55 protein-coding genes, 3 tRNA genes and 1 riboswitch (1 of these 59 only partly in view) are annotated in these 55,998 nt (G+C 71.2%); of the genes, 21 read left to right on the top strand and 37 right to left on the bottom strand.

The window, feature by feature from the left end; genetic code table 11:
- Window positions 1–1,284: the 5' portion of a DAK2 domain-containing protein gene (locus tag ABZ857_RS14195; RefSeq protein WP_357042717.1), read on the bottom strand. It extends 291 nt beyond the left edge of the window; the window shows 1,284 of its 1,575 coding nt (coding positions 1–1,284); it begins with the start codon at window positions 1,282–1,284; the stop codon falls past the left edge of the window.
- A gap of 206 nt (window positions 1,285–1,490) precedes the next feature.
- Between ABZ857_RS14195 and rpmB the strand changes: the two genes are divergently transcribed.
- Window positions 1,491–1,676, top strand: coding sequence for a 50S ribosomal protein L28 (gene rpmB, locus ABZ857_RS14190; RefSeq protein WP_079312702.1), 186 nt, complete (start codon window positions 1,491–1,493; stop codon window positions 1,674–1,676).
- Between the two features lie 56 nt (window positions 1,677–1,732).
- A complete protein-coding gene (locus ABZ857_RS14185; protein WP_357042714.1) occupies window positions 1,733–2,638 on the top strand; it encodes an NAD(P)H-binding protein in 906 nt (301 codons plus the stop codon).
- Between the two features lie 4 nt (window positions 2,639–2,642).
- Here the strand turns inward: ABZ857_RS14185 and thiD are convergent, their stop codons facing one another.
- From thiD to ABZ857_RS14170, 3 genes are all read right to left on the bottom strand, one after another.
- A complete protein-coding gene (gene thiD / locus ABZ857_RS14180; protein WP_357042712.1) occupies window positions 2,643–3,440 on the bottom strand; it encodes a bifunctional hydroxymethylpyrimidine kinase/phosphomethylpyrimidine kinase in 798 nt (265 codons plus the stop codon).
- 209 nt (window positions 3,441–3,649) lie between these two features.
- Window positions 3,650–4,678 (bottom strand): hypothetical protein, encoded by a 1,029-nt coding sequence (locus ABZ857_RS14175; RefSeq protein WP_357042709.1) that lies wholly within the window; start codon window positions 4,676–4,678, stop codon window positions 3,650–3,652.
- Window positions 4,679–5,195: 517 nt separating this feature from the next.
- A complete protein-coding gene (locus ABZ857_RS14170; protein ID WP_357043146.1) occupies window positions 5,196–6,146 on the bottom strand; it encodes a thiamine-phosphate kinase in 951 nt (316 codons plus the stop codon).
- Window positions 6,147–6,211: 65 nt separating this feature from the next.
- Here ABZ857_RS14170 and ABZ857_RS14165 point away from each other — a divergent pair, with 65 nt between their 5' ends.
- Together ABZ857_RS14165 and ABZ857_RS14160 are read left to right on the top strand one after the other, a co-directional pair.
- A complete protein-coding gene (locus ABZ857_RS14165; RefSeq protein ID WP_030506047.1) occupies window positions 6,212–6,445 on the top strand; it encodes an Lrp/AsnC ligand binding domain-containing protein in 234 nt (77 codons plus the stop codon).
- 23 nt (window positions 6,446–6,468) lie between these two features.
- Window positions 6,469–6,924 carry a DUF3515 domain-containing protein gene (locus ABZ857_RS14160; RefSeq protein WP_357042706.1) on the top strand — a complete coding sequence of 152 codons (456 nt, stop codon included), beginning with the start codon at window positions 6,469–6,471 and terminating at the stop codon, window positions 6,922–6,924.
- Here the strand turns inward: ABZ857_RS14160 and ABZ857_RS14155 are convergent, their stop codons facing one another.
- The 3 genes from ABZ857_RS14155 to ABZ857_RS14145 all read right to left on the bottom strand — a co-directional run bounded on the left by ABZ857_RS14155 (window position 6,925) and on the right by ABZ857_RS14145 (window position 9,960).
- Entirely contained in the window at window positions 6,925–8,040 is a 1,116-nt protein-coding gene (locus ABZ857_RS14155) for a D-alanine--D-alanine ligase family protein (RefSeq protein WP_357042703.1), read from the bottom strand.
- Between the two features lie 74 nt (window positions 8,041–8,114).
- Window positions 8,115–9,122 carry an NAD(P)H-dependent glycerol-3-phosphate dehydrogenase gene (locus ABZ857_RS14150; protein WP_357042700.1) on the bottom strand — a complete coding sequence of 336 codons (1,008 nt, stop codon included), beginning with the start codon at window positions 9,120–9,122 and terminating at the stop codon, window positions 8,115–8,117.
- A 52-nt stretch (window positions 9,123–9,174) separates the two neighbouring features.
- Window positions 9,175–9,960: a lysophospholipid acyltransferase family protein gene (locus ABZ857_RS14145; protein ID WP_357042697.1), complete on the bottom strand. Its 786-nt coding sequence runs from the start codon at window positions 9,958–9,960 to the stop codon at window positions 9,175–9,177.
- Window positions 9,961–10,038: 78 nt separating this feature from the next.
- Here ABZ857_RS14145 and cofC point away from each other — a divergent pair, with 78 nt between their 5' ends.
- Window positions 10,039–10,689: a 2-phospho-L-lactate guanylyltransferase gene (cofC, locus tag ABZ857_RS14140; RefSeq protein WP_357042694.1), complete on the top strand. Its 651-nt coding sequence runs from the start codon at window positions 10,039–10,041 to the stop codon at window positions 10,687–10,689.
- A 143-nt stretch (window positions 10,690–10,832) separates the two neighbouring features.
- Here the strand turns inward: cofC and ABZ857_RS14135 are convergent, their stop codons facing one another.
- On the bottom strand, window positions 10,833–12,296 hold the full coding sequence (locus ABZ857_RS14135; RefSeq protein WP_357042691.1) for an MFS transporter: 1,464 nt from the start codon (window positions 12,294–12,296) through the stop codon (window positions 10,833–10,835).
- Window positions 12,297–12,495: 199 nt separating this feature from the next.
- Here ABZ857_RS14135 and ABZ857_RS14130 point away from each other — a divergent pair, with 199 nt between their 5' ends.
- Window positions 12,496–13,239 carry a TetR/AcrR family transcriptional regulator gene (locus ABZ857_RS14130; protein ID WP_357042689.1) on the top strand — a complete coding sequence of 248 codons (744 nt, stop codon included), beginning with the start codon at window positions 12,496–12,498 and terminating at the stop codon, window positions 13,237–13,239.
- Here ABZ857_RS14130 and ABZ857_RS14125 read toward each other — a convergent pair.
- Complete coding sequence (locus ABZ857_RS14125) at window positions 13,236–14,495, bottom strand: MFS transporter (RefSeq protein WP_357042685.1); 1,260 nt, start codon at window positions 14,493–14,495, stop codon at window positions 13,236–13,238. The genes ABZ857_RS14130 and ABZ857_RS14125 overlap by 4 nt on opposite strands.
- A gap of 71 nt (window positions 14,496–14,566) precedes the next feature.
- Here ABZ857_RS14125 and ABZ857_RS14120 point away from each other — a divergent pair, with 71 nt between their 5' ends.
- Window positions 14,567–14,767: a hypothetical protein gene (locus ABZ857_RS14120; RefSeq protein WP_357042682.1), complete on the top strand. Its 201-nt coding sequence runs from the start codon at window positions 14,567–14,569 to the stop codon at window positions 14,765–14,767.
- A gap of 52 nt (window positions 14,768–14,819) precedes the next feature.
- On the opposite strand, the gene ABZ857_RS14115 is transcribed toward ABZ857_RS14120, so the two are convergent.
- Window positions 14,820–15,611 carry an SDR family oxidoreductase gene (locus tag ABZ857_RS14115; RefSeq protein WP_357042679.1) on the bottom strand — a complete coding sequence of 264 codons (792 nt, stop codon included), beginning with the start codon at window positions 15,609–15,611 and terminating at the stop codon, window positions 14,820–14,822.
- Window positions 15,612–15,787: 176 nt separating this feature from the next.
- Between ABZ857_RS14115 and ABZ857_RS14110 the strand changes: the two genes are divergently transcribed.
- Together ABZ857_RS14110 and ABZ857_RS14105 are read left to right on the top strand one after the other, a co-directional pair.
- The gene (locus ABZ857_RS14110; RefSeq protein ID WP_357042676.1) at window positions 15,788–16,336 is read left to right on the top strand and encodes a helix-turn-helix domain-containing protein; all 549 of its coding nucleotides are present in this window, start codon (window positions 15,788–15,790) and stop codon (window positions 16,334–16,336) included.
- A gap of 60 nt (window positions 16,337–16,396) precedes the next feature.
- Window positions 16,397–16,566, top strand: a riboswitch (M-box (ykoK) riboswitch).
- A gap of 227 nt (window positions 16,567–16,793) precedes the next feature.
- The gene (locus ABZ857_RS14105; protein ID WP_357042673.1) at window positions 16,794–16,976 is read left to right on the top strand and encodes a hypothetical protein; all 183 of its coding nucleotides are present in this window, start codon (window positions 16,794–16,796) and stop codon (window positions 16,974–16,976) included.
- A gap of 78 nt (window positions 16,977–17,054) precedes the next feature.
- Here ABZ857_RS14105 and ABZ857_RS14100 read toward each other — a convergent pair whose 3' ends face one another.
- The 7 genes from ABZ857_RS14100 to leuC form a co-directional block, all read right to left on the bottom strand.
- The gene (locus ABZ857_RS14100) at window positions 17,055–18,269 is read right to left on the bottom strand and encodes a DUF6596 domain-containing protein (protein ID WP_357042670.1); all 1,215 of its coding nucleotides are present in this window, start codon (window positions 18,267–18,269) and stop codon (window positions 17,055–17,057) included.
- A complete protein-coding gene (locus tag ABZ857_RS14095; RefSeq protein WP_357042667.1) occupies window positions 18,266–18,637 on the bottom strand; it encodes a YciI family protein in 372 nt (123 codons plus the stop codon). Before ABZ857_RS14095 ends, ABZ857_RS14100 begins: the two co-directional genes overlap by 4 nt.
- Before the next feature lie 87 nt (window positions 18,638–18,724).
- Window positions 18,725–20,731 carry a SpoIIE family protein phosphatase gene (locus tag ABZ857_RS14090; protein WP_357042664.1) on the bottom strand — a complete coding sequence of 669 codons (2,007 nt, stop codon included), beginning with the start codon at window positions 20,729–20,731 and terminating at the stop codon, window positions 18,725–18,727.
- 263 nt (window positions 20,732–20,994) lie between these two features.
- Window positions 20,995–21,291 carry an HU family DNA-binding protein gene (locus ABZ857_RS14085; RefSeq protein WP_357042661.1) on the bottom strand — a complete coding sequence of 99 codons (297 nt, stop codon included), beginning with the start codon at window positions 21,289–21,291 and terminating at the stop codon, window positions 20,995–20,997.
- 53 nt (window positions 21,292–21,344) lie between these two features.
- Entirely contained in the window at window positions 21,345–21,605 is a 261-nt protein-coding gene (locus ABZ857_RS14080; protein WP_079312744.1) for a hypothetical protein, read from the bottom strand.
- Window positions 21,584–22,171, bottom strand: a complete 588-nt coding sequence (gene leuD / locus ABZ857_RS14075) for a 3-isopropylmalate dehydratase small subunit (protein ID WP_357042657.1) — start codon at window positions 22,169–22,171, stop codon at window positions 21,584–21,586. Before leuD ends, ABZ857_RS14080 begins: the two co-directional genes overlap by 22 nt.
- Window positions 22,172–22,203: 32 nt before the next feature.
- On the bottom strand, window positions 22,204–23,589 hold the full coding sequence (gene leuC / locus ABZ857_RS14070) for a 3-isopropylmalate dehydratase large subunit (RefSeq protein WP_357042654.1): 1,386 nt from the start codon (window positions 23,587–23,589) through the stop codon (window positions 22,204–22,206).
- Window positions 23,590–23,727: 138 nt separating this feature from the next.
- Here leuC and ABZ857_RS14065 point away from each other — a divergent pair, with 138 nt between their 5' ends.
- The 3 genes from ABZ857_RS14065 to ABZ857_RS14055 all read left to right on the top strand — a co-directional run bounded on the left by ABZ857_RS14065 (window position 23,728) and on the right by ABZ857_RS14055 (window position 27,009).
- The gene (locus ABZ857_RS14065) at window positions 23,728–24,444 is read left to right on the top strand and encodes an IclR family transcriptional regulator (protein WP_079312748.1); all 717 of its coding nucleotides are present in this window, start codon (window positions 23,728–23,730) and stop codon (window positions 24,442–24,444) included.
- A 37-nt stretch (window positions 24,445–24,481) separates the two neighbouring features.
- A complete protein-coding gene (locus tag ABZ857_RS14060; protein WP_357042651.1) occupies window positions 24,482–26,185 on the top strand; it encodes a hypothetical protein in 1,704 nt (567 codons plus the stop codon).
- A 110-nt stretch (window positions 26,186–26,295) separates the two neighbouring features.
- Entirely contained in the window at window positions 26,296–27,009 is a 714-nt protein-coding gene (locus tag ABZ857_RS14055; protein WP_357043144.1) for an MgtC/SapB family protein, read from the top strand.
- A 403-nt stretch (window positions 27,010–27,412) separates the two neighbouring features.
- Here ABZ857_RS14055 and ABZ857_RS14050 read toward each other — a convergent pair.
- From ABZ857_RS14050 to ABZ857_RS14040, 3 genes are all read right to left on the bottom strand, one after another.
- Window positions 27,413–27,485: transfer RNA gene (locus ABZ857_RS14050), tRNA-Glu, on the bottom strand.
- Window positions 27,486–27,498: 13 nt separating this feature from the next.
- Window positions 27,499–27,571: transfer RNA gene (locus ABZ857_RS14045), tRNA-Glu, on the bottom strand.
- Between the two features lie 43 nt (window positions 27,572–27,614).
- Window positions 27,615–27,686: transfer RNA gene (locus tag ABZ857_RS14040), tRNA-Gln, on the bottom strand.
- 252 nt (window positions 27,687–27,938) lie between these two features.
- On the opposite strand from ABZ857_RS14040, the gene ABZ857_RS14035 reads away from it, so the two are divergent.
- On the top strand, window positions 27,939–29,921 hold the full coding sequence (locus ABZ857_RS14035) for a M3 family metallopeptidase (RefSeq protein WP_357042648.1): 1,983 nt from the start codon (window positions 27,939–27,941) through the stop codon (window positions 29,919–29,921).
- A 111-nt stretch (window positions 29,922–30,032) separates the two neighbouring features.
- Here ABZ857_RS14035 and gltX read toward each other — a convergent pair whose 3' ends face one another.
- Window positions 30,033–31,406 (bottom strand): glutamate--tRNA ligase, encoded by a 1,374-nt coding sequence (gltX, locus tag ABZ857_RS14030; RefSeq protein ID WP_357042645.1) that lies wholly within the window; start codon window positions 31,404–31,406, stop codon window positions 30,033–30,035.
- Entirely contained in the window at window positions 31,399–32,169 is a 771-nt protein-coding gene (locus tag ABZ857_RS14025) for a fumarylacetoacetate hydrolase family protein (RefSeq protein WP_357042642.1), read from the bottom strand. Before ABZ857_RS14025 ends, gltX begins: the two co-directional genes overlap by 8 nt.
- Before the next feature lie 83 nt (window positions 32,170–32,252).
- Between ABZ857_RS14025 and ABZ857_RS14020 the strand changes: the two genes are divergently transcribed.
- A complete protein-coding gene (locus ABZ857_RS14020) occupies window positions 32,253–32,645 on the top strand; it encodes an antibiotic biosynthesis monooxygenase (RefSeq protein ID WP_357042639.1) in 393 nt (130 codons plus the stop codon).
- A gap of 51 nt (window positions 32,646–32,696) precedes the next feature.
- Here ABZ857_RS14020 and ABZ857_RS14015 read toward each other — a convergent pair whose 3' ends face one another.
- A complete protein-coding gene (locus ABZ857_RS14015; RefSeq protein WP_357042635.1) occupies window positions 32,697–33,296 on the bottom strand; it encodes an HD domain-containing protein in 600 nt (199 codons plus the stop codon).
- Between the two features lie 363 nt (window positions 33,297–33,659).
- Here ABZ857_RS14015 and ABZ857_RS14010 point away from each other — a divergent pair, with 363 nt between their 5' ends.
- Window positions 33,660–35,330 (top strand): heparinase II/III family protein, encoded by a 1,671-nt coding sequence (locus ABZ857_RS14010; RefSeq protein ID WP_357042632.1) that lies wholly within the window; start codon window positions 33,660–33,662, stop codon window positions 35,328–35,330.
- 37 nt (window positions 35,331–35,367) lie between these two features.
- Here ABZ857_RS14010 and ABZ857_RS14005 read toward each other — a convergent pair whose 3' ends face one another.
- The 4 genes from ABZ857_RS14005 to cimA form a co-directional block, all read right to left on the bottom strand.
- The gene (locus tag ABZ857_RS14005) at window positions 35,368–36,036 is read right to left on the bottom strand and encodes a DivIVA domain-containing protein (RefSeq protein ID WP_357042629.1); all 669 of its coding nucleotides are present in this window, start codon (window positions 36,034–36,036) and stop codon (window positions 35,368–35,370) included.
- Entirely contained in the window at window positions 36,033–37,154 is a 1,122-nt protein-coding gene (locus tag ABZ857_RS14000; RefSeq protein WP_357042626.1) for a globin domain-containing protein, read from the bottom strand. The genes ABZ857_RS14005 and ABZ857_RS14000 overlap by 4 nt, the downstream gene beginning before the upstream one ends.
- Entirely contained in the window at window positions 37,155–37,538 is a 384-nt protein-coding gene (locus tag ABZ857_RS13995) for a group 1 truncated hemoglobin (RefSeq protein ID WP_357042624.1), read from the bottom strand.
- 392 nt (window positions 37,539–37,930) lie between these two features.
- Window positions 37,931–39,505 (bottom strand): citramalate synthase, encoded by a 1,575-nt coding sequence (gene cimA / locus ABZ857_RS13990; RefSeq protein WP_357042621.1) that lies wholly within the window; start codon window positions 39,503–39,505, stop codon window positions 37,931–37,933.
- Window positions 39,506–39,774: 269 nt separating this feature from the next.
- Here cimA and ABZ857_RS13985 point away from each other — a divergent pair, with 269 nt between their 5' ends.
- Window positions 39,775–40,428 (top strand): class I SAM-dependent methyltransferase, encoded by a 654-nt coding sequence (locus ABZ857_RS13985; protein ID WP_357042618.1) that lies wholly within the window; start codon window positions 39,775–39,777, stop codon window positions 40,426–40,428.
- A 264-nt stretch (window positions 40,429–40,692) separates the two neighbouring features.
- Window positions 40,693–41,361: a hypothetical protein gene (locus ABZ857_RS13980; RefSeq protein WP_357042615.1), complete on the top strand. Its 669-nt coding sequence runs from the start codon at window positions 40,693–40,695 to the stop codon at window positions 41,359–41,361.
- Between the two features lie 132 nt (window positions 41,362–41,493).
- Here ABZ857_RS13980 and ABZ857_RS13975 read toward each other — a convergent pair whose 3' ends face one another.
- The 6 genes from ABZ857_RS13975 to ABZ857_RS13950 form a co-directional block, all read right to left on the bottom strand.
- On the bottom strand, window positions 41,494–42,585 hold the full coding sequence (locus ABZ857_RS13975) for a branched-chain amino acid aminotransferase (protein WP_357042612.1): 1,092 nt from the start codon (window positions 42,583–42,585) through the stop codon (window positions 41,494–41,496).
- A gap of 145 nt (window positions 42,586–42,730) precedes the next feature.
- Window positions 42,731–43,777, bottom strand: a complete 1,047-nt coding sequence (locus tag ABZ857_RS13970; RefSeq protein ID WP_357042608.1) for a 3-isopropylmalate dehydrogenase — start codon at window positions 43,775–43,777, stop codon at window positions 42,731–42,733.
- A gap of 78 nt (window positions 43,778–43,855) precedes the next feature.
- Window positions 43,856–45,064, bottom strand: coding sequence for an ROK family transcriptional regulator (locus tag ABZ857_RS13965; RefSeq protein ID WP_357042605.1), 1,209 nt, complete (start codon window positions 45,062–45,064; stop codon window positions 43,856–43,858).
- 54 nt (window positions 45,065–45,118) lie between these two features.
- On the bottom strand, window positions 45,119–45,241 hold the full coding sequence (locus ABZ857_RS13960) for a hypothetical protein (RefSeq protein ID WP_357042602.1): 123 nt from the start codon (window positions 45,239–45,241) through the stop codon (window positions 45,119–45,121).
- A gap of 340 nt (window positions 45,242–45,581) precedes the next feature.
- Entirely contained in the window at window positions 45,582–47,171 is a 1,590-nt protein-coding gene (gene serA, locus ABZ857_RS13955; protein WP_357042599.1) for a phosphoglycerate dehydrogenase, read from the bottom strand.
- A 319-nt stretch (window positions 47,172–47,490) separates the two neighbouring features.
- Window positions 47,491–48,072 carry a hypothetical protein gene (locus ABZ857_RS13950; protein WP_357042596.1) on the bottom strand — a complete coding sequence of 194 codons (582 nt, stop codon included), beginning with the start codon at window positions 48,070–48,072 and terminating at the stop codon, window positions 47,491–47,493.
- A 538-nt stretch (window positions 48,073–48,610) separates the two neighbouring features.
- On the opposite strand from ABZ857_RS13950, the gene ABZ857_RS13945 reads away from it, so the two are divergent.
- From ABZ857_RS13945 to ABZ857_RS13930, 4 genes are all read left to right on the top strand, one after another.
- On the top strand, window positions 48,611–49,507 hold the full coding sequence (locus tag ABZ857_RS13945) for a hypothetical protein (protein ID WP_357042593.1): 897 nt from the start codon (window positions 48,611–48,613) through the stop codon (window positions 49,505–49,507).
- Window positions 49,508–49,631: 124 nt separating this feature from the next.
- The gene (locus ABZ857_RS13940) at window positions 49,632–51,089 is read left to right on the top strand and encodes an MFS transporter (RefSeq protein ID WP_357042590.1); all 1,458 of its coding nucleotides are present in this window, start codon (window positions 49,632–49,634) and stop codon (window positions 51,087–51,089) included.
- A 390-nt stretch (window positions 51,090–51,479) separates the two neighbouring features.
- On the top strand, window positions 51,480–52,403 hold the full coding sequence (locus ABZ857_RS13935; RefSeq protein ID WP_357042588.1) for a CAP domain-containing protein: 924 nt from the start codon (window positions 51,480–51,482) through the stop codon (window positions 52,401–52,403).
- Between the two features lie 126 nt (window positions 52,404–52,529).
- Window positions 52,530–53,063, top strand: coding sequence for a DUF1707 and FHA domain-containing protein (locus ABZ857_RS13930; RefSeq protein WP_357042585.1), 534 nt, complete (start codon window positions 52,530–52,532; stop codon window positions 53,061–53,063).
- A 149-nt stretch (window positions 53,064–53,212) separates the two neighbouring features.
- Here ABZ857_RS13930 and ABZ857_RS13925 read toward each other — a convergent pair whose 3' ends face one another.
- The 4 genes from ABZ857_RS13925 to ABZ857_RS13910 form a co-directional block, all read right to left on the bottom strand.
- Entirely contained in the window at window positions 53,213–53,377 is a 165-nt protein-coding gene (locus tag ABZ857_RS13925) for a hypothetical protein (protein ID WP_357042582.1), read from the bottom strand.
- Between the two features lie 17 nt (window positions 53,378–53,394).
- Window positions 53,395–54,387 (bottom strand): ketol-acid reductoisomerase, encoded by a 993-nt coding sequence (gene ilvC / locus ABZ857_RS13920; protein WP_357043142.1) that lies wholly within the window; start codon window positions 54,385–54,387, stop codon window positions 53,395–53,397.
- A 56-nt stretch (window positions 54,388–54,443) separates the two neighbouring features.
- Window positions 54,444–54,968 carry an acetolactate synthase small subunit gene (gene ilvN, locus ABZ857_RS13915; RefSeq protein WP_030506098.1) on the bottom strand — a complete coding sequence of 175 codons (525 nt, stop codon included), beginning with the start codon at window positions 54,966–54,968 and terminating at the stop codon, window positions 54,444–54,446.
- A gap of 49 nt (window positions 54,969–55,017) precedes the next feature.
- On the bottom strand, window positions 55,018–55,998 hold a 981-nt coding region (locus tag ABZ857_RS13910), incomplete at its 5' end, for a thiamine pyrophosphate-dependent enzyme (protein ID WP_357042580.1).

The raw sequence follows: 55,998 nt of genomic DNA, 5'->3' as shown, positions 1-55,998 counted from the left end.
GGCCACCCACACGTGCCCGTGGCGGGTGTGCCCGGCGGCGTCGGTCATCGCCACGATGTCGTCGTCGAAGCGGCGCAGCGGGTCGTGCACGGCCAGCGCGGCCAGGCCCTGCACCGACGCCCGGGTGGGCAGGACGCTGACCGTCACGCCCTCCTCCCTGGCGATCTCCGCGGCGGCCACGGCGACGTCGTACACGGCGGCGTCGTTGGGCAGCACCGCGACCTCGGTTCCGGCCTCGCGGACGGCCCGCAGCAGGGCCGCCGCCGTCGGGGCCGAGCCCGGCTCGCGCCACACGACCACCGCTCCCGCCTCCCGGAACAGGGCCGCCAGGCCGTCCCCGGCGGCGACCGCGACGACGCCCCTCGCCGGGCCCGGCTCGTGCGGCCGTCCCCCGAGGTGGGTCACCTTGATCCGGTGCGGGCGTCCGGCCCGCAGCCCGGCCTCGATCGCAGCGCCCGCGTCGTCCACGTGGACGTGGACGTTCCACAGGCCCTCCCCGCCGACGATCACCAGGCTGTTCCCCAGCGCGTCGAGCTCGCCCCTCAGGCGGTCCACCTCGTCCGCGCCCGCGTCCAGGAGGTACATGACCTCGTAACCGGGGCCGCCCGCGTCCTGCCGTCCGAGCTCCTCGGGAGCGATCCGCGCCGCCGGGGCGGGCACCTCGTGCCGCTCGCTGTACGCCTCGGTCACCACCTCGGCCAGGCTCTCCAGCATGATCACCAGCCCGGCCGCGCCCGCGTCCACCACGCCGTTGCGGGACAGCACGCCGAGCTGTCCCGTCGTACGGCGCAGGGCCCGCCGCGCCTCGTCCGCCGCCTGGCGGGCCACCTCGGCCAGGTCGTCGGGCGCGTCGCGTACGGCGTGCGCCGCGGCCGACAGCACGCTCAGCACCGTGCCCTCCACCGGCCGGACCACCGCCGCCCTGGCCATCTCGGCCGCCCTCGTCAGGCCGTCGCGCAGGTCGGCGCCGCCCCCCGGCGTGCACCCGAGCACCTGACCCATGCCCCTGACGGCCTGGCTGACGATCACACCGGAGTTGCCCCGCGCGCCGAGCAGGGCCCCGCGGGTCAGGGCCTCCCACGTGACGCCCGCGTCCGCGTCGCCGGGCAGCGCGTCCACCGCCTCGGCGGCCGACAGGATCGTGAGGTGCAGGTTCGTGCCGGTGTCGCCGTCGGGCACGGGGAACACGTTGAGCGCGTCGATCTCCGCCCTGGCCCGGCCGAGGGCCGCCGCGCAGTGGCGGGACCAGCGGCGCACCGCGGGGGGATCGAGCACCTTGAGCATCCGGCCGACCTTCCTTCCGCGCGCTCCAGCCCCTCGATGCGCTACCGTTGGCGGGTACGAGACTATCCCCGTTCGCCGGAGTCCCGTTTGGCGTGCACCGGCGGACATCGGATATCCTCGTGTGGCCAGCCGGTTGTCCCGGCATTGCTCGGACGAGCCGCTGCACCGGCGCCGGGCCGATCGACTGATTCAAAGGAGCGATTACCGTGGCTTCCGTCTGCGACGTCTGCGCCAAGAAGCCGATCTTCGGCAACAACATCTCCCACTCGCACCGCCGCACCCGCCGCCGCTGGAACCCCAACATCCAGACCGTGCGCGCGGTGGTCAACGGGACGCCGAAGCGGATGAACGTCTGCACCTCCTGCATCAAGGCGGGCAAGGTCTCGCGCTGACCGTCTGACTCCCACGAGAGCCCGCCACCGGATCGGTGGCGGGCTCTCGTGCTCCCGTGACCGGCCAAGGCGAGGACACGTACCGGAATATCTCCGGCACGGCGCGGTTGATCACGGTCATGGCCCAGATTCTCGTGACGGGCGCGACCGGCAACGTCGGCCGCGAAGTCGCCGCCCAGCTCGTATCCGCCGGCGTCCCGGTGCGCGCGTTCGTCCGCGACGCCCGGACGACCAGACTGCCGGAAGGCGTGGAGATCGCGGCAGGAGACCTGTCCGAACCGGAAACCCTGGAGAGGGCGCTGAGCGGGATCACGACGGTGTTCCTGGTCTGGCCCTTCCTCACGTCCGAGGGCGCGCCGGCCGTCCTCGCCACGATCGCGGGCTCCGCCCGCCGCCTCGTCTACCTGTCGTCGTCGGGCGTGAACGAGGACGCCGAGCGGCAGACCGATCCGATCAACCGGCTCCACGCCGAGATGGAGAGGCTCATCGAGGCGTCGGGCCTGGAGTGGACCATCCTGCGTGCCGACACGATCGCCTCCAACGCTCTGGGGTGGGCCGGGCAGATCCGGCAGGACGGTGTCGTACGCGGCCCCGACATCGCCCCCACGGCGGTGGTCCACCAGGCCGACGTCGCGGCCGTGGCGGCACGCGTGCTGACCGCTGAGGGGCACGTGGGCGCCACGCACGTGCTGACCGGACCACAGGTGGTGAGCAGGGCCGACCAGGTCCGCATGATCGGCGAGGCGATCGGCCGTCCGCTGCGCTTCGAGAAGGTCCCCGTGGAGGCGGCTCGGGAGCGGATGCTCGCGGACGGACGGCCGCCCGCCCTGGTCGAGGCGCTGCTGGCGAGCACGCGACGACCGCGCTCCGACCTGGTCACGTCGACGGTGGAAGAGATCACCGGAAGGCCCGCGCGGACGTTCCGGGAATGGGCCGCCGACCACGCCGGCGACTTCCGCTGACGACTCAGGCGTCCGCCCGCATCCGCCAGCCGTGGTCCACCGGGCCGATGCCCGCACCGAGCGGGAAGCCGTGCGCGATCGCCCCCGTGACGTACTCCTTCCCCCGCCGTACGGCGCCGGGCACGTCCTCGCCGAGGGCGAGGTACGACGCGATCGCGGAGGCGAGCGTGCAGCCGGTGCCGTGAGTGTGCCGGTTGTCGAGCCGCTCGGCGGTGAAGCGGTGCTCGCTCGACCCGTCGGTGAGCAGGTCCACCGGCTCCCCGGGGAGGTGGCCGCCCTTGATCAGCGCCCACTTCGGGCCGAGGGCCAGCACGGCCTCGGCGGCGCGGGGCAGGTCGCCGACGTCCTCGACCTTGACGCCCGTGAGCTGCTCGACCTCCCACAGGTTGGGGGTGACCACGGTGGCCGTCGGCAGCAGCACGCTCTTGACGGTCTCCACGGCCTCCGGCGCGAGCAGGCTGTCGCCGTGCTTGGAGACGCCGACCGGGTCCACCACGACGGGCGCGGTCACGCCGGCGAGCACCTCCGCGACGGTCTCCACGAGCGCGGACGACGCCAGCATGCCCGTCTTGATCGCCTGGGCTCCGATGTCGCCGAGGACCGAGTCGAGCTGAGCCCGCACGGCCTCGGGGGGCAGTTCCCAGTAGCCCTGCACGCCCAGTGAGTTCTGCGCCGTCACGGCCGCGATGACGCTCATGCCGTGCACGCCGAGGGCCAGCATGGTCTTCAGGTCGGCCTGGATGCCGGCGCCGCCGCCGGAGTCCGAGCCCGCGATGGTCAGGACACGTGGTGGGGTGGTCATACGACCATCCAACCAAAACGCCCGCTACTCCCCCGAAACCCCATCCCCGCACGGGCTTCGAGGGCCGGTAGCCGAACGTACCCGAAGACCGGGTCAGCCCGACGCCGCGCCTGTCCGGAGAGCGCGGATGACGGCAGGTCAGCCGCCACGACGAGGCGAGCCAGGACCGGTCACGACCGCGCGCGCCGCACAGCCGAATGCCCGGAAGGTCAGCTACGGCGCCGGGACGGGCCGGGGCCGGTCACCTCGCACCGCCCCTCGGAGAGCACGCAGTCGGCGGGTGCGGCGGACGCGCCGTCGGCGTGGATGGCCAGCGTCAGCGTGCCGCCCTCGTCCAACGAGTTCTCCGCGCTCAGGACCAGGGTGCTCCCCTGCTGCCGCCAGTCCGCCCCCTCAACCGCCGTCACCTGCCCGCCGACGGCCAGCCGGATGGTCCAGGAAGGCAGGGCCGGTCCCTCGTTGCGTACGGCGATCCGTGCCGCGTACCCGCTCTCGTCACGGTGTGTCACCGTGAACCGCACCCGGACTTCGGGACCGCCGGCGGCGGGAGCGGACTCCGTCCGCGCCGTGTCCGCGCCGGTCGTCACGCCGGTCGTCACGCCGGTCGTCGCGCCGCCGGCCGCGTCCGTGCGCGCGGTGTCCTCGGTGTTTCCCGCGTCGCCGGACGCAGCATCGCCTCCGGGCATGGTGTCCGCCGTGCCGCCCGGGGCGGCCGTGACGGCGACGGGAGCATCGCCCACCTGCGCAGACGCCTGGGCCGACGCGCGCGGGGCAGGGGTGGACGACGGGCCCCGCGTCCGCGTGCGGGCGGACGCGTGATCGCGATCCGGGCCGCCGGAGGTCGCGGTGGGACCGGAGGTGGGCCTGGGAGCCGCCGACCGGTCCTGCGCGGTGTCACCCTGCGCCGTGTCACCCTGCCCCTTGTTCCGGCCTTCGCTCTGCCCGGCACCGGTCTGGCCGGAGTCCTCCCGGCCTGACTGGTCCTGGCCGTTCCGGGCCGGGTCACCGCTCGGATCGCCGGTCGGATCGCTTGGGGCGGGCGTGCCGCCGAGGGCCTCGCCGGAGCCGGGCGCTCCGTTCGGCGCACCCGCGGCGGCGCAGTTCTCCGAGGTCGGGCAGGCCGTCGTGGGCTTCTCCATGGCCAGGGAGGTCCGCCCGGCGATCAGCCGTGCGCCGCCGGTCGTGACGCCCACGGCCAGCAGCACCGACAGCCCCGACACGAGCGCCAGCCGCCGCATGCGTCTCGGCTGCTCCGCGCGGTCGTCCCGGCGGCCCTGCCCGGGAAGGCCGCGGCCTCCGGAGCCCGGAGATGACCCCGGACCTCCGGACGATGCCAACCTCTCGGACTCCAGGCTCTCGGACTCCAGGCTCTCGGACTCCAGCCTCTCGGGCGAAAGCGCGGCGAACATCCGGGTCGTCGCCTCCGAAGGCGGCACGGGCCACGGCACAGCACCACCGGTCGTCACAGCACCGGTCGTCACACCGCCACCGGCCGTCTCCGCAGGCGGCACCGGCCAGAGCGTGTCCGTACGGCCACTCCCGGGAAGGGTCTGCGGGGTGTCAGCCGGCGTCGCCGGAGGACGGAAGGCCAGGTGGTCCGTACCGGCGGCTCTTGCGGGCGGGTCGTCCTGAACCGGGGAGGGCTGTCCCTCTCGCGCCTTGCGTCCTACCGTGTGACGGCCCATGACGGTCCTTCCTGTTGCCGACCGCCATACTTAATAACAGATTTAATACGCCTATGTCACAAATTTCACATCAACCACGGAAGTGATCCCATCCCCCTGTGGTCCAGGTCTGTCCGTCGACCCGCACCCCGCGGCCCTCCGTGACCACCCCTACACGCGTCCACTCGGGCGGCAGCCGTACCTCGGGAGGGAACGTCGCGGCCAGAGCGTGGTCGTCGCCGCCGGTCAGCACCCACTCCAGGGGGTCCGCGCCGAGCTCGCGCGCCGCCGCGGACAGCGCCTCGGGCACGGGCAGGGCGGCGGCGTCCAGCTCGACGGCCACGCCGCTCGCGTCGGCGACGTGTCCCAGGTCCTGCAGCAGGCCGTCGCTGACGTCGAGCATCGCCGTCGCGCCGAGCAGCGCGGCCCGCGGACCGCAGGCGTACGGCGGCAGGGGACGGCGGTGCGCCTCCAGGAGGGTGACGAGATCCGGGGAGCCGCCGGTCACCCCCGCACCGAGCAGGGCCAGGCCGGCCGCGGCGTATCCGAGGCGGCCCGTCACCGCGACCACGTCACCGGGACGCGCGCCCGACCGGGTCACCGGAGACCGGCCGCCGAGGTCGCCCAGCGCGGTGACGCCGAGCACGACGGTCTCCGAGCGGGCGATGTCGCCCCCCGCCACGGTCGCCCCCACCAGGTCGCACTCGTCGCGGAAGCCGTCGGTCAGGGCGTCCACCCAGTCGGCGCCGACGTCCGCGGGCAGCCCCAATCCGACCACGAGGGCGGTGGGATCGGCTCCCATGGCAACGATGTCGGAAAGGTTCTGCGCCGCCGCCTTACGGCCGATGTCGTAGCCACTCGACCAGTCGCGGCGGAAGTGCCTACCCTCGATCAGTAAATCCGTGCTCACGACGACCCGGCCGTCGGGGGCCCTCAGGACCGCGGCGTCGTCGCCGGGGCCCAGCAGTACGGCCGCGGTCTGCGGAAGACGTCCTGAAATCCGCTGAATTACTCCGAATTCGCCGAGATCTCCGACTGTGATAGCACACCCCTAGTGCATTCGAGGTACGGTTACGCTCCGGCACTGATCTCTACCCGGAGGGCGTCATGGTGCAGGCCTACATCCTTATCCAGACCGAGGTCGGCAGGGCCGCCAACGTGGCCGAGGAGATCTCCTCCATCCCCGGGGTGACGCAGGCCGAGGACGTCACCGGCCCCTACGACGTGATCGTCCGCGCCCAGGCCAACAACGTGGACGAGCTCGGCAAGCTCGTGGTGGCCCAGATCCAGGCCGTGCACGGCATCACCCGTACACTGACGTGTCCGATCGTCCACATCTGAACGGAACACGAGCCGGGGAGACGATGCGAGAGGCGAAGGGGCCCGCACGCGCCGCGTCGGGAGCCGCGGTCCTGGCGGCGCTCGCCCTGCTCGCCGGCTGCTCGTCCACCGTCCGCGTGGAGCCGCCCACGCCGACCGGCGAGGCGGCGGCGGCCTGCCGCACGCTCGACGCGGCGCTGCCGAAGACGCTCGACGGTCTCGACCGGGTCGGCTCCGAGCCCCCGTCGCCGTACGTCGCCGTCTGGGGTGACGGCCAGATCGCCCTGCGCTGCGGCGTGCCCCGGCCGGCGGCGATGGAGCCGACGGCGGAGGTCGCCGACATCAACGGCGTCGGCTGGTTCCAGGACCCGCGCCGGCCGACGCTGTTCACGTCCGTCAACCGGGTGGCGTACGTCGAGGTGACGATCGGAAAGGACCACCAGCCCGGGGCCGTGCTGGTCGACCTCGCCGGGCCGATCAAGTCGAGCATCCCCGAGTAGCTACCGCAGCCCCGCGGGCCGGCGCAGCGCGAGCTGGATCAGCCGGTCGACCAGGGCGGCGTACGGCAGGCCGGTGGCGGCCCACAGCTGCGGCGCGACCGACAGCGACGTGAAGCCCGGCATGGTGTTGATCTCGTTGACGATCAGCTCGCCGGACGGCGTGTAGAAGAAGTCGACCCGCGACAGGCCCTCGCAGCCGAGCGCCTCGAACGCGCGCACGGCCATGGACCGCACCGTCTCCGCCACCTCGGCGGGGATGTCGGCCGGCACCTGGAGCGCCATCTGGTCGGGGTAGTACTTGGCCTCGAAGTCGAAGAACTCGCGCTCGCCCCGGACGAGCACCTCGCCGGGGACGCTCGCCTCGGGGGCGTCGTCGCCGAGCGACTCCAGCACCGCGCACTCGACCTCCCGGCCGACGATGGCGGCCTCGACCAGCACCTTCGGGTCGTGCTCGCGGGCGAGTTCGATCGCCGCCTCCAGCGACTCGGGGTCGTGCGCCTTGGAGATGCCCTGCGACGACCCGGCCCGGGACGGCTTGACGAACACCGGCCAGCCCAGTTCCTCGATCTCCTTGAGCACCCGGCCGCGGTCGAGCCGCCAGTCGCGGTCGCGTACGACCACGAACGGGCCGACCGGCAGCCCGGCGGCGCGCAGCACGAGCTTCATGTACGCCTTGTCCATGCCGACCGCGCTGGCCAGCACACCGGAGCCCGCGTAGCGGACACCGGCCATTTCCAGCAGGCCCTGGATCGTCCCGTCCTCGCCGAACGGGCCGTGCAGCATGGGGAACACGACGTCCACCCGGCCGAGCGCGCGCGGGATCTCACCGGGTTCGAGGGCCACGAGGGCGCCGGAGTCCCCGGGGAGCGCGAGCGCCGTGCCGGAATCGTCCACGACGGGCAGGCGGCCGGACTCGATCGCGTAGGACTGGTTGCTCGACGCCAGCACCCAGCGTCCGTCCTGGGCGATGCCGATGGGGATGACCTCGTACTTCGACCGGTCGATGGCCTCCAGCACACTGCCCGCGCCCATCAGGGATACGGCGTGCTCGGAGTTGCGGCCGCCGAAGACGACTGCCACGCGCACGCGTGACGGGGACTCGCGATCCTCATTCATGATGCCCGAATCTACCGTGTTCGAGGGGCAAAACGGCTTGTCAGCCGCGCGTCGCGAGCCGCCGGGTCTCGTGATCAGACACCGTAGCGCTCCGGCTTGGGCGTGCGCGACATCAGCAGCATGGCGGCCTCACCGGGGGTCATGCCGTCGTGGACGACGCCGACGACCACCTCCGTGATGGGCATCTCCACATCGTGCTTCCTGGCGAGTTCGAGCACCGACTCGCACGACTTGACCCCCTCGGCCGTCTGCTTCGTCGCGGCCACGACCTCGGCCATCGTCATGCCTCGGCCGAGGTTCTCGCCGAAGGTGCGGTTGCGCGACAGCGGCGAGGTGCAGGTCGCGACGAGGTCGCCCATTCCGGCCAGGCCGGCGAAGGTGTGCTGGTCCGCCCCGAGCGCCGCGCCCAGCCGGGCGATCTCGGCCAGCCCGCGCGTCATGAGCGTCGCCCGCACGTTGTCGCCCAGGCCCATCCCGACGGCGACCCCGACGGCCAGCGCGATGACGTTCTTGACCGCGCCGCCGAGTTCGACGCCCACCACGTCCGGATTCGTGTAGGTCCGGAACCACGGCAGGTGGCACGCCTCCTGGAGCCGGGCGGCCACCTCCTCGTCGGAGCAGGCGACGACGGCCGCGGCGGGCTGCCGCTGGGCCAGTTCGGGCACCAGGTTGGGCCCGGAGACCACGGCCACCCGGCGCTCCGGCACCTCGGCCACCTCGCAGACGACCTCGCTCATCCGCTTGCAGGTGCCGAGCTCGACACCCTTCATCAGGCTGACCAGCACGGCCTCGGGCGGGATGTGGGGCTTCCACACCCGGAGGTTGGCGCGCAGCGTCTGGGACGGCACCGCGAGGACCACGAAGTCCGCGCCGTCCATGGCCTCGGCGGGATCAGTCGTGGCGCGGATCGTGTCGGGCAGCCGCGTCCCCGGCAGATACTCGGGGTTCTCGTGGGTCTCGTTGATCGCGTCGACGATCTCCGCCCGCCTGCCCCACAGGGTCGTGGAGGTGCCGGCCTCGGCGAGGATCATCGCGAACGTGGTGCCCCACGAGCCCGTACCGAAAACAGCCGCCCTGGTCACTGGCCGCACCACTCCTCTTGCTCCGCGCGCTCCCCCTCACCGTACGCTCCGCTCAGCCGTTGGCCGCGTTCTTGGGGTCATAAGGGACCTCTGGCGCCTTCTCGTCGCGAATATCGGCGAGCAGGTCCGTGATGGCGGCCGTGATGTCCGCGGTCGCGTCGCGCAGGACCGAGCCGCGCAGGGGCTGCCCGGCGTACTTGGACAGGTCGACCGGCGGCCCGGCCAGCACGTGGAACGTCTTGCGGGGCAGCAGCCGGGGCTTCTTCTCCCCGTACGGCAGCAGCTCCTGGGCACCCCAGTGGGCGATCGGGATGACCGGCACGCCGGTCGCGAGGGCCAGCCGGGCGACTCCGGTCTTGCCGGCCATCGGCCACAGCTCGGGATCGCGGGTGATCGTGCCCTCGGGATAGAACAGGATGCAGGCGCCCTTCCGCAGCCGCTCCTCGGCGGTCTTGAGCGACTTGGTGGCCTCGGTGCTGTTCCGCTCGACCGGGATGGCCTGGAGCTGGGCGACGGCGTGGCCCAGCAGGGGAACCCGGAAGATCCCCGCCTTCGCCAGGATCGTCGGCCACCGCCCGTTGTTGTACAGGTAGTGCGCGAGCAGCACGGGGTCGGACCACGACAGATGGTTGGCCGCGATGATCAGACCGCCGGTGCGGGGGATGTGCTCCCCGCCGCGCCACCTCCGCTTCACGAACAGCCGTGAGAGCGGCTTGACGACGACGACCGCGAGCGTCTCCCAGAAGCGCGGCGGCCGGCCGGCACGCCGGCTCACCGTGCCGACGGTGGGCACTGCGGGGGTGGTCGAGTCGGACGAGGGCTCGCTGGGGTGGCTCACAGGGTCTCCAAAATCACCGGGATCCGGGTCAAGTCTCCCGGTTGGCCATGGGCGATGTCGAGGCGGGATGCTACAGGCATGCACCTCGCGCGATGGTCAATAGTGGTCCCGGTGAAGACCCTGATCCGGGCCAAGACACGGCTCGCGGCGGCGGCCGGGCCGCACCGGACCGATCTGGCGGTCGCGGTGGCCTCCGACACCGTGGCGGCGGCGCTGCGGTGCCGGCTGGTGGCGCGCGTGGTGGTCGTGACGGCCGACCCGCTGCCCGCGCGGCGGCTGGCCGCGCTCGGAGCCCATGTGGTGGCCGATCCCGACCGGGGGCTGAACACCGCCCTGCGGGCCGGCGCGGAGGAGGCCGTACGGCTCGCGCCGGACGACGCCGTCGGCGCCCTGCAGGCCGACCTGCCCGCCCTGCGGACTGAGGAGCTGGAGACGGTGCTCGCGGCGGCGGCGGAGTTCGACCAGGCGTTCGTCCCCGACGCCGCCGAGGTGGGCACGACGTTCTACGCCGTACGGCCGGGCGTGTCCTTCCGGCCGGGGTTCGGCGGCGAGTCGAGGGCCAGGCACCTGTCCCGGGGGGCCAAGGAACTGACCCCGCCCGGGATCGCGTCCGTGCGCAGGGACGTGGACACGGTGGAGGACCTGCGTGACGCCCTGGCCCTGGGCGTCGGCCCCGCGACCGCCGAGGTCGCGGCCCGGATCCTCGGCGGCGCGGCCCCGCGGCAATAGGGGCGGGAGCCGGTCGGCCGGTGAGCCGCCCGCCCTGCTGACCATCCCGCCGATCCGGCGGGCGGACGTGAACGGCGGAGGCGGACACACGAACGGTGACCACGCCGAGCCCCCGCTCCGGCGTGGTCACCCGCGATGTCGTGTCAGTGGGCCGCCTCCGCGTTCTCGCGGGCCTGCCTGGGCAGGAGGAAGGCCACCGCGAACGTCACGACCAGCATTCCGGCGACCACCCAGAGAGTGACCTTGATCGCCTGGTCGAAGCTCACCGCGCTCGGCACGCCGCCGAGCAGGTCGAAGAAGACCGTGCCGAGCAGGGCGTAGCCGAACGCGCTGCCGAGCTGCTGCACGGCCGTCAGCGTGCCGGAGGCGGAGCCCGTCTCGTGCTCCTCCACGCCGGCGAGCACGATGTCGAAGAACGGCGACATCAGCAGGCCCATGCCGATCCCGGCCACCACGAGGGCCGGGGCGAGCTGCCAGGGGTTCGGGTGCGTGCCGGTGATGTTCAGCGTGAGCAGCACGCCGCCCACGCCGAGCGCCATGACGAGGGTGCCGCCCTGGAGGAGCTTTCGGCCGAACTTCTGGAGGGGCTGCGCGAACCCGAATCCGACGATCATGCCCGCCGACCACGGGGCCATCGCCAGACCGGCCTTGAGCGCCGAGTAGCCGAGCCCCATCTGGGTGTAGAGGTTGAAGGCCATCATGAACCCGGCCATGCCGGAGAAGAACACGATGCCGGTGAACAGGCCGCCGGTGAACGCGCGCTTGCGGAACAGGCTCGGCACGATCAGCGGGTCGCCGCCGGAACGGCTGCGGCGCGACTGGAACAGGCCGAAGACGGCGAAGACGACGACCGAGGCGGCGAGCATGACGAACGCCCAGACAGGCCAGTCGTGCTCCCTGCCCTGCACCAGCGGGTAGATCACCAGGAAGCCGCCCAGGGACGCGAGCACCACCCCGCCCACGTCGAGGCGCAGCGGGTGGGGCGACCGCGACTCCGGCAGGAAGCGCATCCCGGCGGCCAGCGCGGCGAGACCCAGCGGCAGGTTCACAAGGAAGATCATCCGCCAGCCGGTGCCCCAGAAGTCGGCCTCGACCAGCCAGCCCGCGAGGATCGGGCCTCCGACCGCGGACAGCCCCATGACCGGCCCGAACATGCCGAACGCCTTGCCCATCTCCGCGGGCGGGAACATCTCCTTGATCATGCCGAGCCCCTGCGGCAGCATGACCGAGCCGAACAGGCCCTGGATCACCCGGGCGCCGATGAGCACCTCGGGCGACTGGGCGACGGCGCACAGCAGGGATCCGGCGGTGAAGCCGGCGGCGCCGATCAGGAACATCCGCTTGCGGCCGAAGATGTCCCCCAGCCTGCCGCCCGTGATCAGGCCGACGGCCATCGCCAGCGTGTAGGCGGCGCCCATCCACTGGATGGTTCCCTCCGAGCCGCCGAGGTCGGCGCGCATGCTCGGCGCCGCGATGTTGGTGACGGTCGCGTCGAGGAGGTCCATGACCTCCCCGGCGAGGATCACGAACAGAGCCGCCCAGCGCCAGCGGTACGGCGCCCCGGTCGCCGGTGCCGCCGGCGCGGTCGCCGTGATGGGTTCCGTCATCGCCCCTCCTTGGGAACTGAACAGTGTTCATAGTAAAGTGAGCGCTGTTCTACCACCGAGCAGTGTTCAGCGCCAAGTTCGATGTTCGCCACGATATATCTCGTTTGCCGGACGCACAAGATATATCTCGTTGTGCGAGCGGTGTTCGTGAAGACGGAGCGGTGTTCACTAGCATGGGCGGAACAGCGGGAGGTCCTTCATGACGCAGCCGGACATGCCCACACCGCCGTGGGAACGTCCGCCGAAGCGACGCGCGCCGGCTCGGGTGCCCCTCACCCGTGAGCGGATCGTCGACGCCGCCTTCACGGTCCTCGACAGGGAGGGCTACGACCGGCTGAGCATGCGGCAGGTGGCCGCCGAGCTCGGCGTCGCCGTCTCGGCGCTGTACGTCCACGTACGCGACAAGGACGAGCTGCTGCAGCTCATGTACACCCGGATGTTCGAGGGCTACGAGGTGCCCGAGCCGGACCCCGAGCGCTGGCGGGAGCAGGTCAAGGATTTCGCCCGCCAGGCGCGTGAGCGGCTGCTGAGCCGTCGCGATCTGGCGAAGCTCGCGATGGGGCACGTGCCGTTCACGCCGGAGCTGCTCCCCTACGTCGAGCGGCTGATGGCCGTCCTCGGCGCCGCCGGGATGCCGCGGCGGGTTCTGGCAGTCTCCGGCGACATGCTGTCCACGTACATCAACGGGTTCGCGCTGGAGGAGAGCCTCTGGCAGCAGCGCTACCGCGAGACCGACACCTCGTGGCACAAGCTGCGCGAGGAGGTCAACGAGTACTTCGCCTCGCTGCCGCCCGACCGGTTCCCGAACCTGGTGGCGCTCTCCGACATCATGATGGACGAGTCGAACGACTACCGGTTCGAGCTCGGCCTGGAGATCATTCTGCGCGGCCTCGCCTCCTACGTCGGCGAGCCGGACCCCGACGAGGAGCACGAGGAGAGCTAGGAGACCTCGCGGATCCTCGGCGCGAGCAGGATCGGCAGGTGGGCGAGCGTGTAGGCCCCGCAGGCGACCCAGAAGGCGACGCGCACCCCGGCGAGCTGGCCGAGCGTGCCCGCCAGCAGGCCGCCGAGCGGCATCGGGCCCCACATCAGGAACCGCATGGTGGCGCTCAGGCGGCCCAGCAGGTGCGGTGGGCAGATCGACTGGCGGTAGGCTCCCTGCGCCACGCTGAAGACCGTGGTCGCCACCCCACTGGCCGCCAGGGCCACGGGCAGGATCAGCAGGCGGGGGCCCGCCGCCGTCAGCGCGACCGGGGCGATGCACACCGTGGCCGCCCACGCCGAGGCGTACATGGCCCGGCCGGTTCCCAGGCGGGCCGCGATCCGCGGGGCGAGCCAGGCGCCGGCCACCCCGCCCACCGCGCCGGCCGACAGCAGCGCGCCGTACGTGCCGGGGCTCGTGCCGACCTCGCGGACGAGGTAGAGCGGCACCGTGGCCGACCACAGGCCGAACGAGAGCATCACCAGCGCCCCGACGGCGGCGACCCGGCGCAGGACGGGCTGCCCAGCGACGAACCGGAGTCCTTCGGCGATCTCCGACCACAGCCGCCTCCCACCTCGGGCGTCCCTCCCGCCGGGCCTCTCGCCGGGCTGCTCGTCCCCACGCCCCTCGCCCGCCCGTACGCCGAGGAGCAGCAGCGCGGACGCCGCGTAGCTCAGGGCGTCGGCGACCACCGCGATCGGGGCGGTGAGCGCCTGCACCAGCCATCCGCCGATCCCCGGGCCCGCGAGCTGCGAGAGCGACTGGTTGGCGGCGAGCGTGCCGTGCCCGCGGGCGAGATCCCCCCGGCCGACAATGGACGGCAGGTAGCTCTGGTGGGCGACGTCGAAGAAGACCGTGCACAGCCCGTTCAGCAGGGCCACGGCGTACATCTGGGGCAGGCCGAGCACGCCGGGCACGGCCGCGGCGGGGATCGACAGCAGCGCCAGCGCGCGGACCACGTCAGCGGCGACCAGGACCGGACGGCGCCGCACCCGGTCCACCCATGCTCCGGCCGGCAGGCCGACCAGCAGGAACGCCGCCATCTCCGCGGCGGTGAGCAGCCCCACCTGGAACGGGCTCGCGTGGAGGGTGAGCGCCGCCGTGAGCGGCAGGGCGACCAGGGAGACCTCGCTGCCGAGTTTGCTGATCGCGTCGGCCCCGGCATATCGCCGGAAGTCGCGGACGCGCCACAGGCTCCTCGGTGCCGCCTCGGTCATGGGCGGACATGCTGGCAGCCGGAAGATCTACCGGTCAAAGGGATTTCCGCAGGCGGCGGTAGGCTGGCGGCGTGCAGGCGACGGTGCAGAGCTTCGACCCCGCGAGCCGCTCGGGCTGGGTCTTCCTCGACGACGGCACCCGGGTCCCGTTCGACGGCGAGGCGTTCGACGCCGGACCGCTGCGGCACCTGCGCCCCGGCCAGCGGGTCGCCCTCGTCATGGCGGACGGCCGCGTCACCTACGTGACGCTCTCCACATTCCCGGCACCCTGAGTTCCCGGCACCCTGAGTTCCCGGCACCCTGGGTTTCCGACAAACCGGCGCGTCAGACCGTCTTGATCGCTCCTCCGTCGATCACCAGGTCAGCGCCGTTGACGCTCGCCGCGTGCGGCGAGGCGAGGTAGGTCACGAGGGCTGCCACCTCCGCCGGCTCGACCAGCCGTCCCGTGGTCATGCCCGTCTGGGCCGGCAGCCCGGCCAGCAACTGCTCGTGCGGCACGCCCAGCGCCGCCGCCAGCTCGGCGCCGTAGCCGCCGGGCGCCTCCAACAGCGCGGTGCGGACCGGGCCGGGGGAGACCGTGTTCACCCGCACCCCCTGCGGCCCGAACTCCTCCGCCAGGGCCTTGCCGAACGCGGTGAGCGCCGCCTTCGCCGTGGTGTACGGCACCGGGCCGGCGTGCGGCATGCGGGCGCCGTTCGAGGAGATGTTCACGATCACGCCGCGGCGGCGCAGGACGCCGGGCAGCGCGGCGCGGGTCGTGCGGACGGCGGCGAAGAAGTTGAGCTCGAACCACGAGAGCCACTCGTCGTCCGCGAAGCCGAGGAATCCCCGGACGGCGTTCGCACCGGGGTCCCCACCGCCCACGTTGTTGACCAGCAGGTCGAGGTCCTCCCCCAGCTCGGCGACCGCGCGCTCGACCAGGTGCGCCGGGCCCTCGGGCGTCGAGAGGTCCACCGGCACGGCGATCGCGCCGGTCTCCTTCAGCTCCAGGGTGACGTTCCGCGCCGCCGCCACCACGCGGACGCCCTCCGCGGCGAGCGCGGCGACGGTCGCCAGCCCGATGCCGCGGCTGGCACCCGTCACCAGCGCCGTACGTCCCTTGAGTCCCATGTCCATGCCGAATCCCTCCGCACTAGTCGCGACTTCGATGACGCGAAAACACTATTACTCGCGACACACTTGTTGCAAGTACTGGGTTAACTGGAGCCCTCCGGTAGCATGTAGCGGTGACGACAGCCCAGCAGTCTTCGCGACAGGGGAAGCGTCCGCTCCGGGCCGATTCCGAGCGGACGGTGCGGACGATCCTCGAGGCGGCCGAGCGCGTGTTCGCCGCCAATCCGGCGGCGACCATGGAGCAGGTCGCCCAGGCGGCCGGAGTCGCCCGCACGACCGTCCACCGTCGTTTCGCCACCCGCGAGGCGCTCCTGGAGGAGCTCACCGGCTGGGCCGCCCGCCAGTTCGCCGAGGCCGTCGAATCGGCCCGCGCGGACACCGCCCCGCCTCTCGTCGCGCTCTACCAGGTCACCGCCAACGTCCTGCGCGTGAAGACGGACTGGTGGTTCGCCATGAACCGCACGGCCGACGACGCCCATCCCGAGGCCGCCCGCGTGCACGCCGAGATCCGCGACGACTGCGAGCGGCTGTTCCGCCGGGCCCGCGAGGCGGGTGTGCTGCGTGCCGACGCCGACCTCGACTGGACCCGCCGCGTCTACTACGCCCTCATCCACGAGGCCGCCGCGGAGGCGGCGTCCGCGGGCGGGGACGCCGAGGCACTCGCGACCCGGGTCGTGGACACCCTGCTGCGCGGATTCGGCTCCCCCACCGCGCCGGTCATCGCCTGACCTGTCCCCTGACCAGGGCGGGTTTGACCCGGTGCCCCGACCGGAGGTGTACTGGAGGGGCAGGCACCTCGTTCGGTGAGGCGTCTGCGCGGACACAGGCCACTGACCCTCCTCGTCGAGAGACGTCCCGGGTCAGGACAGGTCTCCCCGGCTTAAGGGGTGACCCCAGGTGGCTTCCCTCCGAGGGATCACGCCGCGCAGTGCCAAAGCTCTTACGTGAGGGGTGCGAATCGACAGGCGCCACCGGCGGGCATCTGCCGTGCCATGAGTGTCGCCGCACGACCGTGAGGAGGTGGTCGGGATGACTTCCGGCAGTAGTCCACAACCGTCCCATCCCGTCACCTTCCCCGGCACGACGCGAGGCTCCGGCGTCGTCGAGGCGGCCGCCGCCCGCTGTCAGGCCAGGTGACGGGTTCTCATCCGTGCCGGACGTCCGGCACGAGACAGGAGGTCCGTCATGACGATCACGATTTCCGTTCCGTTCGCGCTGCCGCACATCCTGGCCCGGACGGCCCGTGTCCTGTTCCCCGTCCTGATGCCACTCGCCCTCGCGCTGGTGGGTTCCGCCGAGGCGGGGATCGGCCTGCAGGTCGGCCTGGAGATCGGGCTGGTGGTTCTCCGGCACCTGCTGGGAATGTGAGATGAACCGGGCTCCGGGCGCCCGCCGGCGGCGCGATGCCGTGGCGAGCGTCCGGCGGGGCCCGCGGCGGGGCGGAATCTATGTCCTCACCCGGCTGGCCCGGGACTCCAGGTAGCGCCGCTCGGCGATGCTGGCGGTGGACCTCGCGGCGCGCCGGTAGTGCTCGTACGCCCCGGCCAAGTCGCCGGCCTTCTCCAGTAGATGCGCCCGTACGGACAGCAGCCGGTGATGCCCGGCCATCCGCTCGTCACCGTCCAGAGTGGACAGCAGGGCCAGCCCGGCCGGTGGGCCCTCGGTCTCGGCGAGCGCGATCGCCCGGTTGAGTGTGACCACCGGGTTGGGCGCGATCCGCTCCAGGATCAGGTAAAGGGCGTGCACCTGCGGCCAGTCGGTCTCCTCGGCCGTGGCCGCGTCGGCGTGCGTGGCGGCGATGGCGGCCTGCAGCTGGTAGGGCCCCAGCGCCGGGCCCGCCAGCGACGCCTTGACCAGTGCGGTGCCCTCGTCGATCAGCGCGCGGTCCCACTTCGTACGGTCCTGCTCGTCCAGCGGGACCAGGTCGCCGGCCGCCGTCGTACGGGCCTCCCGGCGGGCGTGGGTCAGCAGCATCAGCGCGAGCAGCCCGGTCACCTCGCCGTCCTCGGGCAGCTGGGCGTGCACCATCCTGGTCAGCCGGATCGCCTCGTGCGCAAGATCGGCGCGGTGCAGCTCGCTGCCCGAGGAGGCGGTGTAGCCCTCGTTGAAGATCAGATAGAGCACGTGCAGGACGACCCGGAGCCGCTCCTGGAGCTGCGCGCCGTCCGGGAGGCTGAACGAGCTGCCGGCGGCCTTGACGCGCTGCTTGGCCCGGCTGATCCTGGCCGCCATCGTGGCCTCCGGCACCAGGAACGCGCGGGCGATCTCGGCGGTGGTCAGGCCGCCGACCGCCCGCAGCGTCAGGGCGATCTGGGAGGCCGCGGTCAGCGTGGGATGGCAGCACAGGAACAGCAGGACGAGCGTGTCGTCGGTGTCCGGCACGTCCTCCGGCGTCACCTCGACGGCGGCCGTCGCCGACTCCCGCTCGCGGCGCGCGTGGTCGCTGCGCATCTGGTCGATGAGCCGCCGGGACGCGACGGTCACCAGCCAGCCGCGGGGGTTGTCCGGCACTCCCTCATCCGGCCACTGCACGGCGGCGGCGAGGACGGCCTCCTGCACGGCGTCCTCGCACCCTTCGAACCGGCCGTGCCGGCGTACCAGCGCGCCGAGGACCTGCGGCGTGAGCTCACGCAGCAGGTCCTCGATGACCGGTGCTGTCATGCCTCCAATTGTCCGTCGGCGAACATGACCTGCCGCACCTCGATCCCGAGACCCTCGATCGCGGCGTCCGGGATCCGCGCGGCCAGCTCGATCGCCCGCTCCTTGTTCTCGCAGTCGATCAGGTAGAAGCCGCCCAGATACTCCTTGGACTCCAGGAAGGGGCCGTCGGTGACCACCGGCTGGCCGTTGCGCACGGACACCACCGCGGCCTGCGACGGGTCGGCCAGCGCCTGCGTGGTGATCAGCTCGCCGGACTGCTTCAGCGCCTCGATGAACCTGCCGTGGCCCTCTCCGATCGCCGCCCTCTCCTCGTCGGTCAGCGCGTCCAGCACGGCCGGGTTGATGTGCATGCCGATCAGGAACTTCATCTCGTTCTCCTCGTGGTTCGCGAGCCCCCGCCGGGCCCTTCCACCGGTTGGTCGGAGCCGCCGCCGCCGTCTTGACATGTCCCGGCGTCAGAAAACCGGCACGCGCAGCGCGATCATGGCGACGTCGTCCTCTCCCGTCACCGGCATCCCGGTGAGCAGTTCGTCGCAGAACCGGCCCAGGGGTTCGCGGGCGAGGGGCTCCGCGCACCGCCGCAACCGTTCGAGCCCGTCGCCGAGGTCCTCTCCCCGCCGCTCGATGAGGCCGTCGGTGTAGAGCAGCAGGGTGCTGCGCGGCGGCAACGGCTCCACGGCGCTGATCCACGGCTGGTCGTGGTAGAGGCCGAGGAGGGGGTTGCCCGCGTTCTGGAGGAAGCGGCCCTCCCCCTCGCCGGTCACCAGCAACGGCGGCGGGTGCCCGGCCGCCGAGTACGCCAGCTGCCACACGCCCTCGTCGTCCCTTTCGAGGCGGGTCAGGACGCAGGTCGCCGTGCTCTCGCCGTTCAGGGTCTCCAGGGCGCCGTTCAGACGCCGCAGCACGTCGCCCGGGGACTCGTCGCGGTCGACGGCGAGCGCCCGCAGCATGTTCCGCACCTGGCTCATGCACACGGCGGCGGCGAGGTCGTGCCCGGCCACGTCTCCGATGACCAGCTTGACGGCGCCGCAGGACAGCAGGAAAGCGTCGTACCAGTCCCCGCCGATCTCGGCCGCGGTCGGGCTCGCCTGATAGCGGGCGGCGAGCTCCAGGCCGGGGACCCGGGGCGGCTCGGCCAGCAGACTGTGCTGCAGGGCCAGCGCCACCCTCTGGGTGCGGCGGAACCGCAGGGCCTTGCTGACGGCGTCGTGGGTCTGGTCGAGCATCTCCCGCATCAGCCGGACGTCGTCGGACGCGATCGGCGGGCGGTCCCCGCAGGCGCCGGTCGTGACCACGGCCGCCACCTCGCCCTCGACGACGAGCGGCAGGAGGGCCAGGCTGTGCGATCCGATCTCGGCCATCCACGTCCTGACGGCCTCGGGACACGGGAACGAAGGACGGCCCGCGGGGAAGGACATGTGGACAGGGCGGCGCCGCCGTACCGCGCGCACCAGCGCGCCGTCGACGGGGTGATACTCCTTGCGCCGTGTCGGCAGTCTCGGTAATCCCCCACGTACGGCGGAGGCGACGCGCTCGGTGACGATGGGCGCGTGCGGGAGGCCGCCACTCGACTCGGGGAGCAGGTAGACGTGGCACGAGTCGGCGAGCTCCGGCACGATCACGTCGGCGAGCGCCTGGCACATCTCCTCAAGGTTGGTGATGTCGGTCGCCGCGCCCGCGGCGCGGTCCAGCAGCCGGCGGCGGCGCTCCTCCTGCCACTCCTGCTCGACGTCGGTGGAGGCGCCCACCCACTCCACCAGCGCGCCGTCCTCGTGCACCGGTACCGCCCGGAACCGGATGTGCCGGTAGGCGCCGTCGCGGGTGCGGACGCGGTAGATCTGCTCGTAGAGCGAGACCGCCTCTTCGGTGGCCTTGTCCCACGATTCCTCGGCGGGCACGCGGTCCTCGGGGTGCAAAGCCCGCAGCCAGCCGTGGCCGCGGCTCTCCTCCGCCGTCTGTCCCGTCAGCCGCTGCCAGCCCTGGCTCACCTCCCTGGCCTCGCCGTGCGGGCCGGTCACCCACACCATGTGCGCGTCCACCCACAACATGCTCTGGTAGCGGCTCCCGATGCGGCGCAGCTCCTTCTCCATGACGTGGATCCGCCGCGTGGCGGCGACCTGCGCCGTGACCTCCTGGATCACCGCCAGCAGTCCGCTCTCGCCGCCTTGGAGGGGAATCCTGGAAAGGCTCATCCGGAACAGACGCTCGCGTGGCCCGCCGCTCCGGTCCACGGTCATGGAGACCTCGTCGAGGCGCACCGCCTTCCCCGTCGTGCGGACCTCGTCGAGCACGGCGAGGACGTCCTGCCCGAGGACGTCGCGGAGGTCTTCCCGGACGGGCACCCCGATCGCCCGGTCCCCGAACATCGCCCGGAAGGCCTCGTTCGCGTACGCCAGCCGATGGTCCTGCCCTCGCGTTGCCAGGACCCCGGCCGGCGCCCGGTCGAACACCTCCACAGCCACCCTGCCGAACCGACTTCCCCGGCCGGCCGGCGTCTCAGGTTCCTGGCCGACTTGCACTGCATCTTCCCCCGGTCGAACCGTGCGCATGCGGTCGGCGGGTCCCCCGCATGCGCGCCCCGCGACTCGCCTACCTGGAGATTACACATGTTTGCGCAGGTCAGGGAGTGTGGCAACGGCGCTCGCGCGACGGGCGGCACCGGGCATACAACGACGAACGGCGCCCGGGGGCTCCGAGCGCCGTCCACTGGTGCGGGTGGAGCCGGCTACTTCTTCTTGGCAGCCTTGCCACCCGCGTTGACCTGCTCCTTGAAGTCCGCGCCAGGGCGGAACCTGGGCGCCCAGCTCTCCTCCACCTTGATCGGGTCGCCGGTGGAAGGGTTGCGGGCCGTACGGGCCGGCTTGTGCACCATCTCGAAGGCGCCGAAGCCGGTGATCGAGACCTTGTCCCCGCTCGCGACAGCGCGCTGGATGGCGTCGAGGACGGCGTTGACGGCTTCGGTCGCCGTCTTCTTGTCACCGACACGATCAGTGATCGCGTCGACGAGTTCTTTCTTGTTCATTTCGGTTTCCTCCCCCTTACGCGCTTGAAATTAGGGGACGAGGTCGCGGGACTTCAATCACCGGGGGGCATGTTTCGCCTGCTCGGCGTGTCGAATGTGCCGTCCAGATAGGCGATGAAGGCGTCCAGCCGGGCGGCCGCATGGGCTATGTCCCGCTTTGCCACGTCACAGATAGCAAGCAGCCGTCGCGCCAGGCGGGCCTGCTCCTCCTGTGGTAAGGCTAACGCTCTGACGCGGCGATGCGCATCACGCAGTCGCCGCGCCAGCAGCTCATCTCCGGTCTGAGGATCGTTCAGACGGTCGTCGGCAGCCATGGCTGCCGTCCATTCTCGTACTCCTCGATGGCGTCCGCGTGACGCAGGGTCAGCCCGATGTCGTCGAGGCCCTCCATCAGCCGCCAGCGGGTGTAGTCGTCGATCTCGAACGACGCCGTCAGATCGCCCGAGCGCACCTGGCGTTCCACCAGGTCGACGGTGATCTCCGTCTTCGGGTCGGCCTCGGCCGCGTCCTGCAGGCGCTCGACCACGTCCTCGGGCAGGACGACCGGCAGCAGGCCCATCTTGGTCGAGTTGTTGCGGAAGATGTCGCCGAACCGCGAGGCGATCACGACGCGGAAGCCGTACTGCTGCAGGGCCCAGACGGCGTGCTCACGCGAGGAGCCGGTGCCGAAGTCCGGCCCGGACACCAGGATCGAGGCGCCCGCGTACGCCGGGTCGTTCAGCACGAACGACGAGTCCTCGCGCCAGGCGGCGAACAGGCCCTTCTCGAAGCCCGTACGGCTGACCTGCTTGAGCCAGACCGCCGGGATGATCTGGTCGGTGTCCACGTTGCTGCGGCGCAGCGGCACGGCCCGGCCGGTGTGAGTGGTGAAGGCATCCATGATGATCTCTTCCTGGGACTGTGGCGGGCGGACTAGAGGTCGGCGGGGGCGGTCAGCCGGCCGGTCACCGCGGTCGCGGCCGCCACCTGCGGCGAGACGAGGTGGGTGCGCCCGCCCTTGCCCTGGCGGCCCTCGAAGTTGCGGTTGGAGGTCGAGGCGCTGCGCTCACCCGGCTTGAGGGTGTCGGGGTTCATGCCCAGGCACATCGAGCAGCCGGCCTCGCGCCACTCGGCCCCGGCCGCCTTGAAGACCTCGTGCAGGCCCTCCTCCTCGGCCGCCTTCTTGACTCCCATGGAGCCCGGGACGATCAGTGTGCGGGTGACGACCTTGCGGCCGCGCAGGATCTCGGCGGCGGCGCGCAGGTCCTCGATACGGCCGTTGGTGCAGGAGCCGACGAAGACGGTGTCCACCTGGATGTCGCGCAGCGGCGTGCCCGCGTCCAGGCCCATGTATTCCAGCGCCCGCTCGGCGGCGGCCCGCTCCACCGGGTCGGCGAACTGCTCCGGCGACGGCACGGCGGAGCCGAGCGGCGCGCCCTGGCCCGGGTTGGTGCCCCAGGTGACGAACGGCGTGAGGGCCGAGGCGTCGATCTCCACGACCTTGTCGAACTCGGCGTCGTCGTCGGTGCGCAGCGTCTTCCAGTACTCGACGGCCCGGTCCCAGGCCTCCCCCGTGGGCGCGTGGGGACGGCCGCGCAGGTATTCGAACGTGGTCTCGTCGGGGGCGATCATGCCCGCCCGCGCGCCGGCCTCGATCGACATGTTGCAGACGGTCATGCGGCCCTCCATGGAGAGCTTGCGCACGGCCTCGCCCCGGTACTCGACGATGTAGCCCTGGCCGCCGCCGGTGCCGATCTTCGCGATGATGGCCAGGATCAGGTCCTTGGCGGTCACGCCGACCGGCAGCTCGCCCTTGACCTCGATGGCCATCGTCTTGGGCCGGTAGGCGGGCAGCGTCTGGGTGGCCAGGACGTGCTCGACCTCGGAGGTCCCGATGCCGAACGCGATCGCGCCGAACGCGCCGTGGGTCGAGGTGTGCGAGTCGCCGCAGACGATCGTCATGCCGGGCTGGGTGAGGCCGAACTGCGGGCCGATGATGTGCACCACGCCCTGGCCGGCGTCGCCCATCGGGTGCAGGCGGATGCCGAACTCCGCGGCGTTCTTGCGCAGCGTCTCGACCTGCGTGCGGGACACCGGGTCGGAGATCGGCCCGAGCACGGTCGGGACGTTGTGGTCCTCGGTGGCGATCGTGAGGTCGGGGCGGCGCACGGTGCGGCCGGCCATGCGCAGGCCGTCGAACGCCTGCGGGCTGGTCACCTCGTGGATGAGGTGCAGGTCGATGTAGAGCAGGTCGGGTTCGCCTTCGGCACGGCGTACGACGTGCTGCTCCCAGACTTTCTCAGCCAGTGTGCGACCCATGGTTGTGACGCCTCCTCGCGTTCAGACCCCCGGTCGTGTCTCTCATGATGAGACGGAAATATCGGGATATGGACACTGTATCTGCTGATTCCCAACATTGCGTTTGCATCTCGTATGGCGAGACGGCAGTATCGGGGTATGGACAACTCTAGCGGGGTCGGAGTACTCGACAAGGCGGTTCTCGTACTCAACGCCCTGGAGGCGGGCCCCGCTTCCCTGGCACAGCTCGTCCAGGCGACCGGTCTGGCCAGGCCGACGGCCCACCGGCTGGCCGTCGCGCTGGAGCACCACCGCATCGTCTCCCGCGACACGCAGGGCCGGTTCATCCTCGGGCCCCGCCTGTCGGAACTGTCCACCGCCGCGGGCGAGGACCGGCTGCTCGCCGTCGCCGGGCCGGTGCTCACCCAGCTTCGCGACCTCACCGGGGAGAGCGCTCAACTCTACCGGCGCCAGGGCGACGAGCGGGTCTGCGTGGCCGCCGCCGAGCGCGCCAGCGGCTTGCGCGACACCGTGCCGGTCGGCTCCGCGCTGCCCATGACCGCCGGGTCCGCCGCGCAGATCCTGCTCGCCTGGGAGGAGCCCGACCGGCTGCACCGCGGCCTGCGCGGCGCCAAGTTCACCGCCGCCACGCTCGCGAGCGTACGCAGGAGGGGCTGGGCGCACAGCGTCGGCGAGCGCGAGCAGGGCGTGGCGAGCGTCTCCGCGCCCATCCGCGGCGCCGGCGGCAAGGTGATCGCCGCGGTCTCCGTGTCCGGCCCCATAGAGCGGCTGACCCGTACGCCCGGCCGGATGCACGCCGCGCCCGTCGTCGCCGCCGCCGAGCGGATAACCGAAGCCATGCGCCGTGCGAACTGATTGGAGAGCGGTGTCCCGATAGCCCTAGGCTGGCGGGGTGACAGACCGCATCGAGGCAGCCGCCGCTGAACTGCGTCCCCTGCTCCAAGAATTCATCCTCTGGGCGCCGGACAACGCACCCGGCAGCGACCCCGACCTCGTGGGCCCCGTCGCCCTGTGGCATCGGCTGATCGCCCGCGACGACGTCGGGCTGTGGAAGCGCGGCGACCTGCGCACGGTCCTGCTGGAGCGCATGCCCCAGGTGGTCGAGGACCCCGACGCCGCCGCGGACGGCATGATCCCCGCCGTCCGGGCCTACCTGACCTTCCTGTCCTCCACGGGACGGCTCTCGCCGGGCTCTGCGTCCCTGGAGACCCTGCTCGCGGAGCTGGACGAGGTCGAGGACGACTTCGTGGACGCGATGGAGGACACCATCGCCGAACGCGACTGGGACGAGGAGGAGGACGAGCTCGACGAGGACGAGGCCGACGAGGGCCTCGGCGACTTCGAGCCGTTCGCCGACGAGATCGGCTCCCTGCCCACGATCCGGCTGCGTCCCGACACCGAGCTGGCCGAGGCGGCCCGCCGGGTGACGCTCATCGCGCAGGCCCGCGATCTCGCGCTGTGGGTCGGCACCGGCCGCAAGGTGGGCGAGGAGACGCTGCTCACCGAGTCCGAGGTGGACGAGGCCGTACGCACGCTCGGCCTGCCCGACGCGCGCAACATCTGGAACCTGTGGAACCTCGCGATCGACCTGGAGTTCCTCGCCCCCGACGGCGACGACACGGTCAGCGTGGACTCCGACACCGCCGCCTGGCCCTTCGAGGACGACGACGACGTCCTCGACGCCTGGATGCTCGGCCTCCACTCGCTCGACTACGGCGATCCGGAACTGGACGACGACGACCTCACGCTGGCCCTGTCCGGCCTGACCCGCGCGCTGCTGATCCGGGTGCTGCTGGCCGGCGGCACACGGCAGGTGTCCTCGCTGCGCGAGGAGCTGGCCGAGGCCGCGGCGGAGTACGACGACCTCGGCGCCGACGCCTGGGCCGCGGCCGGCGACCCGCTCGCCTCCGTGCTCGCCTGGCTGACCGGCTACGGCATGGTCACCGTGGAGGGCGACACGGTGACCTTGACGCCGCTCGGCACGGAGGGCCTCGTCCACCTGCTGGACGACGAGGACATCGAGATCGACGCCCGGCCCGCGATCGACGCCATGACCGCGCTCGACCTGCTGTCGTTCAGCGCCGACATGTCCGAGGAGGAGGCCGACGAGGAGTTCGCCGCCTGGCTCGCGCTGCGCGATTCGGCGCGGGCCGCCTCCGAGCTGCTCGAAGCCGCCGCCGAGGAGGAGTCTGACGCCCTCGTGCGGGTCCAGGCCGCCAGCCTGGTGGGCTCGCTGGGCGAGGCCGCCATACCCGCCTGGCAGGAGGCGCTGAAGGAGCCCTCGCTGCGGCCGTACGCCGCGACGCACCTGACCCAGATGGACGTCGAGGACGCTCCGGAGCCGACCCAGGCGGACACCCACTGGCTGATCCTCGACATGTGGACGATCTCCGCCGGGCTCGGCCGGCCGGAGTTCGTGTCCAGCCTGCACGACATCGGCCCGGCGCAGACGCTCATCGGGCTGCTCGACGTGATCTGGAAGGTCCACCACCCCCACATCGAGGAGCTGCTGGAGCTCATCGGCGAGACCCACCCGGACAAGCAGGTGGTCAAGGCCGCCAAGCGGGCGCTGTTCAAGGCGCGGTCGGGACGCTAGCGGCTCGTTCTGGCCGGGACGGCTGCGGCCGACCCGGCCTCTCCGCCCCTGTGACGGCGGCGGCCGTGACCGAACCGGGCGTGCGGGCTTAGTCTGGGCGCGTGACGCCGATCTCACTCATCGTGAGCCCCGTGGCGTGGTGGCAGCAGGCCGTGGACCTCGCCATCGCGCTCGTGCTGTCGGCGGCCATCGGGCTGGAGCGGGAGATCCGGCAGAAGAGCGCCGGGCTGCGCACCCACACCCTCGTGGGGTTCGGCGCCGCGCTGTTCATGCTCGTGTCCAAGCACGGCTTCTCCGACGTCCTCGGAGACGGCGTGGTGCTCGATCCGTCCCGGGTGGCGGCCCAGATCGTCTCCGGCATCGGCTTCATCGGCGGCGGGCTGATCTTCGTACGCCGCGACGCGGTCAAGGGGCTGACCACCGCCGCCGCCGTGTGGCTCACCGCCGGAGTCGGCATGGCCGCGGGTGCCGGCCTGTGGCTGCTGGCGGTCCTGGCCACAGTGGGGAACTTCGTCGTGATGCTGGGGCTCACCCCGCTGGCCGCCCGGCTCCCCCGCTCCAAGCACGCGCAGTCGCGGCTGCGCCTGTCGTACACGGACGGCCGGGGCGTGCTGCGGCAGGCCCTGGCCGAGTGCACGGGCCGCCGTTTCGTGGTCGACGAACTGTCGCTGGAGCAGGCCGGGCCGGGGCAGGACGGCGGCACGGTCACGGTGACCCTGCTGATCCACGGCCCCGGGTCGGTCGGAGACCTCACGAGCAGGCTGGCCGAGATGGAGGGCGTGCTCACCGTCTCCTGCGACGACGCCAACGCCCAGCACTTCTAGAGGCCTCACAAGCAGCCCTGGGCGGCCGGCGGAGCCGCTGGTCGACAGGATCGGCCTGCACCCCCGCCCCACAACCGGATTCGCGCCCGCGCGGCGGGCCATGAGCGGGGCGCGGCGTCCCCAGCAGCACCCTTCGAAACGCGAAAACTCTCGGCACGGGGATGTGCCAAGGGTTCCCGGCGGCCCCAACCGGATTCGCGCCCGCGCGGCGGGCCATGAGCGGGGCGCGGCGTCCCCAGCAGCACCCTTCGAAACGCGAAAACCCTCGGCACGGGGATGTGCCAAGGGTTCCCGGCGGCCCCAACCGGATTCGCGCCCGCGCGGCGGGCCATGAGCGGGGCGCGGCGTCCCCATCACGGCGAAAACCCTCGGCACGGGGATGTGCCGAGGGTTCCCGATGATGTAGCCCCGACCGGATTCGAACCGGCGCTACCGCCTTGAGAGGGCGGCGTCCTAGGCCACTAGACGACGGAGCCGAGTGCAGTGAAGTAGTCCCGAGCGGATTCGAACCGCCGTTACCGCCTTGAGAGGGCGGCGTCCTAGGCCACTAGACGACGGGACCTTGCACTGCGCTGTTTCCAGCAGAATCCCTTGGGGGGATCCAGCTGGGGTACCAGGACTCGAACCTAGACTAACGGAGCCAGAATCCGTCGGGCTGCCAATTACCCCATACCCCATCTGCTCGCGGGGGCCTCGCGGCTCCCGCTTGCGACTCCGAAAGGATAGCCCAGCTTGCGACCCACTACCAAAACGATTGCGGCGTGCCTCGCGATCTCGTGATCCGATCCTCCCGGGGGAAGGGTTCGGTCTCTCCCGCTGGAAGGGTCCGGCCCCTCCCGTACAAGGGGTCCGGTCCTCCCGCGTGAAGGGTCCGGTCCTCCTGTGCGAGGCTGGGACAAACGCCAGCACCACGTGAGGAGCCGCCAGCCATGACCTCGGCCGCGAACCCCTTCCTCAGCCCGAGCACCCTGCCCTACGGGCTGCCCCCCTTCCAGGAGATCAGGGAGGAGCACTACGCGCCGGCCTTCGAGCAGGGCATGGCCGAGCAGCTCGCGGAAGTCGAGGCGATCGCCGAGAACCCGGAGCCTCCGACGTTCGAGAACACGATCGAGGCGCTGGAGAGGTCCGGCGCTCTGCTCGAACGGGTCTCCGCGGTGTTCTTCAACCAGGCGTCCTCCGACACGACGCCCGGTGTCCAGGAGATCCAGAAGGACGTCACGCCGAAGCTCGCCAAGCACGCCGACGCGATCCACCTCAACGCCAAGCTCTTCGCCCGCATCCAGTCGGTCGAGGCGGCCGACGAGGAGCAGCGGTGGCTGCTGAAGCGCTACCTCACCGACTTCACCCGTGCGGGCGCCACGCTGGGCCCGCAGGACCAGGCCCGGCTCAGGGAGATCAACGAGCGGCTGTCGGCCCTGGGGACGGCGTTCCAGCAGAACCTGCTCGCCGACACCAACGAGCGGGCGGTGGTGGTCGAGGACGCGGCCGAACTCGACGGGCTGTCGCAGGACGCGATCCAGGCGCTCGCCGACCAGGCCAGGGAGCGCGGGCTGGACGGCAAGTATCTGATCGCACTGGTCCTGCCCACCGGCCAGCCCGCCCTGGCCGAGCTGACCAACCGGTCCCTGCGCGAGCGGATCCACCGGGCCTCGGTCGGGCGGGGCGCGGCGAACGCCGAGCTGATCAAGGAGATCGCGGCCCTGCGCCGGGAGCGCGCGCGGCTGCTGGGCTACGAGAACCACGCGGAGTACGTCCTGGCCGACCAGACGGCGGGCACGACCCGGGCGGTCACCAAGATGCTCGACCGGCTCGTGCCGCCCGCCGTGGCCAACGCGCGCAAGGAGCAGGCGGACCTGGAGGAGATCGCCGGGCATCCGATCCAGCCGTGGGACTGGGCGTTCTACTCCGAGAAGGTGCGCAAGGCCCGCTACGACATCGACAGCCGGCGCATGCGGCCCTACTTCGAGCTGAACACGGTGCTGGAGAGGGGCGTCTTCAACGCGGCGACGCGCCTGTACGGCGTCACCTTCCACGAGCGCCCCGACCTGTACGGCTACCACCCCGAGGTGCGGGTCTTCGAGGTGCGCGACGAGGACGGCTCCCCGCTGGGCCTGTTCCTCGGCGACTTCCACGCCAGGGCCTCCAAGCGGGGCGGGGCGTGGATGAACAGCCTGGTGAAGCAGTCGGGCCTGGAGGGCACCAGGCCGGTGGTGGTCAACAACCTCAACATCGTCAAGGGCGAGCCGACCCTGATGACGTTCGACGAGGTCAACACCATGTTCCACGAGTTCGGGCACGCGCTGCACGGGTTGTTCTCCGACGTGCGCCACCCCCGGTTCTCCGGTACGGCCGTGCCGCGTGACTTCGTCGAATACCCCTCACAGGTGAACGAGATGTGGGCGACCCATCCGGAGATCCTGGCCGAGTACGCCAGGCACCACGAGACGGGCGAGCCGATGCCGCAGGACCTCGTCGACCGGATGCTGGAGACGCAGAAGTTCAACCAGGGCTTCGCCACGCTGGAATACCTGGCCGCCACCCTGCTCGACTGGGCGTGGCACACGGCGTACGACGGCGACGGGGACGTGGAGGAGTTCGAGAGGCGGGCGCTGCGGGACGCCGGGGTGGACCTCCCGGCCGTGCCGCCCCGGTACCGCAGCATGTACTTCGCCCACATCTGGGCGAGCGGCTACAGCGCCGGCTACTACTCCTACATCTGGAGCGAGGTCCTCGACGCCGACACCGTCGAGTGGTTCAACGAGAACGGCGGGCTGCGCCGGGAGAACGGCGACACCTTCCGCCGGGCCCTGCTGTCCCGGGGCGGCAGCGTCGACTCGATGACGGCGTTCCGCGACTTCCGGGGCCGTGACCCGGAGATCACCCCGCTGCTGGACCGCCGCGGCCTCCTCTGAGCCTGAGGACGCGAACGGCGCCGGAACCCCTCAAAGGGATGTTCCGGCGCCGTCCCGCCACGCAGAAGCCCTCTCAGCGGCCCTATCGGCGCCCCCACGGGCGCTCACGCGTCAGGAGGCCTGGGAGAGCCGGGCGAGAGCCGTACGGACCCGGTCGAGCGAGCGCTCACGGCCGAGCACCTCGATCGACTCGAACAGCGGCAGGCCCACGGTCCTGCCCGTGATCGCCACGCGGACGGGGGCCTGCGCCTTGCCGAGCTTGAGCCCGTGGGCGAGGCCGACCTCCTCCAGGGCGGTCTTGAGCGATTCGGGGTCCCAGCTGACCGTCTCAAGCCGCTCGGCGTACCCGGCCAGGATGTCGGCCGCCCCCGCCTTCATCGCCTTGTCCCAGGACGCCTGGTCGAAGACGGGCTCGTCCAGGAACAGGAAGTCGACGTTGGCGGTGACCTCCGACAGCACGGCGACCCGGGTCTGCACCAGGTCGGCCACGCGGTCGAACACCGAGCGGTCCCAGGACGGGTCGAGCCACGGCTCGCAGCGGGCGATGAACACCTCGCGGGGCAACGCCCGGATGTACTCGCCGTTGAAGGCCCGCAGCTTCTTCTCGTCGAAGAACGCCGGCGCCTGGTTCACGTCCTCCAGCCGGAACAGCGGCATCATCTCCGACCACGGCATGATCTCGCGGTCGTCGCCGGGCCCCCAGCCGAGCAGCATGAGGTAGTTGACCATCGCCTCGGCGAGGTAGCCCTCGTCGCGGTAGGACTCGAGGGCGACCTTGTCGCGGCGCTTGGACAGCTTCTGCCGCTTCTCGTTGACGATCACCGGTACGTGCGCCCAGACCGGCGGCTCCGCGCCGAGCGCCTTCCACAGAAGCTGCTGCTTGGGCGTGTTCGACAGGTGCTCCTCGGCCCGTACGACGTGGCTGATCCGCATCTCCATGTCGTCGACCACGTTGGCGAGGATGAACAGCGGCGAGCCGTCCCCGCGGACGATGACGAAGTCCTCCATGGCCGAGTTGGGAAACTCCACCCGCCCGCGGACCTTGTCGTCCACGACCGTCACGCCCTCGTCGGGCGTGCGGAACCGCACGGCGCCCTCGGTCAGGCCGCGGTCGCGGCAGTGGCCGTCGTAGCCCTGGTGCTCCGAGCCCGTCCTGGCCTTCACGTCGTCGCGCGTGCAGGTGCAGTGGTAGGCCTTGCCGTCCTTGAGCAGCTTCGCCGCGGCCTCGCGGTGCTGCTGCTCGTAGGCGGACTGGAAGTAGGGCCCCTCGAAGTGCGGCGAGTCGCCGTTGATGCCGATCCAGGCGAGGGCCGAGATGATGCCCTCGGTCCACTCCGGCCGGTTGCGTGCCGCGTCCGTGTCCTCGATGCGCAGCACGAACGTGCCGCCGGACTGCTCGGCGATCGCCCAGTTGAACAGCGCCGAACGGGCGCCGCCGACGTGGAACATGCCGGTGGGCGAAGGGGCGAAGCGCACCCTAGTCACGTGAGATCACCCGGTTAGTGAGAGTTCCGATTCCTTCGATGGAGACGCCGACCTCGTCGCCCACGGACATCGGGCCCACCCCGGCGGGCGTGCCGGTCAGGATGACGTCGCCGGGCAGCAAGGTCATGACCGCGCTCACGTACGCGACGAGCGCGGGAATGTCGTGCAGCAGGAGGGAGGTGCGGGCGCTCTGCCTGACCTCGCCGTTGAGCGTGGTGGTGATCGCCAGGTCGGCCGGGTCGAGTTCGGTCTCGATCCAGGGGCCGAGCGGGCAGAACGTGTCGAAGCCCTTGGCCCTGGTCCACTGGCCGTCCCTGGCCTGCAGGTCGCGTGCGGTCACGTCGTTGGCGCAGGTGTATCCGAAGATCACCTCGCCCGCGCGCTCGGCGGGGACGTCACGGCACAGCCGGCCGATCACCACGGCCAGTTCGCCCTCGTAGTCGACCCGCTCCGACAGCTTCCCCGGGTACGCGATCGCCTCGGAAGGCCCGATCACGGTCGTGTTGGGCTTGAGGAACACGACCGGCTCCGCCGGGGGTTCGCCGCCCATTTCCCTGGCGTGGTCGGCGTAGTTCTTGCCGATTGCGATGATCTTGCTGGGCAGCATGGGGGCGACCAGGCGGACCTCGGCCACCGGGAACCGCTCACCGGTGAACTCCACCCCGTGGAACGGGTGCCCGCCGATCCGGGCGATGACCTGCCCGCCCTCTTCCACCACGCCGAAGGCGACCTGATCGCCCATCGAGAACCTCGCGATACGCACGTCACGAGCCTAGTGGGGGACGCCGGGTGGGCGTACGTAAGGTGGTCCTGGTATCCGCTGGAGTCAAGCGTACGGGAGTCGATGTGCCTTCGGTCGTGAAGATCAACGTGCTGACGGTGCCCGAGGAGATGCGGCGCGAACTGGAGAAGCGGTTCGCCAACCGGGCCGGGATGGTGGAGTCGGCCGACGGGTTCGAGTGGTTCGAACTGTTGCGGCCGGTGGAGGGCAGCGACCGTTACCTCGTCTACACCCGCTGGCGCAGCGAGGAGGACTTCCGGCGCTGGCAGGAGAGCCGGGCGTTCCAGGCGGGGCACGCGCAGGCCGCCGCCGAGGCCGCCGCACAGGGCCAGGGCCATGGCCACGGGCAGGGTCACGGGCAGGGCCACGGGCACGGCCAGGGCGGCCCGGCCGCGACCGACTCCGAGCTGTGGACGTTCGAGGTCGTGGAGAGCACCGGCCCCAAGCAGGAAGGCTGAGCCGGGCCCGTCGACGCCTGAACGCCTCCGGCCAGGCGCGAGCGGGGGCGTTCAGGCGTCGAGCGGGTTCGCGGCGATCCGGGCGGCGGCGCCGCCCGCGACGTGGACGTCCGCGGCGCAGCCCGGCTTGCGCCGCGCCTGCTCCTCGAAGACGGCGAGGAACTCCGCGCCGAAGCCGAGCCGGGGGTAGCGGCCCAGCACGGCGGCCCGGGCGTCCGCGGGGAACTCCTCGGGCCGCTGTCCCGACACGTCCCACGACGTGGCGACCTGCAGCAGGTGCGACTCCGGGTCCTCGGAGGCGGTGACCGCGTCGCGCATGTGCACGACGATGATCTCCTCGGCCCGCGCGGCGCGCTCCGGCGGCCAGCCGGCCGCCGTGCCGAAGACCCAGGCGAGCCGTCCTCCCGCCTCCTCGAACGGCAGCTCGTGGCTGTCGAAGGTCTCGGTCAGCCCGATGTCGTGGAGCAGGGAGGACACGTAGTACAGCTCGTCGTCGAAGCCGATCCCGTGCGTCCGGGCGTACCCTGCGCCCCACAGGTACGACCTGATCGAGTGGTTGAGCAGCGCGGGCGGGCAGAACCGGGTGGCCACGGCCAGCGCGGCCGCCGCGGCGGGTGTCTCGGGGAACGTCTCTGAGAACGGTGCCGGCATGGCCCCAGGCTCGCAGAGCGGACCGGCCGGGCGCGAGCGGCCGGACGGCCACTTCCCGCACGATTCGGGCCAGAGGACCCACCTTCGATGGCCGCCCGCGCGTCGGCCCTTCACCACATTCGGCTCCGCCCACATTCGGCTCCGCCACATTCGGCTCCGCCACATTCGGCTCCGCCACATTTCGCCGTCGGCCGCCGGGGCACCGCTCGACCGTGCCGGACACCTTGGGTGGGCACGCCGCCCGCCCGCGTCCGAGTGATGTTTGTGAGCAGTTGTGCAGTTGTGACCAGAGCGCCTTGACCAGATCGCCAGAATTCGGACAGCATGAGCGGCTCCCCAATTCGATCTCGGAAGGAATCCGGCGTGTTCCGCCGCCTCTCAGCCCTCTCCCTGGTGGCCGCTCTCCCGCTGGCCGCGCTCACCGTGGCCGCGCCCGCCCAGGCACGGGCCCCGCACCGCACACCGGAGTGCCAGGGGGACTGGCTGCCCGCCACCCCCACCTCCGGTGACGTCATGAGCGGCAGGCTGGCCTTCCTCGGCCTGCCCGCGGTCACCGTGGGCAAGGACGTCGACTGGCGCATGGACCCGTACAGGAACAGGTCCTGGCAGATGGTGTTCCAGTCGCTGCGGTGGATGGGCCGGCTCGTGGCCGACTACGAGTCGACCGGCGAGGAGGACTACCTCGCCCGGGCCGTGGAGATCGCCCGGGACTGGGTCGAGGACAACCCGTACGGCGGCCGCACGACCAGCAAGTACGCCTGGGCCGAGCACCCGATCGCGTTGCGCGCCCCCGCCCTGGTGTGCCTGAGCAGGTACGTGAAGGCCGACTGGCTGGAGAACAGCCTCGCCCTGCACGCCAAGCTGCTGTCCGACCCCAGGAACTACGAGCTCGGCCACAACCACGGGCTCGACCAGGACATCGGCCTGCTGCGCATCGGCTGCCGCTACGGGAACCCGAAGTGGAAGAACCTCGCCGTGGGCCGCATGGTGAAGTCGATGAAGCTCGACATCGACGGGCAGGGCGCGCTGCGCGAGCAGGCGCCGCGCTACGCCATCTACGTGCACGACCGGCTCAGGGTGGCGGTCGACACGATCAAGGACTGCAAGATGAAGGTCCCGGCGGCGCTGGCGACCCGCTGGGAGAGCCTGCCGCGGCACATCAGCGCCGCCACCCAGCCCAACGGCTACATGGTGCCGATCGGCGACGGGCCCGCCGACGTCCAGCCGGCCCCTTTTGACCACGCCGACTCGACCGTGCAGGTCTTCAACGCCGGGTACGTCTTCGGCCGAACCGCCTGGAACGACCCCAAGTCGGCCTACTACTCGATCCGCTTCGGGCCGGCGCTGAAGTTCCACGGCCACGAGGACCACATGGGCGTGACCTACTACGCCCAGGGCCGCTCGATCCTCACCGAGGCGGGCTTCCATTCGTACGAGAACACGCCGTACCGGGGGTGGACGCTCAGCCCGGAGGCCCACAACGTGCCGATCCTCGTGGGCAGGAAGTTCCGCGGGCACACCCCCACCGCGCTGGTGGACAGGTCCGTGCGCGAGGACCGGCAGACGTTCACGTTCACCGACAGGGCGTACGGCGTGCCGCGCAAGCGGTCGGTGCTGGTCAACCATCACGAGGACGTGATGGCGGTGCTCGACAGCGGCGGCGGGAAGCTCCGGAACCTGTGGCACCTCGATCCCGGGCTGAAGGTCGTCTCCAGCTCGGGCGGGCGGGTCGTGGTGGGCGACGGCGGGTGGAAGGCGTCGATCGTCCAGTTCGCGATGCCGTCGTGCAGGCCCGTCGGCGGCCAGCGGGTGGTGCGCGGGCAGACCTCGCCCTACCAGGGCTGGGTCTCACCGGGCTACATGCGCAAGGAGCCCGCCCCGGTGATCGTCTCGCCCGTGGCGGAGTCGTTGCTGACCGTGGTGGTGCCCGGAACCGACCGGCCGGAGGTCACCTGCTCAGGACGCACTCTGATCGTTCACACCCCGGCCGGTTCGGTCACGCTGCGCGCGAGCTCCTCCGGCACGCTGTCGTAGACCTGGCCTTCTCCCCCGTCCGAAGGCCGGCGGGCGGCTATCCGTACACCGACGGTGACGAGGAGCCGCCCGCCAGGGAGCCGCCCGCCAGCTGCTGGGCCTGGTCGGGCACGTGGCCGAGCTTGTCGACCTCGTGGGTCAGTCCCTCCAGGATCGCGCGCAACTGCACCTGCGTGACGTCCGCGAACGTGCGCAGGTAGGCGATCCTGCGCTCGAGCTCCTCGGCCTCGACGCTCTGCAGCCCGGCGCCCGAGGCGCGGTAGGCGCCGACCGCCTGGTTGGCGGCCTCCTCCGCCTGCCGCTGCGCCTCCGTCAGGAGTTCCTCGTACTGCTGGCGGGCCTGGCCCACGATGCGCCGCGCGTAGTCCTCCGCCTCCGCGATCTGGGCGTCGGCGGTCTGCTGGGCGCGGGACAGGATGTTGATGGCGTCGACGTTCAGGGTCTGCGGAGCGGCCGCCTGTTCCGGATTGAGGCCGTGTTCCTTGTACCACTGCTTCATGCGGTCGATGTACGCCCGCAGGTCCGCCTTCTCCTTGTCGCTGGCCGCCATGTCTTCCGCGACGCGGTAGAGGAACGAGCGCACCTCGTCCTCGCTGTAGCCGCGGCGCCCGAGCGATGTGCGCGTGAACTCCTGCTTGCGTACCCGATCCGGGGTGAGGGGTTGGCGCTCACCCGCCGGGCTTCCCCAAGGCATCTCCGCCGTCATGACTCCCGACCTCTGTCGCTCGTGAACTCGTCGAAGTGGATCTGCTCGGTCGGCACGCCGGCGTCAAGCAGCCGTCCGACGGTGGCCTGGACCATCTCCTCCGAGCCGCAGAGGAAGACGTGCTGGCCGCGCCATCCCTGCAACGCCACGTCCACCGCGTAACCGCGGGTGCCCCGGTAGAAGGGGTCGTGGGAGACGACCGGCACGACGTTGAGCCAGGGGTGCTCGGCGGCCATCTTGGCCATCGACTCGTAGTCGTACAGTTCCCTGGAGTTCCGGGCGCCGACGACGAGGTCCACCCTGCGCGTCGGGCCCTCGTAGGCGATCTGCTCCACGAGCGCCTTCAGCGGCGCGAGACCGGTGCCGCCCGCGATCATGAGCAGGTCGCCCTGGACGTCCGGGGAGAGCGTGAGCCGTTCCCCCACCGCCGCGCCCACGCGCAGCATGTCGCCCCGCCGCGCGCCCATCACGAGCGCGGAGCTGAGCACGCCGCCGTCGACCATGCGTACGTGCAGGTCGATGGTGTTGTCCTGGCGCGGCGCGTTGGCGAACGAGTAGTACCGCCACACGCGCGGGCGCATGGCGTAGGAGATCGACGCCGACTGGCCCGGGCGGAAGGGGTACTGGTAGTTCAGCCGCGCGCGGATGACGGCGATGCCGAGGGTGCGCATCTCGTGACCGACGATCTCGGCCTCCCACCAGGGCGGGGAGACCTTCGACGAGTCGTTGGCGGCCTCGACCATGACCTGGGCGACCAGGTTGTACGCCTGTGTCCAGTCGTGCGCGAGCGCGGGGGTCCAGCGGTCGCCCAGGAAGTGCTCGAGCGTGGCGAGCAGCGCCTGGCCGACGGCGGGGTAGTGCGTGGCGGTCACCCCGAACTTGCGGTGGTCGCGGCCGAGCTGCTGCAGGAACGGGACGACTTCGTCCACCCGGTCGACGTTGCTGACGACGCGCCCGAGGGCGTTCACGAGCTTGTCGCGCTGGCGTGCCATCGACACCGGGAACATGTCCCGCACGTCCGGATTCATCAGGAAAAGAACCGAGTAGAAGTACAGCGGCACCTGGTCGCCCGATCGGGAAACAAGGTGCCAGCTGTCCTTGAGAGCCTGCGTATCCACTCAGTCGGCCGTTTCCATGGGCTCGGCGACGATGGACGACTTCACCTTGCCGAGGACGAGGCCGACGTCGCGCAGGATGTCCTCGCCCACGCCGCTGTCCTGCAGGACCGCGAAGAGGTGGTCGCCCACCTTGTCGTAGTGATCCGACGTGATGCCCATCCCGGCGTGCGCCTCGCCCAGGTCACGGCCCTCGTACGGCTCCGGGCCGCCGAGGACCGAGCACAGCAGCATGACCATGTGCCGCTTCAGCCTGGGCATGTCGACACCGGTGAAATACGGCTTCAGATCGTCGTCGCCGAGCACGCGCACGTAGAAGCGGTCGACGACGTCGCGCACGACCGGTGCGCCGCCGATCTGGTCGTAATAAGACGGCGAGGTGATCACAGACCCTCCCATATCGGGGTGAACCAGCGAGGGGGATGACTGCGGCCCGAAAGTTTTCGGACTCGGTGCAGTCACGCGGCTGGTCATAGTGACAGACGGTCGCTCGGCTCTCACGGCACCGGCCGCCTCCGACGGAAAGATCAGAGGCCGACGGCAGGCGCCGCGACAGCACGGGGTTCAGTGCGCAGGTACTTCTTGCCTTCACCCTCCGTTGAGCCAGAGCGGGGCGCTGAGGCTGGAACCGTGGCCGGGATCGCCGATCGTGGCGAAGACCGCCTCAGGAGCTTCGCCTATCTAAGCACCAACTAGACTAAATGTCACTAAAACCACAGGACTCACCACCGCAACGTGAGCACCACTCGTACCGCCGTCTGGAAGGGACTCGCCGCCGGTCAGGCGCTGTGGCCCGCCCGCAGCAGGCCGTACGTCACCGCCTGCTCCAGCGCCTGCCAGGACGCCTCGATCACGTTCTCGCCCACCCCGACCGTGGCCCACTCGCCGGTCGCGTCGGTCGAGGTGATCAGCACCCGGGTCACCGCGTCCGTGCCGTGCGTACCCTCCAGAATGCGGACCTTGAAGTCGATCAGCTCGACCTCGGCCAGCTCGGGGTAGAGCTTCTCCAGCGCCAGCCGCACCGCCCTGTCGAGCGCGTTGACCGGGCCGTTCCCCTCGCCGGTCGCGACGATCCGCTCGCCCTTCGCGTGGAGCTTGACGGTCGCCTCGCTGACCACGTCGCCGCCGGGGCGGCGCTCGACGATCACCCGCCACGACTCGACCGTGAAGTATCGCCGGTGCTCGCCGTCGACCGTGTCGCGCAGCAGCAGCTCGAACGACGCGTCGGCGGCCTCGAACGTGTGCCCCCTGGCCTCCAGGTCCTTGACCCGCTCGACCAGCCGCCTGGACTGCTCGCCGGTGAGCTCGTAGCCCAGCTCGCGGCCCTTCAGCTCGACCGAGGCCCGGCCGGCCATGTCGGAGACCAGCATGCGCATGTCGTTGCCGACCTCGGCGGGGTCGATGTGCTGGTAGAGGTTCGGGTCCACCTTGATCGCCGACGCGTGCAGGCCCGCCTTGTGCGCGAAGGCCGACGTCCCGACGTACGGCTGGTGCGAGTTCGGCGTGACGTTGGTGACCTCGGTGATCGCGTGGGCGATGCGGGTCATCTCGCGCAGCGACTGCGGCGGCACGAGGTCGAATCCCCGCTTGAGCTGGAGGTTCGCCACCACGGTGAACAAGTTGGCGTTTCCGGAGCGCTCGCCGTACCCGTTGGCGCAGCCCTGCACGTGCGTGGCGCCGGCCTTCACTGCGGCCAGCGTGTTGGCGACCGCGCAGCCGGTGTCGTCGTGGCAGTGAATGCCGATGCGGGCCCCCGTGCCGGCCGCCTCGTGCACCACGTCGGCCAGCTCGTCGGGGAGCATGCCGCCGTTGGTGTCGCACAGCGCGACGACCGATGCCCCGGCCTCCGCGGCCGTGCGCAGCACCTCCAGCGCGTATGCGGGGTTGGAGCGGTAGCCGTCGAAGAAGTGCTCGGCGTCGAGAAAGACGCGCTGGCCCTCCGCGGTCAGGTGGGAGACCGTGTCGCGGATCATCGCGAGGTTCTCCTCCAGTGTGGTGCGGAGGGCCAGTTCCACGTGGCGGTCGTGGCTCTTGGCCACGAGCGTCACGATCGGCGCGCCGGATTCGCGCAGGGCGGCCACCAGGGGGTCGTCGGCGGCCTTCACGCCCGCCCGGCGGGTCGCGCCGAACGCGGCGAGCTGCGCGTGCTTCAGGTCGAGCTCGGTCTGAGCCCGCCGGAAGAACTCGGTGTCCTTGGGATTCGCACCCGGCCAGCCGCCCTCGATGAAGCCGACACCGAGGCCGTCCAGGTGACGTGCGATCGCCAGCTTGTCGGCGACCGTGAGGTTCAGCCCCTCCTGCTGGGCGCCGTCGCGGAGCGTCGTGTCGTACACATGGAAACGATCGTCGGCCATCTCTGTGTCTCCTTCGCGAGGTTGCGTCTCGCCGCGCGCGCCGACCCGGTCCAGCACCGGCCCAAACAAAAAGACCCCTCACGGACGTGAGAGGTCTGCGCGCCGGCGATGTCCTTCAGCCGGCGCGCCTGCCGATAATGAGCAGACCGTAGTACATGGTGCTGAGCAGTTTGCCACAGCCGGTCACCCTCTGGCACATCGATCTCATAGTACGAGATATCGGTGAGTGTTCGCGCAGGTCAGAGCGTCGACGATCTAGTGTGGCGACCATGAAGGCTGCCAATTTCATCGAACCGGCCGTCGCCGCGTACGCCGCGGCCCACACGAGCCCGCCCGACGACCTGCTCGCCGACCTGGCCGAGGAGACCCACCGGCTGGTGGGCGACCGGATCAGCATGCAGATCGCGCCGGAGCAGGGCACCCTGCTCACCATGCTGGTCCGGCTCAGCGGCGCCCGCCGGGCCGTCGAGGTCGGGACCTTCACCGGCTACTCGTCGATCTGCATCGCCAGGGGCCTGCCCGCCGACGGGTGCCTGATCGCCTGCGACGTGAGCGAGGAGTGGACGGCGGTGGCCCGCCGCTACTGGGAGAAGGCGGGCGTCGACGACCGCATCGACCTGCGCCTCGGCCCGGCCGCGGACACGCTGCGGGCCATGCCGTCAGGCGAGGGCTTCGACTTCGCCTTCATCGACGCCGACAAGGCGGGCTACCCGGTCTACTACGAGGAGATCCTGGCCCGGCTGAGGTCCGGCGGCCTGATCGCCGTGGACAACACACTCCAGCACGGCGACATCACCGATCCCGCCGCCGGAGGCAACGTGCCCGCGATGCGAGAGTTCAACGACCTCGTCGCACGCGACTCCCGGGTGACGAGCGTGCTCCTGACCGTCGCCGACGGGCTCACTCTCATCCGGAAGAACTGAACCGGGAACTTCCGGGCCGGTTTCGCCGGGCCGGCGCCCCGATCCGGCGCCGGTGGCCGGGCGCCGGGCAGGCGACGTCGCTCGATGGACGTATGGCAATGAGCGGGTAATAACCCGCCATAGACGCGCGGGACACACGATCGGGGCCCCCTCGGTGAGTACGCTCGCGAAGCGGTTCGCATCGGCGGATCGCTTTGCCCGGGCTCGTCTTTATCAAGCAGCGTCTGGATCGACCAGGCGTCTGGTCCGAACAGGGGGCGACGAATGACTTGTCGGCGCGGCGGCGGGGCGTTTCTCACCGGCAGGATCGCCGGTCTGCTTCTCGCCGGCACTTCGGCCTCGACCGCGCTCGTCACCGGCGTCGCCCCGCTCGGGGCCGCCGCCGACAACGGGCACGGCCGTGCCGATCGTGCGGCGCGCAACGTCGCGACCACCCAGGGGAAGGACCCGCGGGACCGGCCCGGGGACAAGCTGTCGGTGGCCGGGGCCACGCGCAACCACGGCTACCAGCACACGTCCACCAACACCGCCGGCGGATCCTCGAACGTGCAGAACGCGCTGTGCCGGCGCGCCCGGGTCTGCAACATCACCCAGCACGTGACCATCGCGGGCCCGCGTGTGACCGTGAGCCCGGCGCCTCCCGCGCCGGTGAAGACCCCCAGCGCCAGGCCCACTCCGGTGCCCACGGTCACCGTGACGGTGACCGCGACGCCCACACCGGGTCCCGTCGCGACCCCGTTCACCGCTCCGGCGGCCCCGGCCACGCTCACCGCTCCGGCGAAGCCGGCGCCGTGCCCGGCCCCGCGGCCCCTGCTCAGGATCGCCGGCGGGATCGACGACAGGGCCGGCGCGGGCAGGGGCGCCGGCCTGCTCGAAGGGCTGCTGTCGCTGTCCCTCGGGAGGGGCACGGCCTGCCCGGGCGCGTCCGGCTGAGCCCGGCCCGGAGGCACGCCTTCCGGAGACCGCAGCGGCTCGCGACACGGCCACTTGCCCGAACTGACGGCCGGGCGACCCGCGCAGAAGGGGAAACCGGGCAGAAGGGGAGGCGGGACGGCGCCGCGACCGTCAGCAGATCTTGTGGACCCAGTGGTGGGCGTCGGGGCGGCTGCCGTACTGGATGCCCACGAGCTCCTCGCGGATCTTCATCGTGACCGGCCCGGGGGTGCCGTCGCCGACGGTCCAGCTCCGGTCGACGCCCTTGACCGAGCCGACGGGGGTGACGACGGCGGCGGTGCCGCACGCGAAGACCTCGGTGAGCTCGCCGGACTCGCAGCCCGCCTGCCAGTCCTCGATGGAGATCTTGCCCTCCTCGACCGTGTAACCCAGCTCGCCGGCCAGGCTGAGGATCGAGTCACGGGTGATGCCGGGCAGCAGCGTCCCGGTGAGCGCGGGGGTGACGAGCCGGTCGCCGAAGACGAAGAACAGGTTCATCCCGCCCATCTCCTCGACCCAGCGGTGCTCGAAGGCGTCGAGCCACACGACCTGGTCGCAGCCCTCCTCGACGGCCTGCCGCTGCGCCACGAACGCCGCCGCGTAGTTGCCGCCGCACTTGGCGAAGCCCGTGCCGCCGGGCGCCGCGCGGGTGTACTCGGTGGACAGCCAGACCGAGACCGGCTTGAGGCCACCGGTGAAGTACGACGCGGCGGGCGAGGCGATCACCATGTACTTGTAGCTCCGTGAGGGGTGGTTCACCCCGAGGGCGGGCTGCGTGGCGATCATGAAGGGGCGCAGGTAGAGGCTGTGGCCCTCCGTGGTCGGCACCCAGTCACGGTCGGTCTGCACGAGGAGTTCGAGCGACTCGACGAACGCCTCCTCGGGGAGCTCCGGCATCGCCATCCGCAGCGCGGACTGGTTGAACCGCGTCGCGTTCGCGTACGGCCGGAAGGCGGCGATCGAGCCGTTCGACTGCCGGTAGGCCTTGAGCCCCTCGAACAGCTCCTGGCCGTAGTGGAAGACCGACGTGGCGGGGTCGAGGACGAGCGGGCCGTACGGCTGGAGCTTCGCGTCGTGCCAGCCCTCCCCCTCGGTCCAGTCGATGGAGATCATGTGGTCGGTGAAGACCTGACCGAAGCCGGGGCTCGCCAGCACCTGCTCACGCTCGGCCACACTGCGGGCCTGCGGGTTGAGCTGCACGTCGAACCTGAGGTGGGTGGTCATGGCGAGGTCCTTCTCTCTTCGTCGTCGTAGTAATTGTGCGACGAGTCGGCTAAGGGAAAACTAGGGCATTTGGCAGGTATGAAAAAGCGCATGGCGGCCCATACCGGGCCGCCATGCGCGTGATGTCGGGATGAGCGGCCGGGGATCAGCCGGCTACTCGGGCGGCGATGTCGTCGCCGATCTCGCGGGTGGAGCGCGCCGTCCACGCGCTCTGGCGCTCGATCAGGTCGTCGGCCACGGCCTGCTCGACCCGGGCCGACGCCTCGGCGTGGCCGAGGTGGTCGAGGAGCATGGCGACCGACAGGATGGTGGCGGTCGGGTCGGCCTTGCCCTGGCCCGCGATGTCCGGCGCGCTGCCGTGAACGGGCTCGAACATGGACGGCGCCGTGCGGGCCGGGTTGACGTTGCCGCTGGCCGCCAGGCCGATGCCGCCGGCGACCGCCGCGCCGATGTCGGTCAGGATGTCGCCGAAGAGGTTGTCGGTGACGATCACGTCGAACCGCTGCGGCTGGGTGATGAAGAACATCGAGGCCGCGTCGACGTGGCAGTAGTCGGTCTCGACCTCGGGGAACTCCAGGCTGAGCCGGTCGACGGTGCGCGCCCACAGGTCGCCCGCGTACGTCAGCACGTTGGTCTTGTGGACCAGCGTCAGCTTGCGGCGCGGCCGGCCGAGGGCCTTCTCGAAGGCGTAACGCACGACGCGCTCGACGCCGTAGGCCGTGTTCAGGGACTCCTGGGTGGCGATCTCCTGCGGCGTGCCGCGGCGCATCACGCCGCCGGCACCGGCGTACGGGCCCTCGGTGCCCTCGCGGACGACGACCATGTCGATGTCCTCGGGGCGGGCCTGTCCGAGCGGGGTCGTCACGCCGGGGAACAGCTTGACCGGGCGGAGGTTCACGTAGTGGTCGAGCTCGAAGCGCAGGCGCAGCAGCAGCTCGCGCTCCAGGACGCCGGGCGGCACGCTCGGGTCGCCGACGGCGCCGAGCAGGATCGCGTCGTAGCCGCGCAGCTCGTCGAGCACCTCGTCGGGAAGCGTCTGTCCGGTCGCGTGGTAGCGCTTGGCACCGAGATCGTACTCGGTGGTCTCGGACTTGACGCCCGCGGCGTTGAGGACCTTGAGGCCTTCGGCGACCACCTCGGTGCCGATACCGTCACCGGGGATGACTGCCAGGCGGATGTTGCTCGACTCCATGCGTGTACCTTACCGGTTGTCTCGGAGATCGAAACACCGATCTCACTATTCGGTCCATACCGGGGCATACGTACCCGGTCAGGCGGGTCCCGCCGCGACGGCACGCTCGAAGACGAGGTCGCGTGCCGTGGACAGCCCGACCGCCAGCGCCCCGAGGATCACCGCGTCCGGCCCGAGCGTGGACACCTCGATCCGCGGCGGCGTGAGGGCCACCAGCGTCTCCAGCCGCTCCGCCACCGGACCGGCGAGCAGGTCGCCGGCCTGTGCGCCGATGCCGCCGCCGAGCACGACCAGCTCGGGATCGAGCACGGCGATCACCCCGGCGAGGGCGCGGGCGACATGGTCGGCCTCGGCGTCCACCACCCCGCGCGCGACCACGTCGCCGCCGCGCGCGGCGTCGAAGACCTCCTTCGCCGTGGCCGCCGCCATGCCGAGGCGTGCCGCCGCCGCGACGACGCCGTCAGCGGAGGCGACCGACTCGAACATGCCGCGCCCATGGTCAAGGCCCGGGCCGTCCTCACCCACCGGCAGGCCCACCGGCAGATACGAGATCTCGCCGGCCGCTCCCCGGGCGCCCCGGTAGAGACCGCCGTCGATGACCACGCCCATGCCGACGCCCGTCCCGATGGACACGAGGACGAAGTGGGAGACCCCCTTGCCCAGGCCGTAGGCGCCCTCCCCCACCGCCGCCAGGTCGACGTCGTTCTCCACCGTGTAGGGCGAGCCCGTCACGCCGGCCAGCGCGTCCACCGCGCCGGGGCGTTCCCAGCCGGGCAGGTTCGGCGCGAGCCGGAGCGCCCCGCTCTCCTTGTCGTGGATCCCCGGGGTGCCGAACACGGTGACGGTGACGTCGCCGGGCTCGAGACCGGCCTCGGCGACGGCCTCGGCCGCCATCCGCACCAGTTGCTCCCGCAGGGCGTCGTACGACGACGCCGACGAGGGCTCCTGCCTGCGGACGACGACGTCGCCCACGAGGTCGGCGAGGGCGAGCCGCACGGTGGTGCGGCCGATGTCGGCGGCGAGCACCCAGCCCGCCTCCGGCCTGATCTCGTAGAGCAGCGCGGCGCGGCCGGTGCCGCCGGTGCGCAGCCCGACCGGACGGACGAGCCTGGCACGCTCCAGGTCGGCCAGCGCCATCGAGATCGTCGGCTTCGACAGTCCGGTCACCTGGGCGAGCTCGGGGCGCGAGGCCTTGCCGAGGCGGAAGATCTCGGTGAACACCGCCCGCTGGTTGATCAGCCGGAGCAGGCTGGTCGTGTTCGCGGCCCCACCGCCGATGCTCACCACGCACTCAAGATTGGCACATCCGGAGGGTGGGCGGTCCCGCCGATCGCGACCGGGTCAGCGCTGCGGTACGCCCCCGTTGTCGCGGCGGTCGAGCGCGATCTGCAGGGCCGCGGCCGCCTCGTCCTCAGCGTCCTCGGAACGGCCCCAGGGATACATGTCGTACATCGCGATTCTCACTTCGACGGAGGAATGCTGAGAGCGGATCCGCCTGTCGCGGATCCGGAACGTCGGCCACCGATGGAACGCGGGTCACGCGTCACGGGCGAGCCGAAGGCCGGCGGCGCCGCGCTCCGCGACGGGCCGGCCTGCCCTGATCAGGCCCCGTCGCGGCAGGTAGAAGTGCGGGGCGCCTCGTCATCGCAAGACTACCCCACAATCTCGTAGGACGACCTAGTATCTCACTTCGTGAGACGCGGTCCGCAGGACGGGAAAACGCGGGATGAGAAACGCGAGCGGGAAAAACAGAACGGCCCGGCGCGCGGGGCGCCGAGCCGTCCGGTGAGCGGATGCCGGGGTGTCAGTCCTCCAGGTCGACCGTACGGCCGCTGTCGGCGCCGATCTCCCCCGCGATCTGCTCGACGACCTCGGACGGGATCGCCGTGTCGACCGTCAGCGCGATGAGCGCCTTGCCGCCCTTCACGTCCCGGGAGACCTGCATGGAGGCGATGTTCACGTTCTGCTCGCCGAGCAGGCGGCCGACGATGCCGACGATGCCGGGGCGGTCGGCGTAGGTGAAGAACGCCAGGTGCTCGGTCGGCTCGATCTCCATCGCGTAGCCGTTGACCTCGACGATCTTGGTGATCTGCCGGGGGCCGGACAGGGTGCCGGAGACCGAGACGGTGCGGCCGTCGGCGAGCACGCCGCGCACGGTGATGACGTTGCGCCAGTCGGGGCTCTCCGCGCTGGTGACCAGCTCGACCACGACGCCGCGGTCCTTGGCCAGCAGCGGCGCGTTGACGTAGGTCACCGCGTCCTCGACGACGTCGGTGAAGACGCCCTTGAGCGCGGCCAGCTCCAGGACCCGGACGTCCTGCGCGGCGATCTCGCCGCGGATCTCGACGTCCAGGCGGGTGGCCACCTCGCCCGCGAGCGCGGTGAAGATGCGGCCCAGCTTCTCGGTGAGCGGCAGGCCCGGCTTGACGTCCTCGGCGACCGCGCCGCCCTGGACGTTCACCGCGTCGGGCACGAACTCGCCGGCGAGCGCCAGCTTGACGCTGCGGGCGACCTGCGTGCCGGCCTTCTCCTGGGCCTCGTGGGTGGAGGCGCCGAGGTGCGGCGTCACGACGACCTGGTCGAACTCGAACAGCGGGCTGTCGGTGCAGGGCTCCTTGGCGAACACGTCGATGCCCGCACCCGCGACACGGCCCTCCTTGAGGGCGGAGTAGAGGGCGTTCTCGTCGATGATCCCGCCGCGGGCGACGTTGACCAGCCGGACGGTCGGCTTGACCATGTGCAGCTCGCGGTCGCCGATGAGACCGATGGTCTCCTTCGACTTCGGCAGGTGGACCGTGATGAAGTCGGCCTGCTGGAGCACCTCCTCCAGCGACGCCAGCCGCACGCCCATCGCCGCCGCCCGGGCCGGCTGCAGGTAGGGGTCGTACGCGATGATCTCGACGCCGAACGGCTGCAGGCGCTGCGCGACGAGCTGGCCGATCTTGCCGAGGCCGAGGATGCCGATGACCTTCTCGTCGAGCTCGACGCCGGTGTACTTCGAGCGCTTCCACTCGCCGTCCTTGAGCGCGGAGTGCGCCTGGGCGACGTTGCGGGCGCTGGCGAGGATCAGCGCGACCGTGTGCTCGGCGGCGCTGGTGATGTTGGAGGTCGGGGCGTTCACGACCATGACGCCGGCCTTGGTCGCGGCCTCGACGTCGACGTTGTCCAGGCCCACGCCGGCGCGGGCGACGACGCGCAGCTTGGGCGCCGCCGCGATGGCCTCCGCGTCCACCTGCGTGGCGCTGCGCACGATCAGGGCGTCCACGTCGGCGAGGGCGGGCAGCAGCTGCGACCGGTCGGCGCCGTCGGTGTGCCGGACCTCGAAATCCGCGCCGAGCACGGCGAGACCCGCTTCTGAGAGCTCTTCTGCGACAAGTACGACGGGCTTGTTCACTGGGTGAGTCCTTCGTGAAGTGCGACAGCGCGGACGACGTGAGTCTATCCGGGCCTTGTGAAAGCTCTCACGAGCGCCCGGCATGCGAGACGCCCAAGTATCTCGGCGGAGTCGCGGCGGCACGACGACCCGGTCTCAGATCCCTCGGTCCGGGCGGCACCGGACCCCACCTCTGGCCCTGTCGCCCGCGGCCCTCATCCTGCTGTCACAGCGCCGAAGACGGAAATGACGAAGCGATCGGCGATCGCCTCGTCATTTCACTCGTGATTCTTTCCGCGGCCCGGAACGGCTCAGCCCAGGCCCGGCCGAAAACGGCCTGTCAAGAATTGACGCCGGACTCCTGAATAGGCTGGGTGCTCATCAGTCGCTGCGGTGTCGGCGGCGAGAGTTCCCGGAAGGCGGTGCACCTCGGGGTGCCGTTCGGCAGATTGCCGTTCGGATTGAACGGGAAGTTCGCGTTGTTGGGATTGATGGTGCAGTCCGACTCCAGCACCCTCTTGGTGCCCGTGTTCGGGTCCCTGGTCAGAACCGTGACGTGCAGGAGGTCATCGGTCACCGTGACCGTGGAGCAGACCACGTTGGCGGGGACCCCTCGCGTGAACTGGAGCCACGCCGCCGGAAGCCCGCCGCCGCCGGCCGGGCGCCAGATGAAGAGCCGCCCCGGCTGCGGTACGTAGGAGACCCACTTGTCACCGCCGTGGTTGGTCGAGTCGATGCACGAGGTGGGTCCGGGCGGGCCCTGCGGCCCTCGCGGTCCGGGCGGGCCCTGGGGTCCCCGCGGTCCGGGCGGGCCCTGGGGTCCCCGCGGGCCCTGCACCACCTTGACCTTTTGCGGGGTGAGAGGAGAGAGGATCTTCTTCAGATCGCAGTCTTCCTCCTCGCAGTCGTCCGGGTCACCCACCGGGCTCTGGTAGCCGACAGGAGACCCGGTGGCTGCGCCGGCCGGCAGAGGCAAACGAGCGCCGGGCGCCCCTTGCGCATTCTTATTGATTCGTTGACCGGCACAGATTGACAATGTCCCGCCAATCGCGAATAACAGCATTTCGAACTGGATGAGCGGTTGTGTCGTCAATATCTCCTTATTGCGACGCAGAAGCGGCAGCCGCCCGCGGTTTCCTGGACCGGCACCCGCACCGGGTTCAGGGGGGCTACCGCCGGCGCGGCGGGCGACGGCGACGCGGCGCGAGGCGGGGGTGGCCGGCCGCCGTCGCCCGGGGCCGGCGACGATCGCCTCATCGAGCCGCGGGGAGGGGTACGCGCGAGAGGAGGTGCGGGTGGGACCGGCGGGGTTCATGAGGCTTGCTCACGTACGGGCCCAGCCGGTCGATGTACCCCGCTTACTCGTGATCCATACGGACTGCAACCCATCTCGGTATTGATCGCACCTAATCTTGGGGATTAGCCTGATTCGCCATGGTCCAGTCCCTATCGTTCAGGCTATGAGCATCGGGAACCCCTCCCTGGGCGACGTTCTCGCGCGACATGGCAGCCCCCGGCAACTCCTGGCGGCTCTCGCGGAGCGGGGCATCCTGGTGGCGGTCCGCCCCGACCGCTCCGTGGTGCTCGGCACGACGCAGAACGGCGAACGCGTTCTGCTGGGCTACACGGGGCCGGCGACCTACGCCCGGCACCGTGGCAGCCACTCGTTGTCGGCGTGCGACGCCGACACCATCCTCGACATCCAGCGCGTCACGGGCGTGCGCGAGATCGTGATCGACGCGGCCGGTCCCGCCGCCGCCGCGGTGCCGATCGACGACCTGCGGCGCTACCTGGAGGAGACCCGCACCGGTGCCGCTCCCGCGCTGTCGGCCATGGGCTCCACCGCCCCCACGGCGTACGCCACGGGCGCGATGGCGACCGTGACGCGCGCGCAGGCCACGCGGCAGGCTCCCCCGCCGCCCGCCCCGCCCGTGCCCGCCCCGGTCGCGGCGGCGCCCTCCGCGCTTCCGTCGCAGTGGGTGCCCGCCCCCCGCCAGCACCTGTCGGGGGCGATGCAGGTCGTGGACCCGGGCTACCGCAGGACGCGCCATCCGATCCTGCCGGCGCTGCGGGTGGCGGTCGCCGAGCTGCTGCCGGAGTATCCGTACGTCCACCACGTCTGGATCTCCGAGGCGCGGACGGCCGCCGGGCTGTGGGGGATCATGCTGCATGTCAAGGTGCACACCCTCGCCGCCGACGACATCGTCAAGGAGCTGCACCGGCGGGTGCGCTCCCGGCTGCCGCAGCTGGCCGCCAGCGAGGCCCCGGTGCTCATGGCCCGTGTCGCCGACGCTCACACCGAACGCCGCCTGATCGAGGTCGGCGCGCACGTCGTCTGCCCCGACGTGCGCGACTGAGCCGGAACCCCGTCGCCGATCTCCGCCGGAGCCGTCCGGCGGAGATCGGCAGGACACAGGGCAGCCGCCGAACCGTTGCGGAAGGGTCCTTCCGAACGGACGCTTGCTCGGCTTGAATGTCGCCATGGTTTCCACGGCGGCGACGCCCTCCCCGTCGAAGGTCTCCCTCGGGGTTCGCCTCGGGTACGCCGTCGGCTCGTTCTGCACGGCCAACTTCTCCACAATCCCCGGGCTGCTGCTGCTCTTCTACATGACGAACGTGCTCGCGGTGCCGGCCGCGTTCGCGGGCGTGGTGCTCTTCCTGCCCAAGGCCTGGGACCTGGTCGCCAACACTCTGGTCGGCCGGTGGTCGGACCGCACGGTCTCCCGCTGGGGACCGCGCCGGCCCTGGCTGCTCGCCGGCGCCCTCGTGCTGCCGGTGTCGTTCGCCCTCATGTTCGCCGGGCCGCCGCTCACCGGCGTGCCCGCCGCCCTGTACGTGGGCATCGCCTTCCTGATCGCCGCGACCGGATACGCCCTCTACGAGGTGCCGTACAAGGCGATGCCCGCGGAGATGACCACGGACTACCACGAGCGGACCTCTCTGCTGCAGTGGCGCATGGTCCTCATCGCGGTCGGGATCGCGATGAGCGGCATCCTCGCCCCGATGATCGCCGGCGAGACGGCCGACGGGTATCGCACCATGGGCGTCGCCTTCGGCGTGATCCTGCTCGTCGCGATGCTCGGCTCCTTCTTCGGCACGGCCCGCGCCCCCTTCACCGGCCAGCAGAAGTCCGAGGGGACGCTGCGGGAGCAGCTTGCCGCCGCCCGCACGAGCAAGCAGTTCCTGTGGCTGCTCGGGCTCAGCTCCGCGCAGACGCTCGGGGCCGGCGTGATGCTCGCGGGGGCGCCCTACTTCGCCGCCTACTCGCTGGACGACACCTCCGCCACCACCACGCTCTTCGCCGCGCTCGTGGGGCCGATGCTGGTCACGATGCCGCTGTGGGTGTGGCTGGCCCGCAAGCTCGACAAGCGCGGCGCGATGATCCTGTCCGGCCTGCTGTTCACGGCCGGTGCGCTGCTGATCCTCGCGACGCCCGCGCTCGGCGAGCTGTACGCGCACCTGTGCGTGATGATCGTGGGAGTCGGCTACGCGGGCCTGCAACTGCTGCAGTTCTCCATGCTGGCCGACGTCATCGCGTACGACGGCGCGGTGAGCGGCGAGCGCAGGGGCGGGGTCTTCACCGGCCTGTGGACCGCGGTGGAGAACGCGGTGGCGGCGCTCGGGGCGACCACGTACGGGTGGGTGCTGAGCGTGGGGGGCTTCGTCTCCTCCGATCCCGAGCACCCGGTGACCCAGACGGACGGCGCCCACGTCGCCGTGATGGTCGGCGTGACCGTGGTGCCCGCCCTGATCACGTTCGCGGGCGTGCTGATGACCCTCAAGTACAACCTGACCGCCGACCGCCTCGCCGCCGTCACCGGCACGGCCGGGGCCACGGCCTCAGCGGCCGCCGTCACCGGCCGGGAGACCACCGGGCAGGACGGCGGGCAGGACGGCGGGCGGCCCGAACCCGGCGAAGTGCTCCGGTCCGAGGAGTAGGTGATCTCGGAGATCCGCCCGTCGCGCAGGAGCGGTGCGGCGATCATCGCCCGCGCGGCCCGCTCCGACGGGTAGAGCACGACCTGCTCGACCAGGCGGTGCGCGGGCAGGCGTGGCGGGCAGGCGGTGCGCGGGCAGGCGGTGCGCGGGCAGGCGGTGCGCGGGCAGGCGGCGCCCTCGCCGCGACCTTAAGCACACCTCAAGGCGTTCCCTTCCCCGATCATGCCGGTGACCTGCGAATTATCGGACATCTCAGGGCGTATGCAGCATAAGGGAGGTTTAAGAGAAGGTAGATACTTTAGGTTTGGACCGATTTATCACCACATGTCGGTTCAGAGCGCACCATAATGACGACTTCCCCAGCGTCTAACCCCCACTGGAGGAATGATCGTGAACAGAGCGCTCGGAGCGGTCCTGTGCCTCGGGAGCGTCGCGGCCGTCGGCATGGCGGCCGGCCCCGCTCAGGCCGAGGCCCAGCACGCGGGCTGCCGGGTCGCCGCCGCGAAGCCCTACGTCACCGTGGACGGCAAGATCCGCGCGGCGGGCTCGCGGGCCGGTTGCACCGACCACGCCCGTTTCCGGGTCCGGATCGTGAACACCAGGCCGGGCCCCGACCGCGTGGTCAAGAGCGGCTCCAAGGTGGTCAGGAACGCGCGCGTCGTCGTCGCCCTGACCTGCGCGGACGGTGCGTACTACAGCGTCGTCACCGACTACCGCGGCCACCTGTCGCGGTCGAGGCCGGTGCGCCTCGACTGCGACGTCCCCACGCCGGTTCCCACGGCCACCTCTTCCCCAAGCCCCACCGCCGTCCCCACGGCCGGCCCCTCCACGGTCCCCACCACGGCCCCCACCACGGCCTCCAGCGCGAGTCCCTCCGCGAGCGCCGCCGCCTCCGCCGCTCCCAGCGCCTCTCCCACGAGTGGCTCCGCCGTGGGCACCGCCATCGAGAACGAGGTGGTGCGCCTCACCAACGTCGAGCGCGCGAAGGCGGGCTGCGGCCCGCTGAAGCACGACGCGCGTCTGCGCGCCGCCGCGTACGCCCACTCAGCCGACATGTCCGCCAAGAACTACTTCGACCACACCTCGCAGGACGGCCGCTCCTTCTCCGCCCGCATCACGGCCGCCGGTTACACCTGGCGGGCGGCGGCGGAGAACATCGCCAAGGGCTACCCCACGGCCCAGGCGGTGGTGCAGGGCTGGATGAACAGCGAAGGACACCGCAAGAACATCCTCGACTGCTCCTACACCGACATCGGGGTCGGGCACGTCGCCGCCGGCGGCCCGTACTGGACCCAGGACTTCGGCCGGCAGTAGAGACGCCGCCGGTTTGGCCCGGGAGCGGGGACGCCACGCCCGGCGGCCCCGCTCCCGTGCCGAGATTGGAGGGGAATAGGGCGGTCTTCTGGACACCTCGGACCACTGCGACGGATACTTCCAATCATGAGCTCTCCCCCGGTTCGCGCCTCGGACGGGGACCGCGAGCGCGCCCTCAGCGAGCTCCGTGACCGGGCCGCCGAAGGACGCCTGTCCATGGAGACCTTCGTCGGCCGGGTGGACCTGGCACTTCGCGCTCGCAACCGCACCGAGCTGGACGAACTGGTCGCCGACCTCCCGCACCGCGGGCGCTGGCGCAGAAGGATCACCGACGCCGTCGCCTCCGTGTCGGAGCTCAGCAGCCGGATCGAGTCCGCCTGGCGGCGTCCCCGGCTGCCCCGGCTCGCCCTGCCTGCCGACGGCCGGGCCCGTTATCTGGTCGGCCGCGGCTCCTCCTGCGACCTCGTCCTCGCCGATCTGACCGTCTCACGGGTCCACGCCGAGCTGCGGCGGGAGCACGACTCCTGGTTGCTCGTCGACCTCGGCTCGATGAACGGCACCCGCCTGAACGGCTGGCGCCTGGTCGGCCCCGCGTCCGTGCGGGCCGGCGACGAGGTGGCCTTCGGCGACTGCGTGTTCCTGGTCTCGCTCCCGGCCTGATCCCGCCGTCACGGGACACGACCTGACACAGACGTGAGCGGCGGGCCTCGCCGTGGCGACCGCGCGCAGCGCGGCTGCCGGGTCGCCGCCGCAGGAGTCCGCCCCGTCATGCCTTCGGCCGCCCACCGGTGACCTCGAATGCGCCCGGCTCAAGCCCGCCCGGTGCCGACGACCCCGGCGGCCGGGACGGGTGGCACGCGCTCGGCGGTCTTCAGGGCAGTGCCCGGTGCCCGGCCGGCGACGACGGCGGGGTCCGGGAAACGCGACGCGGCGCCGCTCCCCACCTTGTGGGCGGGGTGCGGCGCCGCGGTCACGCGAGCGTTCGGGAGCGTCAGGCCTGCTCGCCCTTGAGCCAGCTCATCATCGGGCGGAGCTTGCCGCCGGTCTGCTCGATGGAGTGGCCCGCCAGCTCCTCGCGGTAGCGCTTGAAGTTGGTCTGGCCGGAGTCGAACTCCTCGACCAGCTCGCGGGCGAAGCGGCCGTCCTGGATCTCGTCCAGGATGCGGCGCATCTCCTTCTTGGTCTCCTCGTTGACCACGCGCGGGCCGCGAGTGTAGCCGCCGTACTCCGCGGTGTCGGACACCGACCAGTACATCTTGGAGATGCCGCCCTCGTACATCAGGTCCACGATCAGCTTCATCTCGTGGAGGCACTCGAAGTAGGCGACCTCCGGCTGGTAGCCGGCCTCGATCAGGGTCTCGAACCCGGCCTTGATCAGCTCGGAGACGCCGCCGCACAGCACGGCCTGCTCACCGAACAGGTCGGTCTCGGTCTCCTCGGTGAAGGTCGTCTTGAGCGCGCCGGCGCGGGTGCCGCCGATGCCCTTGGCGTACGACAGCACGAGCGGCCAGGCGTTGCCGGTGGCGTCGCGCTCGACGGCGACCAGGCAGGGCACGCCGCGGCCGGCCGAGTACTGGCGGCGGACGAGGTGGCCCGGGCCCTTCGGGGCCACCATCGCGACGTCCACGCCCGCCGGGGCCTCGATGAGGCCGTAGCGGATGTTGAGGCCGTGGCCGAAGAACAGCGCGTCGCCCTCGACGAGGTTCGGCGCGACGTGCTCGGCGTACAGGTGCCGCTGGACGTGGTCCGGCGCGAGGATCATCGTGAGGTCGGCCTCTTCGACGGCCTCGCCCGGCGACAGCACGCGCAGCCCGTCGGCCTCGGCCTTCTCCCGGCTCTTGGAGCCCTCGGGCAGGCCGACCCGGACGTCAACGCCCGAGTCGCGCAGGCTCAGCGCGTGCGCGTGGCCCTGGCTGCCGTAGCCCAGCACCGCGACGTGGCGGCCCTGGATGATCGACAGGTCGGCGTCGTCGTCGTAGAAGATCTCAGTCACTTGCTTGCCTTTCACGGGTTGTCCGTCGCGACGTGCCTGCCATACGGCTATGCGCTGCGGTCGAGGGCGCGAAGCGAGCGGTCGGTGATGGAACGGGCGCCGCGGCCGATGGCCACCATGCCCGACTGCACGAGCTCCTTGATGCCGTACGGCTCAAGGACCCGGACGAACGCCTCCAGCTTGTCGGTCGTCCCGGTGACCTCGATCGTGACCGCGTCCGGGGCCACGTCCACGCAGCGCGCCCGGAAGAGGTTCACGAGTTCGAGGACGTGGGACCGGCTCTCGGAGTCGGTCCGCACCTTGATCAACATCAGCTCGCGCTGCACCGACTGGCTGTTGTCGAGCTCGACGATCTTGATGACGTTGACCAGCTTGTTGAGCTGCTTGGTGACCTGCTCCAGCGGGAGGTCCTCCACGTTGACGACGATGGTCATCCGCGAGATGTCATCGTGCTCGGTGGGTCCGACGGCCAGCGAGTCGATGTTGAACCCGCGACGGCTGAACAGCGCGGCGACCCGGGCCAGCACGCCCGGCTTGTTCTCCACCAGGACGGACAGCGTGTGCCGACTCATGCCATCTCCTCGCACTGCTGGTCGTTGTCGCGTCGGGCCGGGGCGGGGCTCATTCTCCACCCTCCCAGTTCGGCGCCATGTCGCGGGCGTACTTGATGTCGTCGTTGCTGGTGCCCGCGGCGACCATGGGCCAGACCATGGCGTCCTTGTGGACGACGAAGTCGACCACCACCGGCACGTCGTTGATCTCCATGGCCTTGCGGATCGTCTCGTCCACATCCTCCGGACGCTCACACCGCAGGCCGACACAACCGTACGCCTCGGCGAGCTTCACGAAGTCCGGAATCCGCTTGACCTGCTGCAGGTCGGTGTTGGAATACCGCTCGTCGTAGAACAGCGTCTGCCACTGGCGCACCATGCCGAGGTTGCCGTTGTTGATCACAGCCACCTTGATCGGCACACCCTCGATCGCGCAGGTCGCCAGCTCCTGGTTGGTCATCTGGAAACACCCGTCGCCGTCGATGGCCCACACGACCTTGTCCGGGCAGCCCATCTTGGCACCCATCGCGGCCGGCACGGAAAAGCCCATCGTGCCCGCCCCACCGGAGTTGATGAACGTCCCCGGGTGCTCGTACTTGACGAACTGCGCCGCCCACATCTGATGCTGCCCCACACCCGCGGTGTAGATCGCCTCCGGCCCCACCAGCGCGCTCAACCGCTCGATCACGTACTGCGGGGCCAGCGACCCGTCGGCGAACTCCTCATACCCCAGCGGGTAGGTCTCCTTGTAGCCGTTGAGGATCTTCCACCACTCGGCGTAGTCGCCCTTGCGGCCCTCGGCCTGCTCGGCCCGCACCGCCGTGATCAGATCCCCGATCACCTCCCGGCAGTCGCCCACGATCGGCACGTCGGCGTGACGGTTCTTGGAGATCTCCGCCGGGTCGATGTCGGCGTGGATCACCTTGGCGTGCGGCGCGAAGCTGGACAACCGGCCCGTCACTCGGTCGTCGAAGCGGGTGCCCAGCGCGATCAGCAGGTCCGAGCGCTGCAGCGCGCCCACCGCCGAGACACTGCCGTGCATGCCCGGCAT

Source organism: Microbispora sp. NPDC046933 (assembly GCF_040644635.1).
GTDB lineage: Bacteria > Actinomycetota > Actinomycetes > Streptosporangiales > Streptosporangiaceae > Microbispora.
The sequence above is the reverse complement of the archived record's forward strand: the minus strand, read 5'-3'. Positions and strand labels throughout refer to the sequence as shown.

Excerpts from the sequence above, each read along its gene's own strand:
- ABZ857_RS14155 (WP_357042703.1), bottom strand. The coding sequence starts at position 8,040 with ATGAATGAGGATCGCGAGTCCCCGTCACGCGTGCGCGTGGCAGTCGTC.
- leuD (WP_357042657.1), bottom strand. The coding sequence starts at position 22,171 with ATGGATGCCTTCACCACTCACACCGGCCGGGCCGTGCCGCTGCGCCGC.
- ABZ857_RS14080 (WP_079312744.1), bottom strand. The coding sequence starts at position 21,605 with ATGGCTGCCGACGACCGTCTGAACGATCCTCAGACCGGAGATGAGCTG.
- ABZ857_RS13975 (WP_357042612.1), bottom strand. The coding sequence starts at position 42,585 with ATGACCACCCACCTCAGGTTCGACGTGCAGCTCAACCCGCAGGCCCGC.
- ABZ857_RS14015 (WP_357042635.1), bottom strand. The coding sequence starts at position 33,296 with ATGCCGGCACCGTTCTCAGAGACGTTCCCCGAGACACCCGCCGCGGCG.
- ABZ857_RS14130 (WP_357042689.1), top strand. The coding sequence starts at position 12,496 with ATGACGCAGCCGGACATGCCCACACCGCCGTGGGAACGTCCGCCGAAG.
- cimA (WP_357042621.1), bottom strand. The coding sequence starts at position 39,505 with ATGGCCGACGATCGTTTCCATGTGTACGACACGACGCTCCGCGACGGC.
- ABZ857_RS14165 (WP_030506047.1), top strand. The coding sequence starts at position 6,212 with ATGGTGCAGGCCTACATCCTTATCCAGACCGAGGTCGGCAGGGCCGCC.
- ABZ857_RS13930 (WP_357042585.1), top strand. The coding sequence starts at position 52,530 with ATGAGCTCTCCCCCGGTTCGCGCCTCGGACGGGGACCGCGAGCGCGCC.
- ABZ857_RS14105 (WP_357042673.1), top strand. The coding sequence starts at position 16,794 with ATGACGATCACGATTTCCGTTCCGTTCGCGCTGCCGCACATCCTGGCC.
- ABZ857_RS14065 (WP_079312748.1), top strand. The coding sequence starts at position 23,728 with ATGGACAACTCTAGCGGGGTCGGAGTACTCGACAAGGCGGTTCTCGTA.
- ABZ857_RS13940 (WP_357042590.1), top strand. The coding sequence starts at position 49,632 with ATGGTTTCCACGGCGGCGACGCCCTCCCCGTCGAAGGTCTCCCTCGGG.
- ABZ857_RS14115 (WP_357042679.1), bottom strand. The coding sequence starts at position 15,611 with ATGGACATGGGACTCAAGGGACGTACGGCGCTGGTGACGGGTGCCAGC.
- ilvN (WP_030506098.1), bottom strand. The coding sequence starts at position 54,968 with ATGAGTCGGCACACGCTGTCCGTCCTGGTGGAGAACAAGCCGGGCGTG.
- ABZ857_RS14175 (WP_357042709.1), bottom strand. The coding sequence starts at position 4,678 with ATGCGGCGGCTGGCGCTCGTGTCGGGGCTGTCGGTGCTGCTGGCCGTG.
- ABZ857_RS14100 (WP_357042670.1), bottom strand. The coding sequence starts at position 18,269 with ATGACAGCACCGGTCATCGAGGACCTGCTGCGTGAGCTCACGCCGCAG.
- ABZ857_RS13945 (WP_357042593.1), top strand. The coding sequence starts at position 48,611 with ATGAGCATCGGGAACCCCTCCCTGGGCGACGTTCTCGCGCGACATGGC.
- ABZ857_RS14095 (WP_357042667.1), bottom strand. The coding sequence starts at position 18,637 with ATGAAGTTCCTGATCGGCATGCACATCAACCCGGCCGTGCTGGACGCG.
- ABZ857_RS14160 (WP_357042706.1), top strand. The coding sequence starts at position 6,469 with ATGCGAGAGGCGAAGGGGCCCGCACGCGCCGCGTCGGGAGCCGCGGTC.
- ABZ857_RS14135 (WP_357042691.1), bottom strand. The coding sequence starts at position 12,296 with ATGACGGAACCCATCACGGCGACCGCGCCGGCGGCACCGGCGACCGGG.
- ABZ857_RS14125 (WP_357042685.1), bottom strand. The coding sequence starts at position 14,495 with ATGACCGAGGCGGCACCGAGGAGCCTGTGGCGCGTCCGCGACTTCCGG.
- ABZ857_RS13980 (WP_357042615.1), top strand. The coding sequence starts at position 40,693 with ATGACTTGTCGGCGCGGCGGCGGGGCGTTTCTCACCGGCAGGATCGCC.
- ABZ857_RS14035 (WP_357042648.1), top strand. The coding sequence starts at position 27,939 with ATGACCTCGGCCGCGAACCCCTTCCTCAGCCCGAGCACCCTGCCCTAC.
- thiD (WP_357042712.1), bottom strand. The coding sequence starts at position 3,440 with ATGACCACCCCACCACGTGTCCTGACCATCGCGGGCTCGGACTCCGGC.
- ABZ857_RS14005 (WP_357042629.1), bottom strand. The coding sequence starts at position 36,036 with ATGACGGCGGAGATGCCTTGGGGAAGCCCGGCGGGTGAGCGCCAACCC.
- ABZ857_RS13970 (WP_357042608.1), bottom strand. The coding sequence starts at position 43,777 with ATGGAGTCGAGCAACATCCGCCTGGCAGTCATCCCCGGTGACGGTATC.
- ABZ857_RS13985 (WP_357042618.1), top strand. The coding sequence starts at position 39,775 with ATGAAGGCTGCCAATTTCATCGAACCGGCCGTCGCCGCGTACGCCGCG.
- leuC (WP_357042654.1), bottom strand. The coding sequence starts at position 23,589 with ATGGGTCGCACACTGGCTGAGAAAGTCTGGGAGCAGCACGTCGTACGC.
- ABZ857_RS14085 (WP_357042661.1), bottom strand. The coding sequence starts at position 21,291 with ATGAACAAGAAAGAACTCGTCGACGCGATCACTGATCGTGTCGGTGAC.
- cofC (WP_357042694.1), top strand. The coding sequence starts at position 10,039 with ATGCACCTCGCGCGATGGTCAATAGTGGTCCCGGTGAAGACCCTGATC.